Source organism: Coprococcus sp. TM115-187 (genome assembly GCF_027679115.1).
Lineage (GTDB): Bacteria > Bacillota > Clostridia > Lachnospirales > Lachnospiraceae > Allocoprococcus > Allocoprococcus comes.
The window spans coordinates 57,672-101,172 of record NZ_JAQEKS010000004.1 but is presented as its reverse complement, the minus strand read 5'-3'; the positions used below and the strand labels follow the sequence as shown (position 1 = coordinate 101,172).

Here is a 43,501-nt window from a genome sequence, read left to right as displayed (position 1 = left end):
AAATTTACAACTTATGTTGTAATGGGACCAATAGGGCTCGAACCTATGACCCTCTGCTTGTAAGGCAGATGCTCTCCCAGCTGAGCTATGATCCCTCATCACATTTATGCGACTTGTTTAGTTTACTATTATTTTCTACAAATGTCAATACTTTTTTTAGTTTTTTTTACAGATTTTTTTACAGATTTTCTCTTTTTCCGTCAGCATATCTCCCCCTTACTTCCTGCTTTCCAGACCATTACCTGTAGATTTCTTCCCAATGCTCTTTTGTCATAACATTCGTATGCTCGACTCGCACCTCATGTAAAAGCGGCACAGGAACTTCATTACAGGTATGATGATAAACAAATCCCAGCTTTTCCTGCACTCTTTTTGATTTCAGATTGCCATCATAATAAGCGCACCAGATTGTTGTCATGCCAAGATCTTCAAATCCATGTCTCAATAACTCTCTGGAAGCTTCCGGCATATAGCCTCTTCCCCAGAATGGCTGTCCAAGCCAATATCCAAGCTCGCACTCATCGTCACGCTTTGTTTTATTCGTGTATCCATTCAGTTTCAGTTCCACAGCACCTATCGCAATATTCTTTTCCTTTTCACAGATTGCGTAGCACTCTGCTCCATCAAATACATTTTTGATGACAGCTCTGCTTTCCTCCACACTCTTATGCGGCGGCCATCCTGCAGCAGGTCCGATCTCCGGATCTTTTGCGTATTCAAACAGACTTTCCGCATCTTCCTCTGTCCATTTTCTCAGTATTAATCTTTCGGTCTCCAGCATACTCTTCCACCTCAGTCTTTATTATAAATTTTCAGTAAATTTGTTTTCTTCAAATTCTATTCTATACGTTAATCTGTTTTCTCAGTATATCATAAGGATTTTATAGTTTCAACATTCCACATTTGCATGGTTATACGTAAAACGTATTTCAATAATTCATTTTTTCTATATATCGTCCTATTTATAGTTATTTTACACATTTCACCATATGCATTGACTAACTCATTCGTCATTTTGTACAATATTTTATATAGATAGCGACAAAATATATGGATACTAACAAATCGTCATTGTATAAAAGGAGGAAATGAAAATGGCTGATTATGAAAAAATGTGGGAAGACCTTGGGATGGATGTCAAAAATCATGACAATCTCTGTCAGGTTCTTCCGACAGCAGTTGGGGATGTATTTATGACACAGGAAAACCGCCCGAAGGCAATGGACTTCTGGGATATGGTCATCGCTGAGGTGCACGGTATCCGCCCGGCCGAACTCATTGAAGAGCAGAAAAAAGGACGCAAGGTATTCGGAACCTTCTGCGTATATGTACCGGATGAAGTAATTATCGCTGCAAATGGTATCGTAACAGGACTTTGCGGTGGATCACAGTTCTGGGTTCCGGACGGCGAAAAAGTCCTTCCGAAAAATGTCTGTCCGCTTGTAAAAGCTTCTGTAGGAGCAAGACTTGGACGTACCTGTCCGTTCTTCCGTATCGCAGATATGTATGTCGGGGAAACTACCTGCGATGGCAAGAAGAAAGCTTACGAGATTCTCGGGAAAGACGTTCCAATGCATATTATGGACGTTCCACAGATGAAGCGTGAGAAAGATATTATCAAATGGAAAGAAGAAATTACAGATTTTGCAAAGATTGTAGAAGAATTCACCGGAAACGAAATTACACCGGAAAAGCTTGCAGAAGCGATCAGTATCTGCAATGAGAAGCGTAAAGCTCTTCAGAGAGTTTATGACTGCAGAAAATCAAAATGTCTGCCAATTTCCGGACGAGATGCTCTGCTCATGACCCAGATTTCCTTCTTCGATGATCCGGTACGTTGCGCCCAGATGTGTAACCGTCTGGCTGACGAACTGGAACAGCGAATCAAAGATGGCGTATCCGTTGTACCGGAGGGTACAAAACGTATCCTGATCACAGGAACACCTCTTGCAGTTCCGAACTGGAAATTACATAACATCATCGAGACAAGCGGCGCTGCTGTTGTCTGCGAAGAGATGTGTACAGGAACAAGATATTTTGAAAATCTTGTAGACGAATCCGGTGAAACGCTGGATGAACAGTTCATGAATCTGTCCAAACGTTACATGAAGACAAACTGTGCATGCTTCACACCAAATACCGGACGTATCGACGATATTCTCCGTATGGTAGACGAATATCAGGTAGATGGCGTCATCGACTGCAGTCTGATGTTCTGCTGCCTGTATGACACAGAAAAGCTTGCAGTTTCAGAAGCACTGAAGGCGAAAAATATTCCGGTACTCTCTCTGGAAACAGATTACACCGATAAAGATGCTGAACAGCTTCGTACAAGAATCGGAGCATTTGTGGAGATGCTGAATCAGTAAAATGGAAGAAAAAAATAAACATATCCGCTATTATATTCTCTTTGACAATCACACACAGGGCATGATGCTCCATGAGCTTCTGGATAAGCAAGGTCTTCCTAACCGGATTGCACCTGCCCCACGTGACACTGACGGCAAAGCAGCCTGCGGGATGGCGCTTCTGATCCATCCGGATGACATTGATGCAGTCAGGACATGCATCGAAGAGAATCATGCGGAATATGTAAACATCGTTCCATTGGAAAATCAGTTGCAGAAAAAGAGAGACCGATATTGTTAAATGCAGAGTGTATGATAAATGAGGAGAGAGCGAAAAGCTCTCTCCTCATTTTGACTCATCATATTCAAAAACCGCTGAATCATCTCATTTTCAGCGGTCTTACAGGTATGGACCTGAGGGGAATCGAACCCCTGTCCGAAAGCTCTTCCATAAAGGCATCTCCCATCACAGTCATTCTTTTGACATTCCCTCCATAAGCCGCCGAACAACAGGCTGCTTACTTTAGTAGCTTCATAAATTCTTCCATTCCCTCAAAGCTTTGGAAACGAAGTGCCTCATCTGGTCGAAGCCGGTTACTTAAGCGATGAGAGACTCAAGGCCGACTGCTGCAACTAGGCAGCGTACGCTAAATTTTCGTCTGCGTTTATATTTAGTTGGAACTTTTAACGTAGTGTCCCGCTACGGATGGCTTCCTTGACTTCCGTGCCCCCGTCGAAACCAGTACAAGCCCTGGTTCTTGGAAGCCGTATCATCAAAAATACGCTTCTGCAAACAAGATCCGTTCAGAAGTCAACCTTCTGCCCTCCCATTTGCTCTATATATTATATGCGGACATCCAGGCTCATGTCAAGGCATCTCCGCATATAATTTACTCAATCTGTCATTTTACGCTTCTTTTGTCTTCCCCACTTCCAGCATTCCGCTCTTTGCAAGTGCCGGTCGCAGTGCATTGTAGATGATCACTACAACGATTGTAGAAAGGACTGCATTTACAAAGGTAGCAGCTGCGCTCCATTTTGCAAAAACCTCTGCCATCTGCTGCGGCTGTCCCAGAATGTACTGTTTGTAAAAGTATCCGACGATCGGATCTGCAATGACATTAAATGCAAGTCCGGCTACAGATGCCAGCAGGCTCCATTTGAAAATGTATTTCTTATCGGTACTTTCATTGATCTTTGCGATCTTATGCGCTACAAGTCCTGTGATCAGTCCGATGCAGAGCTTCAGGATAAATGTCTTCGGTGCTCCGGTAATATAGATCGGATCCATCACATCCGCGATTCCCATTCCGATCGCTCCTGCAAGTCCGCCGTACCAGCCGCCCAAAAGAAGTGCGGCAAGCACACAGAACGCATTTCCAAGGTGGATTGATGTTGCATCTCCTCCCGGCATCGGTATTTTAATCTGCAGATACGTAAAGATTACGTAGCAAAGTGCAGCAAACAGCGCTGTCTGTGCAATTTTCATAACGGTTGAATTTGTTTTCATAGTCTGTCCCATCCTTTCTTATTCCTTGTGAAACACTATAGTACATTGATTCATCAGGTTATTGAACATTGTACCGCGTCACTGTCTCTGTAAAAATATACAATTTTCACTTTTTTCAAGGGGACAGTTTTGTTTTATCCGAAATTGCGGATCTTGAATTCTCTTTCTGCCTCACGCTTCTGGTCTTTTTTCGCGATATCATCACGCTTATCATATAGTTTTTTACCTTTTGCCAGTCCGATCTCTACCTTGACAAGACTCTTGCTGAAATACACCTTCAGTGGCACGATCGCCATTCCTTTTTCCTTGGTCTTGCCGATCAGTTTGTTGATCTCCGATTTGTGAAGAAGGAGCTTTCTCACACGCAGAGGATCTTTATTGAAAATATTTCCCTTTTCGTATGGGCTGATATGCATTCCATAGATGAACACTTCCCCATCCTCAATACGGATAAAGGATTCTTTGATGCTGCATTTTCCCATGCGGAGGGATTTTACTTCCGTACCTGCAAGTGCAATTCCCGCCTCATAAGTATCCAGGATAAAATAGTCATGATACGCCTTTTTATTGTTCGCAATCATCTTGCCCTGCGCTTTTGCCTTAGCCATCTTCTCTCTCCTCTTTTCTTTCCTTTACAAGTCTAAAATCAATGGTTCTTGATATCTCATCACAATCGATCATCTTCACACGCACCTTCTGCCCCAGCTTATAGGTCTTTCTGAGATGGGAACCGATCATCTGATAATGTTCTTCGTCGTAATCATAATGATCGTCCGTCATATTGGTAACATGTACCAGCCCTTCTACGGTATTCGGAAGCTCTACATAGATTCCCCACTTTGTGATACCCGAAATAACTCCTTCAAATTCCTGTCCGAAGAAATTCCGCATATACTGTACCTTCTTCAGCTTCAGCGTCTCTCTCTCTGCCTCATCCGCACGGCGCTCTAAGGAGCTTGTCTCCATCGCCACCTCCGGCAGGATTTTTTCATAATGATTCCTCTTTGCATCGTTCATCCTGCCTCGAAGATTATCTTTGATGATCCGGTGGATCTGCAGATCCGGATAGCGCCGGATCGGTGAAGTAAAATGCGTATAATACTGGGTCGCAAGTCCGAAATGTCCGTCATTATCCGGCGAATATCTTGCCTGCTTCATCGAGCGGAGTGCAAGCCTTGAGATCATGGCTTCTTCCGGAGTCCCCTCGATCTTATCCAGAAGCTTCTGGACTTCCTTTGGACGGATCTCCTGTCCTCCCTGCATATGCATGGTATATCCGAAATTCTGCAAAAATGTTACAAGTTTCTTCATCTTATCATCATCCGGTGTTTCATGCACACGGTATAAGAATGGAATCTCCTGCCAGAAATAATCCTCTGCAACCGTCTCATTTGCCACAAGCATAAAATCCTCGATGATCTTCGTTGCCACGTTGCGGTCGTAAGCCTTAATATCCACCGGCTCACCGCTTTCATTTAAAATAATCTTTGCCTCCGGAAAATCAAAGTCGATTGCCCCTCTTCTGTGGCGTCTTTCCCTCAAAATGTGTGACAGTTCTTTCATCAGTTCAAACATCGGGATCAGATCATGATACCGTTCGCATTCTGCCTCATCCCGATCCTCAAGAATCTTTTTCACACTGGTATAGCTCATGCGTTCATCCACATTTACCACAGTTTCTGCAATCTGGTGATCGATTACATTTCCCTTCGCATCAATGGTCATGATACAGCTCAGTGCCAGCCGGTCCTCGCCTGCGTTTAATGAACACATTCCATTAGACAGAACTCTTGGCAGCATCGGGATCACACGGTCTGCCAGATAAACACTGGTACCTCTTTTCAGTGCTTCCCGGTCAAGGGCGCTGTTCTCCTGTACATAATTTGTCACATCAGCGATATGCACGCCCAGAATATAACGGTCTCCCTCTTTTGTCAGAGTGATCGCATCATCCAGATCCTTCGCATCCTCGCCGTCGATCGTCACGGTCTGCCAGCTCCGCACGTCTTTCCGTCCTGCCATATCAGCGGTCGTCACTGCTTTTGCCACACGCTCTGCCTGATTCAATACCTTCTCCGGAAATTCGGTTGGCAGATCATATCCTTTGACAATCGACAAAATATCAACTCCCGGATCGGTCACATGTCCCAGGATCTCTACGATCTTTCCTTCTGGCTTCTTTCCATTCTCCCCATAAGAGGTCAGCTCGACCACAACCTTATGCCCGGTCACAGCTCCTTTAGAACGCTCTGCCGGTACGAAGATATCCTGCAGGAAACGCTCATTATCCGGCACAACGAATCCGAAATTCTTCCGGCTCTGATAATAGCCGACGATCCGCTGGATTCCCCTCTGTACGATCTTCGTGATCTTTCCTTCTCTGCGCTTTCCTTCCGGTGCTTTGGTGATGACAACCTCTACCTCATCTCCCTGCATGGCACCGTTCATATCATCTTCAGAGATAAAGATATCTTCACTCTCACCTTCCACAGTAACAAAGCCGAAGCCTCTCGCATTTGCCTGGAACATTCCCCGCAGCTGCTTTGCCTCACCTTTGATGTATTTTCCTTTCTGTGTGACATGTACCCTGCCTTCCTTTTCCAGGCTGTCCATGACAGCTTTGAGTTCCTCTTTCTGATCTTTCGGAACCTGAAGCAGCATCGACAGCTCTTTCAGCTTCATCGGCACATAAAATTCATCACAGATAAATTCATAAATAATTTTCTTTCTTTTTTCAAATAATTCGTCCATCTCTTCTCCTGTCAAAAAAGGAACACCCTATAGATACTATAGAGTGTTCCTCATCTTCTTTCAATCATTCGTTATGCAAAAACTTTCAGGTTCAGGACTGCTGCAAGTACGATAAACAGAATTGCTAAAAACTTGGTAGACTTAACAAGTGCGCCTTCCATAGAACGTCCTTTGTTCTGTCCCCAATAAGAATCTGCCATACCTGCGATTGTTCCAAGACCTGCTGACTTACCTTCCTGCATCAATACGATTACTGTCAATGCGATACAATCTATTGCAAATAAAATTAAAAGTACTGTTTTTAAAATTTCCATTACTAATCACACCTCCTGATGGTTAAACCACTCATGTATTTTACCATAAATCTACTTCCGATTCAAGCAGATTTCATGGATTTCAGTCTTTATTTTACCAGTTTGCTTCCTTTCAGCTTCACAACACGGTCAATTCGGTTAATGGATGACATCCGGTAGGCATAAGCCCCCGACTCGAAAAGTGCATAAATGCTGCCACCGTCCTGATAGATCTGTTCCAGCCTCTCCGGAAACTTGATCGTCTTATAAGCTTCGGAAGTTGACAAGATTCCATATCTGGAATAGTTGAAGATCTGTACCTCCGATGGCAGGATCCCCCAGGATCTGGTAAGCAAGATCTTATTGTTGTAAAATGCCATTCCCTGCACCTTACCGGAAATTACCTGCATACTGACCGCATAGGCAACCGGATCCGTCACGCCGACCGTCCGTTTCAGGTTCATATCTTCTTTTTCATACAAGGTACCGTCTGCATTGATCAGATATTTTTCAATGACACTGGCATTATCCTGTGTAAAGAATCCGACAAACAATGCACCGTCATGATACGTCATAAATGATGCCCGCTTGATCTTGTAAAGATTGTAAGACATATCGAATTCAATCGGATGATACCCATCCTCAAAGGAATAGTTCTCCAGATGGGACAGTGTGATCGCATTTGCCTGCGCCCAGGTGGAACCCTGTCCTGTCACCCACAGGATCTGGTTCATCGTATCGTATGCCATTCCGCCCACATGTGCTTTGGTGTTCAGCACAATCTCTTTCACAAACCGTCTGCTTTCTTTGTCGATCACATAGATCACCGAATCATGTGCCTTTGTCTTACAATAAGCACTGACCAGAATATAATCCTCTGTAATTGCAAGTCCCTGTGGTGTCATGGATGTGCAAACTTCTGCTTCTCCGTCCCCTTTTACTTGCAGCGTTCTTGTTGACTTCAGACCAGGCACAACATAAGTCCCGTAGTCATTGTCTACTTCAGCTTCATCGCAGGCGTACTTATAAACAGTCTGGTTACGCTTCAGCGTTTTCAGATACTGCTCCATCGTGTAAACGGAATCCGTATTCGTCACCTTCTGGTTAGTTTCCGGCTCCACCTCGGTTCTGTACTGGAATGCGTAATACCAGTAGCTTCCTCCGATGATTCCCACAACCAGTAGAATACTGATGATACTGCGGATATGTCCAAGCATGGTCTTCTTTTTCCGGACCTTTTTCTTCTTTGCTTTTTTCTCTTCCTGTCTTACTTCCTCATTCTCAAGCTCTTGTTTATTCATTCATGCCCACTTCGTTTTTATATACTTTCTGTGTTGAAAATCCCCGTCCCCTGACCTCATTTACATTGCCAATGATCATAAATGCGTGCGGATCTATCTCCTGCACGATCTGGTTCAGCCGCATCAGTTCACGGTTAGATACAACGGTAAGGATCATCGGCTGATCCTTTCTCAAATAACCGGTCTGCGTGTAGACCAGTGTAGTTCCTCGGTCAAGCTTCTCCTGGATCAGATGGTTCAGCTTCTCATACTCTCCGGAAATGATCTTGACCTGTGTTCTGGTCGATCCCATCAGAAGCACTTTATCCAGCATCACCGTGTAAATCAGTACCAGAAGGATACCATAGATGACCTCTTCTTTATTGGTAAATACCATCTGGAAGATCAGAATCGCAAAATCAAATACATAAAGCATAACAGATACCGGAAGCCCGAATTTCTTATTCAATACCAGCGGTGGGATATCCATACCTCCTGTTGATGCTCCGCATCTTATAACAACTCCGATTCCAAGCCCGATCATCAGACCTCCACAGATCGTCGAAAGCATCTTATCGTCTGTGACGTTCTGTAATACCGGAACATTCTCCAGTATTCCCAGAATGATCGGATAATAAAACGTACTGACCAGTGTAGTAAGTGCAAATTTCATACCAAGCACTGCCGCCCCCAGAAGAAACATCAGTGTGTTGAAGATCAGTACAAATGTATGAATCTGTAATCCGAAATAATGGTTTACGGCAATTCCAAGCCCCGTGGTCCCTCCAGTAATGATATCATTCGGCAGGATAAACATTACAATTGCAAGTGCATATACTGTATTCCCAAATAAAATCAGGCACAGATTCTTCATGTTTGACATTTTCATATTACGCTCTCCTTGACATATGTATTTTGTCTGCAGATTTCCCCAATTTTCCGCAACCCAATACTTTATAGTATACTCGGTGCATGTTTTGTGGACAAGGAATTTTTTTATTTTATTCTCTTTTTTCGTTTCATTTGGTATACTGTGATTAAAAAGACAGGTTTTGATTTTCCAGGAAAAGAGGTTAGCAAGTTATGGACAAGATCAGACAGTTACAGGACATGATTAACGAGAGCAACCGAATCGTCTTTTTCGGCGGTGCCGGCGTCTCTACCGAGAGTAATATTCCGGACTTCAGGAGTGCAGACGGACTCTACAAACAAAAGTACCGCTACTCACCGGAGCAGATTGTAAGCCACAGCTTTTTCATGCAGCATACGGAAGAATTTTATGATTTTTATAAAGAGAAAATGATGTTCCTTGATGCGAAACCAAATAAAGCACATCTGAAGCTTGCCGAGCTGGAAGCCGCCGGAAAGCTGACCGCCGTTATCACACAGAATATCGACGGACTCCACCAGGCTGCCGGAAGCAAAAATGTACTGGAGCTTCATGGAAGTATCCACCGCAATTACTGCATGCGTTGCAAAAAGCAGTACAGTGCACGTTTTGTAAAAGAATCGAAAGGAATCCCAACCTGCGACTGCGGCGGAACTATCCGCCCGGATGTAGTTCTCTACGAAGAAGGACTGGATAATCAGATTATCCAGAAAAGTATCCGCGCCATCTCAGAAGCAGATATGCTGATCATCGGCGGTACTTCTCTTGTAGTCTACCCTGCTGCCGGATTTATCGATTATTTCCACGGCAAATATCTGGTACTCATCAACAAGGATGCAACTGCCCGTGATGTAGGCGCAACTCTGACGATCCATGAGCCGATCGGAGAAGTATTAGACCGGATCCATGTATAGCCGGAGAATCCAAAAATCCTCTGCCTGCCCTTTCTAATGAAAGAGTGACAGAGAATTTTTCATTTTAACCGTTATACGTCTTAAAAAACTGATACAGATTGTCCAGTGCCTTTGTCAGAACCGGGATCTCTTCTTCATCCAGCGTCTCAACAACAGCTTCTACCATCTTCTTATGAAAATTCGCATGATGATGATATGCCTTCTCCCCTTTTTCCGTCAGCTTGATATTGACGATCCGGCGGTCTTCCTCACTCCGGTGGCGGACCGCATACTTTTTATTGACCAGACTGTTCATCGAAGTCGTCAGAGATCCTACGGTAATCCCAAGCTTCTTTGCGATCGTAGACATATTATTCCCGTCACCCAGACCGACCGCCTCAATGATATGCATATCATTGTTCGTCAGATCCTTAAACTCTTCTGTGATCACTGCTTTTTCTTCCAGTCCCCATATATCATTAAAAAGATGTACCAATATCTTATTGATGCTTTCGTATGCGTCCAATTCCCCTTCTTCTCCTTGCTGTGTCTTTTTCTAGTTCAATTATACACAGTCACCTAACAAAGAATCAATCACTTCTTTCACAGTTTCTATTTTTTCTGCTTTCCACACATCCGCTCCGCAGAACAGAAGTGCCTCCCCAATCTCACCTTTTGCCGCTTTGATTAGTGCTTCCGTGATACAGTATGGCACTTCCGCCGGGTTACAGTTTTTCAGACACCCAAGACATCTCTTAGGCTTCACCCTCTCTCCTGCCATTACATGACTGATAAATGGATTCTTAATTGCCCTTCCCGGCATTCCAACCGGACTTTTCACCAGAATGACATCCTCTTTCTTCGCATTCAGATAACTCTGCTTATAACTGAGATCTGCATCGCACTCCCAGGTCGTGACAAATCTTGTTGCCACCTGGACCGCATCTGCTCCTAATGAAAAGGCATGCTCTGCCGCATCTTTATCCGAAATTCCTCCGGCTACTGCCACCGGGATATGCACCTGATATTTTTGGGCGTACTTTCTGACCACTGCCATGATCCTCTCGATTTCATTATCATAACTTTCCTGTGTGTAAGTTTCCAGCTGCTCCCGGTCGAACCCCAGATGTCCTCCGGCTTTGGGTCCCTCGATCACAACCAGGTCTGCGGTCCTGGAAAATTTTTTATCCCAGTATTTTAAAATAACTTTAGCCGATTTTTCGGTCGATACGATCGGAGCGATCTTGGTACTGCTACTCTCCACAAGTCCCGGCAGCTCGATCGGAAGCCCTGCCCCGGATACGATCAGATCTGCTCCGGCATCCACTGCTGCTTTCACATGTTCATCATAATCCTTCAGCGCAACCATGATATTAAATCCGATCACACCATCCGGAGCCGTCTCTCTTGCTCTTTGGAATTCAGATCCAATTGCGCGGATATTTGCCGCCCTTGTATTCGTTTCAAAATCCGGTTCACGAAATCCGATCTGTGCGGTTGAGATGATCCCGACTCCACCTTCTTTTGCAACCGCTCCGGCAAGCTGCCCAAGGCTCACACCGACTCCCATTCCCCCTTGAATGACCGGTCTTTTTACTTTCAAATCACCAATCACAAGTTCCGGTAATCCTTTCATTTTTCTTCTCCTCTACTACATCCTGCGGAATCTGTCATACCGCTTTTCGGTAAGTTCTTCCTTTGTCATTGCTCCATATTTTTTTAAAAAAATACTGATATAATCATCCATCGGATCTGTCACTTCTGTAAATGTTTCCAGATTGAAGTCTTCCGGCTCCGGAATCACCCGTTCCACGATACCTGCTTTCAGGAGATGATCTGCTGTCAGCTTCATCACACCTGCCGCCTCTTTTGCGCGGCTGCTGTCCTTCCACAGGATACTTGCAAATCCTTCCGGCGAAAGAATGGAGTAAATCGAATTTTCAAGAAGCCACACTTCATCTGAAGTTGCCATCGCAAGAGCCCCCCCGCTTCCACCTTCTCCGATCACAACAGACAGGATCGGAACCTGAAGATTTGACATTTCAAATAAATTTCTTGCGATTGCCTCACCCTGTCCTCTCTCTTCTGCTTCCAGCCCGCAGAACGCTCCCGGCGTATCTACAAAACAGATGACCGGACGGTTAAATTTCTCTGCCTGTTTCATCAGACGAAGGGCTTTGCGGTATCCGTCCGGTGACGGCATCCCAAAGTTACGCTCGATATTTTCTTTTGTCGTGCGACCCTTTGCCTGCGCGATCACCGTCACCGGCATTCCGTGAAATCTTGCAATCCCGCCAATGATCGCCTTATCATCCTGGTAATAACGGTCTCCATGAAATTCCATAAAATCTGTAAACAATTCTTCAATGTACTCCGCACCGACCGGACGAGCCTTGTCTCTGGATAACTGCACCCGTTCCCATGGTGTCAGATTCTTCTGTACCGCCTGTGTTTCCTTTTCTTCTACTTCCGGCAAATCGTATGTCCTCTGCTTATGCATTGCTACAATTTCCGCCAGTGTCTCCCTGAGACGCGGACGCTCCACAATCCGATCCACAAATCCGTGCTCCTGAAGGAATTCTGCCCTCTGAAATCCTTTCGGAAGCTTCTGCCCTATGGTCTGTTCAATCACACGCGGACCCGCAAAACCGATCAGCGCCCCCGGCTCGGCAAGAATGATATCTCCAAGCATGGCAAAACTTGCCGTTACCCCGCCGGTTGTCGGATCGGTCAGCACACTTACATATAAACAGCCTGCATCATGGTGTCTTTTCAGTGCCGCTGAAGTCTTTGCCATCTGCATCAGAGAGTGGATCCCCTCTTGCATTCTGGCGCCTCCTGAACAGGCAAATATAATAATCGGAATCCTCTCACTGGTTGCCTTTTCTACTGCACGGGTAATCTTTTCGCCGACCACCTTTCCCATGCTCGCCATCATAAACCGCCCGTCACAGACTGCAAGAACTACTTCATTTCCCGCGATCCTTGCTTTTCCGGTTACAACCGCCTCATCAAGCCCGGTCTTTTCCTGCAGTGCTTCTACCTTTTCTTCATAGCCTTTATAATGCAGCGGATTTCCTGAAGTCAGTCCCTTGTCCCACTCTTCAAAGGTGCCCGCATCTGCTACCATTTCAATCCGGTGCATCGCATGCACACGGAAATAATTCTGACATTTTGGACAAATATAATATCCATTCTTCACATCTTCTGTCAGAATGGCAGATTTGCAAACGTTACATTTTTTCAGAAGTCCTTCCGGAACCTCCGGTGCCATATGGGCAGGCTTTCCTTCGCCAAGATATATATACCCTCTTCTGCTTGTTTTCTTGAACATATTTGACAGTTTCAAATTGCTTTACCTCCGCTTTTGTAGAGCTAATCTTGCCGATTTTTTGCTTCTCTTTCGGCAATAAATTCAATATCAAAATCTCCTGCCTGATACTTTGGATCATGCAAAATATCATATTGATAATCCACATTAGTATCAATACCTTCTATAATTACCTCACCAAGTGCACTCTGCATCTTCCGGATCGCCTCGGTACGGTTTTTTGCAAATACGATCAGCTTTGCCAGCATATTGTCATAATATGGCGGTACAGTGTATCCACTGTAAATTGCTGAATCAATCCGCACCCCCTTTCCTCCCGGAAGGTACATATCGGTGATCGTTCCCGGACACGGGCGGAAATTCTTTTCCGGATTTTCCGCATTGATCCTGCACTCGATGGCATGACCGGTCAGCTTTACATCCTCCTGCGTAAAAGAAAGCTGCTGACCGTCTGCGATCCGGATCTGTTCCTTGATCAGGTCGATCCCCGTCACCCATTCTGTGACCGGATGCTCCACCTGGATTCTGGTATTCATTTCCATAAAATAAAAATTCCCGCTCTTTTCCAACAGAAATTCAATGGTTCCTGCATTTTCGTAATGTGCTGCCTTTGCCGCTTTTACCGCTGCTTCGCCCATTCTCCGGCGAAGCTCATCCGAAATCACGGCACATGGAGATTCTTCGATCATCTTCTGATGATTTCTCTGCACCGAACAGTCCCGTTCTCCTAAATGCACCACATTTCCATACTTATCCGCCATGATCTGAAATTCGATATGCTTCGGATGCTGCACAAAATGCTCGATGTACATAGTGTCATCCCCAAAAGCTGCCTTGGTCTCTTTCTGTGCAGTACGGAATGCCATGTCAAATCCGGCTTCATTTTCCGCCACACGCATTCCTTTTCCGCCTCCGCCGAGAGCCGCCTTTACGATCACCGGATAGCCGATCTCTCTTGCAACTTCTTTTCCTTTTGCTGCATCATAAATCGCTTCCCGGCTTCCCGGAATGATCGGAACCCCGGCATTTTCCATGGTATTTCTCGCCTCGGATTTATTTCCAAGCCTGCTGATCACTTTCGAATCCGGTCCAATAAAAATGATGTTGCACTTCTCACAAAGCTCTGCAAATTTCGTATTTTCAGAAAGGAAACCAAATCCCGGATGGATCGCATCTGCTCCCGACACGATGGTCGCGCTGATGATCTGCTCCATATTCAGATAGCTTTCCGAAGATGGTGCAGGTCCAATACAGATTGCTTCATCTGCAAGCTGTGTATGCAATGCTTCTTTATCTGCTTCTGAATAAACTGCAACCGTCTCGATCCCCATTTCCCGGCAGGCACGGATGATCCGAACTGCGATCTCTCCACGGTTTGCGATCAATACTTTCTTAATCATCTGTTTCCGCCTTCCCGATCATCAGAGACAACTCTGCCTTTACTGCAACTTCTCCATCCACTGATGCAACAGCTTCTCCGATTACCAGTGGTCCCTTCTGACGAATAATTCTTGCTTCCAGTTTTAACTTGTCACCCGGAACAACTTTTCTGCGGAACTTGCAGTTCTTAATCCCACCAAAATAACCGAGCTTTCCTTTATTTCCTTCCTGCATCAGAACCGCTACTGCACCGACCTGCGCCAGTGCTTCTACGATCAGCACTCCCGGCATCACCGGCTCCTGTGGAAAATGTCCGGCAAAAAAGTCCTCTCTGTAAGTCACACATTTATAGCCAACTGCATATTCCCCCGGCTCGTAATCTTCAATATAATCTACCAGCAAAAACGGATGTCTGTGCGGAATGATTTTCTGAATTTCCTTGATTCCCAAATGTTTCATGCTTTTCGCCCTCCATCCAGCTATGCGATTCGGAATAATGGCTGTCCGTATTCCACAGTTTCTCCATTTTTCACGAGTACTTCCGATACCACACCGTCAAAATCACACTCAATATCATTCATCAGCTTCATCGCCTCTACGATGGCAACCGTCTGTCCTTTTGACACATGATCGCCAACTGCCACAAATGGTGCTGCCTCTTCCGACGGTGCTGCATAAAAGGTTCCAACCAGAGGGGATTTGATCAGCTGCCCTTCTGCTTCTTTTCCTTTTTCCGGTCCATCCTCCGACTTCAGTGCCGATACTGCATTACTCTGCGCTCCTGGCAGGTTTTGTACTGTCGTCAGCTGTGCTGCCCCTGTACTGACAACCATCTGTTCTTTTTCTTTCTGTATTTTCAATTTCACACCGTTTTCTTCATACTGAAATCCTGTCAGGTCCGAATCTGAAACGGTCTGAATCAGTTTTACCAGATTTTCTAATTCCATCCTTCTACCTCTATCCTTCATACTTCTTCAAAAGAAGGGTTGCATTGTGCCCGCCAAATCCAAGGGAATTGGTGAGCGCACATTTGATCTCTTTTTCGACCGGTGCGCCAACTGCATAGTTCAGATCACATTCTTCATCACATTCCCTGGTTCCAACGGTCTGATGGATAAATCCATCCTGAATAGATTTTACAGTAACGATACACTCTACCGCACCTGCCGCACCAAGAAGATGACCGATCATGGATTTCGTTGAATTCACAACCACATCCTTTGCCGCATCACCGAATGCTTTCTTGATCGCATAGGTTTCAAACAGATCATTATGGTGCGTACTGGTTCCGTGTGCGTTAATGTACTGCACTTCTTCCGGCGTCACACCGCCCTCTTCCATCGCAAGCTCCATCGCCTTTGCCGCACCGCTTCCGTCTTCTGCAGGGGAAGTGATATGGTAAGCATCTCCGGTTGCCCCGTAACCTGCAAGCTCTGCGTAAATCTTTGCGCCTCTTGCTCTCGCATGCTCCAGCTCTTCCAGAACCACCACACCGGCTCCTTCTCCAAGAACAAACCCACTTCTGTCTTTATCAAATGGAATTGATGCACGCAATGGATCTTCTCTGGTAGTAAGTGCGGTAAGTGCGGTAAATCCGGCAATCCCCGTCGGACAGATACAGCTTTCCGTACCACCTGCAAACATTACGTCCGCATCTCCGTACTGAATGGCACGAAGCGCATCCCCGATACAATTGGTTCCCGTTGCACACGCTGTAACAACATTTGTGCACTTTCCTTTAAGCCCAAGCTGGATCGATACATTTCCGGCTGCCATATTGGAAATCATCATCGGAACCATCAGTGGTGCCACCCTTCCCGGTCCCTTTTCCTGAATCGTCGTGTACTGCTTCTCAATCTGCTGCAAACTTCCGATTCCCGAACCGATGATCACGCCACAACGGTACGGATCCTCTTTTTCAATTTCAAATCCCGCATCCGCACACGCTTCCTTCGCCGCTGCAACCGCATACTGGGAAAATGTTTCCATTCTCTTCGATGCCTTGAAATCCATCCGTTCCTTTGCAACAAAGTCCTTGACTTCCGCTGCGATCTTCACTTTATATTCGGTTGTATCAAATTTTGTGATCGGACCGATTCCTACGGTTCCATTTTTGATACCGTTCCAGAATTCTTCTACTGTATTACCAATCGGGGTAATCGCTCCAAGCCCCGTAATAACAACTCTGCGCTTCATATTGCCTCCTTTGGTGTGTTGTTGACTGTTTCACTTTTTGATAAAATTTATCATCTTATAAGTATTTTTAGGTTAAGTTGAATGACAAACTGTACAAAAGATGTCATTCAAATTCATTTTTCGAGCAATGGAGATGAGACTCAAAGGATTGTGGAAGCCTTTGCTGACACAATCCTTGTTTTAGGAGGCTCATCGGAATGGTTTGCGAGTCTGAATTTGAAGGACATCTTTTGTACAATTTGTCCCTCAACCTTCTCTGCAACCATTTCTACATCACCATTCCCCCATCGACCTGCAGAACCTGCCCCGTAATGTAACTCGCATGCTCAGACGCCAGAAACGCCACTGCCTTCGCGACATCTTCTGGGTGTCCCATTCTGGCAAGAGGGATCTGACCTCTCATTTCTTCTTTGAGCTTATCGGAAAGAACTTCTGTCATCTCCGTTTCAATGAAGCCCGGTGCAACCGCATTAACCGTGATTCCGCGGGATGCCAGTTCTTTTGCCGCAGATTTGGTCATTCCAATAATTCCTGCTTTAGATGCAGCATAGTTTACCTGACCGGCATTTCCGCTGATTCCAACTACAGATGCAAGATTGATGATCTTTCCGCTTCTCTGCTTCATCATCTGTCTGGATGCAAAACGGATGCAATGGAAAGTTCCTTTCAGATTGACATCAATGACATCGGAGAAATCTTCTTCACTCATACGCATCAGCAGACCATCCTTTGTGATCCCTGCATTATTTACCAGAATATCGATTCTTCCAAACTGCTCGATCACTGCTTTTATAAATGCTTCACATCCCTCGTAATCTGCCACATTGCACTGCATACACTGGGCACATCCACCCTTTTCTACAATTTCATGTTTTACTTCATCTGCTTTTGCTTCAGAACCATTGTAATTGATCACAACTGTTGCTCCCTGTGCAGCCAGCTCCTTCGCAATTGCCTTTCCAATTCCACGGGACGCGCCGGTAACCACCGCGATCTGTCCTTCCAAATTTGCTCTGTCTGTCATATGCTTTTCCTTTCCATTGCCTGTTTTTTACACCAGTTCAGCAATTACTTTTTCCATATCTTCCCAAGTTTCGATATTATATACTTTGACACCTTTGTCGATACGCCGCATAAATCCGGCGAGTGTTTTTCCCGGTCCGATTTCCACAAAAGTGTCTACACCATCTTCAATCATAGTTCTCACACTTTCTTCCCATCGTACCGGTGAAGAAATCTGTTTTGCAAGAAGTGCCTTTGTCTCTTTGATATCCGTCACATATTTTGCCGTAACATTCGTCACATAAGGAATGGCAAGTGGTTCAAAATTTCTCTTCTCCATTTCCTTCGCAAGCTCTTCGCCTGCACTTTCCAGCATCTTTGAGTGGAACGGACCACTTACATTTAACAGAACCGCCCTTTTTGCTCCGGCTGCTTTTAAAGACTCTGCTGCCTTTTCTACCGCTGCGGTCTTTCCTGTAATTACAATCTGTCCCGGACAGTTATAATTTGCCACAGACGCACCCGGAATTTCTTCCGTCACTTTTTCAATCGTCTCTCCATCCAGTCCCAGGATTGCCGCCATGGCTCCTTCACCTGCCGGAACGGTATTCTGCATCAGAATCCCTCTTTTTCTCACAAGAGAAATGGCGTCTTTCGGCTGCATACCTCCCGCTGCGCTGATCGCACAGTACTCTCCAAGGCTGAGCCCGGCTGTCACATCCGGTGTAAGACCTCTCTTTTCAATCTCGGCTGTCATTGCAAGACAGGCTGTTACCATGGCTGCCTGAGTGTATTCTGTCTGATCCAGCTGCTCATTTTCTTCAAAGCAAAGCTTTGTCATATCAAGTCCCAGCTCTGCTGTTGCTGTATCAAAAATCTCTTTTGCAAGTTCACTGTTTTCATAAAAATCTTTTCCCATACCGCACTTCTGCGCGCCCTGTCCCGGGAAAATGAATGCTGTTTTATTCATAAAATCCTTTGCCTCCGATCAGTGCATCCGTCTCACTTACCAGCTTTTGGATCAGGTCTTTACAGCTCATGATCTCTTTTATCATGGCTGCACTCTGTCCCGCCATTACGCTTCCGTTTGTCACATCTCCGTCTACAACGGCCTTTCTTAAGCCTCCAAGTGTAAGGTGCTCAAGTTCTTCAAAGGATGCACCGTTTTTCTCAAGGTCCAGATATTTTTTCGTCATTTGGTTGCGAAGTGCTCTTACCGGATGTCCTGTGCTTCTTCCGGTTACTCTGGAATCAATGTCCTTCGCTTTGATGATCGCATTTTTATAATTTTCATGTACGATAGATTCTTCGGTCGCAACAAAATGGGTTCCCATCTGTACGGCTTTTGCTCCCAGCATAAATGCTGCCGCAATTCCTCTTCCATCTGCGATTCCTCCGGCTGCGATTACCGGAATCTTCACTGCGTCTACAATCTGTGGAACCAGTACCATAGTCGTATTTTCTCCGATGTGTCCTCCGGATTCACATCCTTCCGCAACAACTGCATCTGCCCCGCACCGTTCCATTCTTCTTGCAAGTGCAACGGATGCAACCACCGGAATGACTTTAATTCCTGCTTCTTTCCACATTTTCATATATTTTTCCGGGCTTCCGGCGCCTGTCGTTACAACCTTTACGCCTTCTTCCGCTACTACTTTTGCCACGTCCTCTGCATAAGGACTCATCAGCATGATATTTACTCCAAATGGTTTATCAGTCAGCTTTTTTGCTTCTCTGATCTGTTCACGTACCCACTCAGCCGGGGCGCTTGCAGCCCCGATGAGCCCAAGCCCGCCGGCATTTGATACGCCGGCCGCAAGATGATACTCAGCAACCCAGGCCATTCCGCCCTGGATGATCGGATACTCGATTCCAAGTAATTCGGTTACTTCTGTTTTCATATTACAACCTCTTTCTGTCTGTGTTTTTGCGATTCTTATTTTTTCAGTCCTTCGATGTATGTTACAACACTTCCGATTGTCTTGAGATCACCGATTGCTTCCGTATCGATTTCCACACCAAATTCATCTTCAAATGTCATAACCATATCCATCAGATCAAGGGAATCTGCTCCAAGAGATTCAAAAGTTGTCTCCTCTGTGAGGTCTGCTACGTTTACGTCAAGTCCTTCTGCTACGATTTCTTTTACTTTTTCTAACATGTTCTTAGTCTCCTTATTGTTTGATTATTTTTATATTTACCACTCTATGAGTGTGGCTCCCCAGGTGAGTCCGGCACCGAAGCCGCAGAGAACAATCTTCTGTCCTTTGTGGAAGCGACCGGTTTTGTTCAGTTCATCCAGGAGGATTGGGATGCTGGCGGATGATGTATTACCGTATTCTTCAATGTTGACCGGGAATTTTGCAAGGTCTGTTTTCATCCGTTTTGCCACAGATTCGATGATCCGTAAGTTTGCCTGATGCAGAACGAAAAGATCAATATCTTTCTCGGTCAGATCTGCTTTTTGCAGAAGTTCTCCAATGACTTCCGGCACTTTTTTTACGGCAAATTTGAAAACTGCCTGTCCATCCATGGATACATAAGTCTGTTTTTCATTTTCTTTGTCCTGCCAGTTTTTCTGCTGACGGCTTTCGCAGGCAAGTACCTGTCCTTTTGCTCCGTCAGAATGGGTAACTGCCGGAAAGATTTCACCTTCTTCTGCACAGATCACGGCTGCTCCTGCCCCGTCACCAAAAAGAATGCAGCTTCCTCTGTCTTTCCAGTTGACAATTCCGGATAGGGTTTCACTTCCGATCACCAGAATGTTCTGATACATTCCGGCTGCTATGTAAGCCTGCGCAGTATTGTAGGCATACACAAAACCGCTGCATGCGGCACTGATGTCGAAACAGGTTGCATTTACTGCTCCCAGCTCTTTCTGAACTTCGCAGGCAGTGCTTGGGATCACGGTGTTTGGCGTGATTGTAGATACCAGGATCAGATCCAGATCGTCTGCATTTAATTTTGCATCTGTAAGTGCATTTTTTGCCGCTTTTATCGCCATGCTGACTGTTGTATCTTCTTCTGCAATATGTCTGCGCACAATTCCGGTCCGTTCACGGATCCATTCATCATTCGTCTCCACAAACTTCGCGAGATCATTGTTGTCGTAATAATGCTCCGGTATATAAGAACCGGTACCGCATATCCTTCCTCTCATGGTTGTTCTCTCCATTTATTTTTGTTTTAAAATCTTTTTCGTCTAAAATATTTTTATATTCAAACTATTTGATAATATAACATAATCGGAATGATTTGACAAGAGGGAAATTTTTTTGTTTGACGCGAGGGGCAAATGAATGGAAAAGAAGAGTTCCTGTTCTCTTCTTTCCCATTCATCTGCCATTCAAATCGGTACAAAAATGACGTGCTTTAGTCTCTGTATTTTCTGTTCTGAGTACAAAAAATCCTGCGGTTTTGCCAATTCAAAATCGCAGGATTTTTCTTATTCTATAACTTCCTGATATGCCTCTTTCGTCTGTTCTCCGCTCCGGCGGATCCCTGCAAACAAAGATCCGGATATATTATGCCATACACTGAAGATCGCCCCCGGAAGGGTTGCCAGTGGATTTGCCGCGAAATTGGCAGTCGCAAGGGAAATTGCAAGTCCACTGTTCTGCATTCCGACTTCGATGGCAATAGCGGTTGCCTTATCGTACTCAATATGTAAAATTTTCGCTGCACCAAGTCCGATTCCCATTCCGCAGAGATTGTGAAGCATCACAACTCCAAGAACCAGAAGTCCGCAGCTTAAGATTTTTTCTGCATTGACGGCTACGATTCCGCTGATGATCATTACGATCGATACAACTGAGATCAGTGGCAGAACCTCTGATATTTTCTGGATCTGTTTTCCCCAGACCCAGTTGATCAGAATTCCCAGAAGTACCGGAACCAGAACAACCTTTACTACAGAAATTACCATTGCCCAGAAGGATACCTCTACCCATGCTCCGGCGAGTACATACACCAGAAGTGGTGTTACAATCGGTGCCGCAAGAGTTGATGTGATCGTCATTCCGACAGAAAGCGCCACATCACCTCCGGCAATATAGGTGATCACATTGCTTGCCGTTCCGCCCGGGCAGCAACCAACCAGGATCACGCCAAGTGCCAGATCTGTCGGCAGCTGCATCAGCTGACACAGGATCCACGCAATCACCGGCATGATCGTGTACTGTGCGATGAATCCGATCAGGATTTCTTTTGGTCTGGAAAAGACTCTTTTGAAATCGTCCATCTTGATCGTAAGCCCCATGCCGAACATGGCAACTCCAAGAAATACAGAAGTGTAGCTCGTTGTCCACGCAAAGCCGTCACGCCAGAAAAATGCAATGATGGAAAAACAGATAATGATGATCCCGATATATTTTGTAAGAAAAGAGCTGACCTTTCCCACTTTTTTCATTCTGTTTTCCATAGGCTATACCTCATAGCTGAAATTGTCGATCAGCCTTGTTTTTCCAATATAGACTGCCATGGCAACCAGAACATCTTTTTCCACACTCTCGACCGGCTGCATATCCAGTGCATCTACCATGGATACATAGTCGATCTTTGCAAGCGGCTCTGCTTCGATCACTGCGCGCATCTTTGACAGGACTTCTTCTGCCTTAATTCCCTTGCAGATCGCCTCCTGACCGGTTTTAACGGCTCTTGAAAGGCACAGTGCAGCCCTTCTCTCTTCTGCGCTTAAATAGGTATTTCTGGACGATTTGGCAAGTCCGTCTTCCTCACGGATGATCGGGCAGCCTACGATCTGGATATCAAAATTCAAATCCTGCACCATCTTGCGGATGATTGCAAGCTGCTGTGCATCCTTCTGTCCAAAATAAGCTCTGTCCGGTGCTACAATATTGAATAATTTGGAAACAACCGTACATACCCCTTTAAAATGGATCGGTCTTGTCTTTCCGCAAAGGGTATCAGATAACGTATCAATACTTACGTAAGCATATGGATCATGATACATATCCTTCGGTTCCGGATGAAAGATCAGATCTGCTCCAAGGCTCTCACAAAGCTCACTGTCACGTTTAAAATCTCTCGGGTATGCTTCCAGGTCTTCTGTCGGTCCGAACTGTGTCGGATTGACAAAATCGGATACCACAACAATATCGTTTTCCTCACGGCATCTCCTTATCAGGCTTGCATGCCCTTCATGTAAGAATCCCATGGTCGGTACAAGACCTACGGTTTTTTCTTCTTTTTTCCAGTTCTTAACTAATTTTCTTGTCTCTTCGACTGTTGTTGTTACCTGCATGATAATTCTCCTCTTTATAATAAATTCGGAGATAGCCTCTTGTTCTGAATTCAACAAATTTCATTTTGTTTTTAGATTCCTTATTTTTCCTGGTCTTTCAACAACCCATGTTTTTCATAATTTGTCACACGGCTGATCTTATTTTCATCATCCACGAAAACAACTTTTGGTTTATGTTCTTTGGCTTCTTCTGCCTCATAATTTGCATAACACATGATAATAACCTTATCACCTGTACTTACACATCTTGCCGCAGCGCCATTTAAGCAGATCATTCCGCTTCCACGCTTACCACAGATCGTATAAGTTTCAAATCGGCTTCCGTTATTCACGTCCACGATCTGAACCTTCTCATATTCCATAATTCCTGCTGCCTCCAGCAGTTCCTCATCAACGGTAATACTTCCCACGTAATCTAATTCTGCCTGTACTACCGTAGCACGATGAATCTTTCCTTTTAGCATCTCAACTGTCATGTCTTACTCCTTTTCTGTCCGGAAACACGTAAAACAAAAAAGCATTGTCAAGGCATACTTCTCCCTGCAAATGCTTCTGCTATTCTTCGTATTCCCTGAGTCTTATTTTACCTCTTAATAAATATAAGCTCCTTCTCCGCCAATTTCTGACGGAAACGATTTCGATATGAAATTGTTGTGATTCAGTCAGAGTATAGTTTTGTAGTTTTCAAATACTACCTCCGCGGATATTATTGCACCTTGACAAGAGATTGTCAATCCGATGTTCTCATGTATTTAATTCAAGACATCTGTGCGGAAGATGGGGCGCAACTCGTCCGGTGGACGAGTGCTCTGCGCCGACCGTAGCGGAGCGAAGACCTGGACCCTGGGTTCAGGGATCGCTTCGGTACAATAAAAGAAAACCTCAGGCGAATCACCTGAGGTTTCTTTTATTATGCGGAAGATGGGACTTGAACCCACACGCCCTTGCGAGCACTAGAACCTGAATCTAGCTCGTCTGCCATTCCGACACTTCCGCGTCAACAAAAAGAATCTTATCACATACCAACCGGTTTGGCAAGTGTTTTTTATGTTTTTTTTGACTTTTTTTACATTTCATTAAATTACATCAATTATTTTGAATGCAGTTTGCCGCATCAATTGTAATTACCAGAAGAAGTCCCATCAATTCATCTGCCGGATTTGCAAAATCCAGTACATAAGTATCTCCCCAGTGGAATAATTCTTTTGTAATATGTACCACAGGACTGCATGCTTCATAGATATCATAATTCCATCCCATGAAATCTCCTTCTACATGCCATCCATTAAACTCAACATCATACTTCGGTCGAAACAATGTAAAACGCTTTTCAATCCGTCCAAGTGTCTGCCCATTCACTTCAATTTCAAACACTGGAAGTAATGACATCACTTTTTCTTTAATCAACCCGAGTTCGTTCCCTGCCATATCATATACATGCAGCCGGTGTCCAAGCGACAAAAACTCTGCTTTTACAAAATACTTCGCATTTTCATTCTCATCATAAACATCATATGAATCTGTCCATGAAAAAACTCTCTGCTTAACAAGTAATTTCATACGCTACTCCTACTCCGGAAATTCATACTTCCTCAATTCGCAGTTCTTAATTCCAAATGCCGCAAACTCTTCATTCGTCATATCATAAAAATAAGACTGGATTACTCTGGAAATTCCATTATGTGCAACCAGTAGATAAACCTTATCATCCGCTTCTTTCCGAATATCATCCAGAAGATTGTAAATCCTCTGGCACAGATGAAGCATTGTCTCCCCGCCTTCGAAATGATTGATAAAGTTCTGTTTTGCCTTTTTGAACTCCTCCCCATTTCTCGGAGTGGACTCATATTTTCCAAAATTCTGCTCCTTCAGGCGCATCTCCTCACGCATCGGAATCCCTGTTACCTCCGAAATATGGCGCGCGGTCTCCTTCGCCCGGACAAGTGGCGAATATAGGATCTCGTCAATCTTTACGCCCTCTTCCTTAATCTTTCTTCCAAGCTCCATTGCCTGCTCATGTCCAAGCTCTGTCAGCTCGATATCTGTCGCACCACAGATTTTATTTTCCACATTCCATACAGTCTGTCCATGTCTTGTAAAATAAAAATGTCCCATTATTCTTTCTCCCAGTACGCTTTATTTGCCGAGCATTTCCGGACAAAATGTTCCGGTAAATGCGCATAATGTTTTCCAAAATGATAGGCAAGATACCGAACCGCACTTCGCGCCGCCACTTCACCTAAATATTCCTCCATATGATTCCGCTTCAGAAGCGCTGAAGTCACACGGACCAGCCGCATTCCTTCTTTTCCAGGTTTTGTATTTTCAATCATCTCCGGATGCTCCGCATGCGCAACCCCGATATCAAAGTTACGCTTCCAGAGTTCGCGCAGATTGTCATTGCGATAATACAGAATCTCAGCCTCTGGCGCATAAACCGTCTGCCAGCCCTTTTCCAGAAGTCTTCTCGCCGCGAGCATGTCCTCTCCGGCGATCATCCTCTTTCCAAAGCCTTCTGTCTCCAGATACGCACTTCTTCTGTACGCTGCGCATACATTAGAATTGAAAAATGTCCGGATTCCAAGCTTTCCGGTATCTTCCAAAGACTTTGTCATACCTTTCGGCGGATAGTTAAACTGTCTCACACAACACTCGATCGGACTGCATTCATCATCTGTCATATGCCTTCCATACACGACCGCCGTCCGCTCCTCTTTAAACGGTTCTGTCAGCTTCTCTACCAGATATCGGTTCTGTGGTATCGCCGTCTGTACCATAAAAATCACAATATCCGAATCCAGTTCCCGTAAGATCGCATCTCTGCTTCCTGCCCGGTCATATTCCTCCTTTGGAGTATATCGGACCTCAATTCTTTTATCCATATAGATTTCCGGGATTTCCCTATCAATCGGATTCTCATAAAGAACTTCAAGCAAAATTCTGTCCGGCATTACACTCTGTCTCAATAATCTCTCTATACTCATTTTCAGTCGTCCATCTGGTCGGAATACTGGAATAACAATCTCAATATTCAAGTCATCATCTCATTTCGTTTTTCTTACTAATCAGTATATACAAATTTTTTTCCAGCTTATATCCTGATTTACTTACAACCATTATGCTGCATATTCTTCTTTTTTCTTCCTATCCATCGAGGAAAGTTCCTTAAGCTCCCTCACCATGAAATATCCGCAGACGATTGCTGCTGCCGCATCTGCAATTGGTCCGGCATACATAACCCCGTCAATTCCCATAAACAATGGAAAGATCACGATCAGCGGCAATAAAAAGAAAATCTGTCTTGTCAGGGACATAAATACACCCAGCTGCGATTTTCCGATGGAGTTGAAAAAGTTCGATGTAACCGGCTGGATTCCATTGATAAGCGTAAGGAACATATAGATCCGGAAATACCGCTCTGAAAACTGAAAATACAGCTCACTTCCCGAACCAAATACGCTGATGATCTGTCTCGGGAATACCTGGAAACAGAAAAATGCAATTCCGGAAAGAACGGTTGCAGTTCCAAGTGCGAGCAGGTAGCTTTTCCGTACCCGTTCATACTTCTCTGCGCCATAGTTGAAGCCGATAATCGGCTGGATTCCCTGGGAAATTCCGATAACAAATGACATAAAGATCATATTTACTTTTGTAATGATCCCGGCACAGGCAAGCGGAATGTCACCGCCATATACAGACTGTGCTCCATAATGCGACAATGTATTATTCAGTACGATCTGTACGATCGTCATTGCAATCTGGTTAAAGCAGGCACTGGCACCGAATTTGAAAATATTCTCGATATGTCTTCCCGTCATATGGAAACTTTCCTTTGTAAGCCGGATCGTTTTAAAATGGAACATATACCGCAGACTGATGCAGAACGAAACGATCTGTCCTATGATCGTAGCAAGTGCTGCGCCCCTCATTCCCATATGCAGCCCAAAAATAAAAATCGGATCCAGAATTGTATTTACAATAGCACCCACCAGCATAGATGTCATCGAATACCGCGGACTTCCATCCGCAAGGATCAGCTTACTCATCCCCGTATTTGCGATCAGAAATGGAAAGCCAATTGCCGTGATCCGTGTATATTCCTGTGCATACGGAAGTACCTCCGATGTGGCACCAAAGAATTTCAGCATCGGAGTCAGAAAAATCGTCGTTACTGCAAAAAGTGCAATCCCGAAAATTGCCATCAGGCAAATTCCATTTCCCGCATACTCTGCAGATTCTTTTTCTTCTCCTGCACCAAGCTTCAATGAAAAATTGGTCGCACTGCCGATTCCAAGCAGCAGTGAGATTGCCGTACAGGAAGTAGAAAGCGGAAACGCAATATTCGTTGCTGCATTTCCCAGCATTCCCACACCCTGACCAATGAAAATCTGATCTACAATATTGTAAAGAGCTGTTACCAGCATGGAAATAATGCATGGAATCGCAAATCCAACCAGTAGTTTTGATTCCTTTTCATACCCAAGCGGATTGTCCTGCTCATTCACTGTATTTGCCTTTTTATCTCTCACCTTTATAGCCTCTCCTTTTCATTCAGCTCAACTGCCCGAAGTGCTGCTTTCTGCAAAATTCCCGGAAATATCTCTTTCTCTTCCTCTGAAAATATTTCCATAATCTCCTGATCACATCTGGACAGGATTTCCTCGATCTGCTCATAAGTCTCCTGCGCCTTTTTAGTCGGATATAAATGACAGGTTCTCCGGTCTTCCCGACTTGGTTCCTTCGTCATATACCCTTTTTCTTCCAGTTGGGTAAGTGCTCTGCTTATATTGCTCGGATTCCGATAAATCTCATGGAAAATGCATTCTCTCGTTATTCCCGGGCTCCTGCATACTTTCAATATATAAACAAACTGACTGCTGTTGATTCCAAATGTCTCCAGCCTTCTGTCCAACAGACTGTTCAGATTCAAACTCAATATAGCTGTCCACTTTACCAGATCTTTCATCGGTCTTTGAACCTTATGTAATTCAGAAGTCATATCTTTTCTCCTTCATTTTATGGCAAATGCTCCTTCATCTATGCAACTATTTGCGCACGCAAATATCTTACAATCAACTCTTACAAATGTCAATAAATCAAACCTGTTGATTTCATATATCATTGTTTATTTTTTTATACATTATCTATTGACTTTCTCTTTTAGAATCCATATAATTACATCAGCTAAGATTAACTGGATTTAGGAGGTAATTTGTAATGATGAAAATTTATAAAAAACCAGTAATTTCTATAGATAATGAAATTTCAGAAGGAGTATATGCCGCAAGTGGTGCATCCAAGGGAACACTCGATGTTACTTACCATGGCGTGTGGGACCGCTGGGGAACCAATGGTGGAAAAGGACTTGCTATGGCAAACTGGTCCAATATTGATGGTACGATCACTTTGGTTATCAATTTCAATGATAAAATTGACCAGGTTGAAACAACTGATGCATCTGTGAATGCAACATGTTCAGGACAGACCGCAACTCTTACCTTTGCAAGTACTGCTGAGAATCCACTTACAATCGGTGTTCATCTGAATCATGGAACATCCATTGATAACTTAAAAATGAAAGATTTTTCTTATTCTGTACTCTAATATAAAGGATTTCATATAACAGCTTCGTTTGAGGCTGTTGTATTTTATTGCACAAAACTGCATTTTTTCTCAAAAAATATTGACTCTTTTTTTAGATTGTATTCTATATAAAGAAAACATATTCAAAACCAGTCGTAACAATAGATATAGACTTAGCCGAAGACGTATACGCTGCAAGCGGATGTTATACAGTATCTGCTTATATCCATCAGAAACCTGAAACCGGACGTGGTGATTACCGCATTCAGTTAAATGGACAACATTGGATTTGGTGATCTTGTAGTCACATCTGATACAGGTCTTGCTATCACAGGCGTAAGTATCACTGACTAATTTTAAACACTGCTAAAAATTCTAAATCTACCTATAGAAAAAGAGAGTTTCCAGAATCTGTTGTTTTGGGAAACTCTCTTTTTTGCTCTTTAATTCCAGTTTTCTTCCTCTAAAAATCCTTCACCATCTTCGCAATCTCTTCTTCCCCCAACACCTCACACTTCTTATCCCGGATTGCATATACCCGTGTACAGATATTCAGCACAGTCGGCCGGTGAGTAGTCACGATACAGGTTCTCGGATAGGTATCTGCCATGATATTCTTTAACACACGCCGCTCGGTTGCCACATCAAGTGCGGAAGTCGCCTCATCCAGAAGCAGGATCGGAGACTTTCGAAGAAGTGCCCTCGCAATAGAAAGCCGCTGTGCCTGTCCTTCCGAAAAGCCACCGCCACGTTCCTTTACCACACTGTCGATTCCATCCGGAAGCTTTTCTACAAACTCCCATGCTTCCGCAAGCTTCAGTGCTTCGATCACTTCTGCATCTGTCGCATCAGGCTTTACATTGCGCAGGTTTTCCGCGATCGTACCTGAGAACATCGTATTTCCCTGCGGTACATAAGAAAATAGTTTTCTGGTTGACGGAGACATTGCAAGCTTTTTGCTTCTGTCTTCTCCGGCGCACACCCATGCATCCCCACCCTGTGGTTTTAAAAGGGACAAGATCAGCCGTAGCATCGTTGTCTTTCCCTCTCCGGATGGACCGACAAGTGCCACGATCTCATGTGGATACGCCTCTACCGTTGCATGCGAAAATACTTCCGTTCCTGTATTATACCGATAGCTCAGTTCCTGCATATCCAGTCCGATTCCTCCGGCACGGTATGCATTTTCAAATGCCCGGACTTCGCTGTCCCGGCTGTAATCCTCCTGCGGCATTTCCACGATATCCATCAGACGCCCTGCCGAAATTGTCAGGGAAATTGCCGACGGAATCAGACCAGTCAGCGAATTTACAGAACTGGTAAGATTCCCTGAAAGGGACAGGAACATGGTCATCGTACCATAACTGATCACACCACTCCAGACACGATAAATTCCCCATCCATAACAGCTGTAAGACACAACAAATCCGATCAGCGACATCAGAACCGAAGTCAGCATTGACATTTTCTGAAATTCCAGACGCATCCCGATATACTCCTTCTGCAGATTTTTCAGCCGGTCAATATAAAAAGAAATCAGGTCAAATGCCTTAATCGTCTGGATATTAGAAAAGGTCTCCTGATTGAATCCGTAAAGCTTTGCATTCATCGCCGCACTGCGCTCATTATTATTACGCATTCTCCGAAGCAGCGGTCTTGAAAGCAATGCACTGAACGGAATTCCGATCAAAGCAAAGACTGCAAAACTTGGGTCATAATAAACCACAATCGCCAGTGAACTGAAAAAACGTACCGTGTAGATGATCAAATTCGGAATCCAGTTCAAAATCCCACTTGAGATATTGGATGCATCCGAGCTCCACCTTGTCACCAGATCACCGGTGTGATACGCCGTCAGTGACTCCCAGTCTGTCACCATCATTTTTGCAAAAATATCATTCTTGATCTCCGCATCCACTTTCAGATTGATAAAGGTCGACGCATAACCAGATGCCTGCGAAACCAGAATATTTGCAATGGAAAACCCGATCATCGCAGCAAATGTACTGAGAAGCTTTCCAGTCTGATGCCCGGTAATAATATCAACCAGGTCTTTTGAGATCAGGCTTGAGATCAGCGAAACGCCCGTTCCTGCAAGGCCAAGTGCTGTGTACACAATCATCGCCTTCCAATAGCGGCGTGCATACTGAGAAATCCATTTTGTCTGCATCCACATTTTCTGGAATGTCCCTGCCTTCAGATGCTTCCAGAACAGCTGTATCTTTTTTTTCATTTATCCTTCTGCCTCCATCTGGTCTATCTGTGCCTTGATCGTTTCTACCGCTGACGGATTTTTCGTACATTTCAGATAATATACCGGACTGTTTTCTACGATCTGCCCTGCAAAATCAAGATTTTTTTCCATCTGTTCTTCTGTCCAGGCCGGTGAGATCATGCGCTGCATCACACGGACGATTTTTTCTGCTTCCCCTAGCCTTTCCAGATGATCATAATCATCCCTTCCAAGCAGGACGATTCCGCCAAGCTCCTGTGTACTTGTTGTGAAAATCCCGGAAGTTCCGCACCATGGCATTCCATAGACCTTCAGCTTCCCATTTTCTATTCCAACCAGATTCAGATCTCCGTTCAGATAAGGCGTATGAACCCGTTCATGCCAAAGTTCCGTGTGTGTAGATTTTCCCATACCGGAATGCCCCGAAAAAAGCCATGCCTTGTTCTGGTATAAAATAGAGGCCGAATGGATTGCATAAAATCCCTTTTTCTGCGCCAGATACAGATAAAACAGCCGGATCGCGTGGAAAAGATTGTCCTTTTCTTCTTCATTTTGCGGCATCAGTGCGTGGATCCGTACATAACTTCCATCCTTCGTCATATAGCCTTCCAGTACATTTTTCATTTGATGAAAAAGCACCAGATATCCTTCATCACACTCACAGATACTCATTTCTTTATTGCGGATCAGTACGTTTCCATTTGGCTTATTTGCCGGAACCAAGACTTTCACCTCAATGATCTGATCTGCTTCTTCCTCTTCACAGAAAAAAGAGGCAAACTGTTTTGGAAATATGTCTGCCGGTCCGCATAGTTTTATACAGATTCCGCCAATCTTCATACAATGATAAAATGGTTCTTTTCCTTCTTTTAGTTCTTCCTTTAAAATTCCCATTCCCAGAAGCTGACTGACAAATTCCTCTACATCTTTGCCAAGTTCTTCCCTGTCCGAAACAGGGATTTCATAATAAGCAGCCACCGCTTCGATGATTTCCTCCAATGTTTTCTCTTTATCCAGGAAATTCCAGATTACCTCTCCTGTCTCATTGAAAATGAGTCCTCTTTTCTGATCTGCAATGTTCTGTCCATACGGGAGCAGATACGCAGTGCCCTTTATTTTTTTTAATACATAACCATTCTGACGTTTTATCATAACTACTCCTTTTATCCACAACCCGTTCTCTTTCTTCCCAGACTTTCATTGTACCACGAATCGCCTCAATTTTGGATAAACCTGAACCCTTATCTGGTTTTTCTGGATTCCAGATGTTATACTGGTCTACAGAACGATCAGAAAGGACAGAAACACTCTATGAATCATACAGCAGATACCAGTCAATACAAATACGATATCGAACAGCTTCTTGCCACCGGACATCCAATCCGTATCAAACCACAGGGGTACAGTATGTATCCTCTTTTTATTCCGGGGCGTGATGAAGCGGTCATTGAACCTGTCACCCCGGACAAACTACACCGGAATGATGTGGCACTCTACCGCCGTGACCGGGGAATCCTTGTCCTTCACCGGATCTGCCGTATAACAAAAGAAGGCTTTTATCTGGTCGGTGACAATCAATCAGAAATTGAGGGACCCCTTCGCCCGGATCAGTTCCGCGGCAGGCTTACCGAAGTTATCCGGAACGGGCGACAGTTTTCTGTCCAGAATCCACTGTACCGCTTCCTGACTTCCATCTGGCTTTTTCTCTGCCCGGTCCGTCCGTTTTTTCACAGATTCTGTGCTCTGCTGCGCAGATTGCACACTTAGCTGCCGTCTATTCTCTCATTCCGGTATCCGACAGTCTCTCATCGATCCGGCAGTCGACCAGAAGCATGATTCCGACTGCAAGCGGCAGATACAGATGCAGATGCATGGCTGTCGCAAATCCTCTTATCATCATATTCCACAATTTTGCCTTTGGTCTTTCCAGACCTTTCCCATATGCAAATATCCGAAAACTTCTTCTGGCAAGAGGATCTTCTCCATACATTTTCAATATTTTCCAGACTGCCTTTAAAGATCTTCCTTGCCGGATGTACTCCATTTTTGCATCAAAAAATGCGGCAAAGAAAATTGTATATCGCACCAGATCTTCATATTCCGTTCTCCGCTGCTTTTCCAGAAAAGCTTCCAGATCATGCGCAATCTGCGGCCAGCATTTCCTGAAATCCTCCCGGTAGCGATAAGAAACCGATGCTTCATTTTTACGGTAAATATAGCCCGTTTCTCTGACAAATGCATAGACCGGCTCTCTCACATAGCACTGCATACTGAACATCTTATCTTCTGCATATACATAGTCCCGGAACCGGAGTTCGTGCTGTTCCAGAAATTCTCTGCGATATAATTTTCCCCAGACATAGGAAAGCATTCCGGCTGAAAAGAATCCCTGAAACCGGAATTCTGCACTTCCAGGCTTCCATTCCTGTAAGATCCTGCAGTCCATCGCCGGAAGAATCTTTCCACCCCATAGCCTTGCATAATTACAGACTACGATATCCGCATCTTCCTTGTCCATCGCACAGACAAGCCTTTCTATCGTCTTCGGATCTGCAAGATAATCATCCGAATCCAGAAACATCAGTCTCGTTCCTCTGGCTTCCTGCATCCCACAGTTCCGGGCAGCTGCAATTCCTCTGACTGATTCGCAGATTGTCCGAATCCGTGGATCTCTCTTTTCATATACAAGACACAGTTCAAGGCTCTGGTCTGCCGAACCATTTTCCACAAGGATCAGTTCCCAGTCTGTGTATGTCTGTTTCCGGACACTTTCCACCGCCTCTTCAAGATATTTTTCTGCATTATGCACCGGCACGATCACCGAAACTAATTTCTCTTTTCTGTCAACCATAGCTTTCCGACAATCCTTTTCATCAATTCCACTACCTTCTGCCACTCTTCGGTTCTTCTGTATACCAGCCACAAAAGCAGGTCCGGTACCACCACACAGATTCCCAGACGCACAAGAAAACTCTTCAATGGCCCATCTAAAAACATCTGACAACACCAATCGGTAACAAACCATACCCCTGCCATCACCAGCAGATTCCTCGCATAACGCAGATAAAACCGGGCAGGCGCCTTTTCAAACCGGTACCTGAACAGAATATATGGCTCTACCCAGACCGAAGTCATTACTGTACTGCAAAAGGTTCCTGCAAACACTCCAAAAACTCCGCATTTCAAGACTAACAGGATGGAAATTCCCAGATTCAGCAGTGCTTCTGCAACCGCCTTATACCTGTCATACCAGAATGCACCCATCGATTCCTTGAAGATGATCACTGCTTTTCTCGTTCCGTTAATGAAAAAATTCACACACAGGATCCATACAATTTCTCTCGTAAATAAATATTTCTTCCCAAATGCCAGTTCCACAAACGGATTCAAAAGTTCAAACAGACAGATTGCAGCAAGTCCGTACACCCACTGTCCAATAAAAAAGAGCAGTTCAAATATCTTCTGCACTTTCTCCTTTGACTCCATCGCACCCAGATTCCCGACACTCGCCGCAACGCCCTGAAATACCTGATCCAGCACCTGTCTTACCGAGCCGATGATCAGAAAATAGTTCGAATAAATTCCTGCACTGACGACTCCGACAAAGCTGGAAATCAGAAGATTGTCTGTATTATTTACCACCACACCCCCAAGCTTATGCATCATCATCGCTCTGACATTTTTTCCGATCTGGTCTTTCTCATACGCCGAAAGCTGTCCGGCACACGGTTCCTTCAGATACGGGAAAAGTGCATCTGCCTTATGTGACATGCAAACATTACCCGCAAAGGTACACAAAATAGAAACTATTAAAAACAGAATGAAATTCCCGGTCAGCAAAAGTACAAGAATCTGGCAGACATCCTGAAGCACCAAAAAACCATTATGGTAAAGCACCGTCAGATAATTCATCTGATGTGCCGCCACCAGTGCTTTTTTATAGATCAACAGATAAGAGATCACCGAATTGAAAAGGTATAAGAGATAGATCAGAAGCAGATGATCCACATCCGGTCTGTCTTTCATAAGAATATCCAGAAACGGAAGCAGAAGCAGTCCTGCGGCAAGTACAAACACGGCTGTCATACGGTAACAACTGCGGAACATCCGCATCAGAATCTGCTGCTTTTTCACGTCCTTTCTGGCGATCGGTTCATACAGGGCAAAAGTGATCGCAGTCCCAACACCAAGTTCTGACAGGGATAAAATGTTCAGAATATCTGTAAAAAGTCCGTTGATTCCCACATAGCCCTCACTAAGGGTTCTGGTAAAGACAACTCTTGTAAAGAATCCCATCAGAATTGCGACAATCTGCGCCACAAATGCAACACTCGTATTCATAACGGAATATTCTGTTCTTGTTTTTTCCTTCACCCTTCTACTGTCCTTTCATTCTGTTACGATTTCCACGTTATCATAGCATTTCTCCTTCTAAAATGCTATGATAAATTTATCTTTTTCACAGGAGTGATATTGTTCTATGCGAATAAAACATAAATTTATAAAAGCCGGCGTTCCCATAATCCTGGTTCTCGTGATTTGCACAGGTCTGTCTGCCGCACATTTAAAAAAAGTGTCTGTGTACACACCCTCACCTCTATTAGAGACCACCACCATTCTCTCCAATCCTTATATGGGCTGGTACTCTCTGATCGGTTATACGCTTTCTGATTCAGACCCCCTTTCTGTCCCCACATCCTATCTGGGAACAGATTCTCCAACCGAGCTTGTCCTGTTGGAGATCAATCTCGGCAATTATGCGGACTGTGACATCTCCGAAGACGGTCTTTCCCGGCTGGATCAGCTGTTTTCCAGCTGGTCAGATACTCAAAAACAGTTGATCCTCCGCTTTGTCTACGACTGGGATGGCAACAATCTCCAGACAGAGCCTGCCCTGCGCAGCCAGATTGAGCGACATATGGAGCAGCTTGCCCCGGTTATCAACCGGTATGCCAACTCCATTTACCTACTCCAGGGAATTTTTGTCGGCAACTGGGGTGAGATGAACCACTCAGATTATCTCTCCGGTAATGACCTGACCGCCCTGACTGAAAAGCTTGCCTCTCTTACGGATCCATCCATCTTTTTGTCAGTCCGTACCCCGGCGCAGCTTCGCACAATTTTAAAAACCGCTTCTCCTCTTCCTGAATCAGATGCCTACAGCGGATCTCTCGCTTCACGCCTTGGGCTTTACAATGACGGAATGCTTGGCTCTCCGACCGACACCGGTACCTATGGGGATTCTGCATCAGATACCTCAGATTATTCCAAAGCCTGGCCGCGCGCGGATGAGCTGACCTTCCAGGACAAGCTGTGCCAGTATGTCCCAAATGGCGGGGAAGTAATCACGCCAAACAGCTGTAATGATCTGGATGCGGCAATCCAGACACTTCAGACCATGCATGTATCTTATCTCAACAAGGATTATGATCCGGACGTAATCAATAAAAAATGGAAAACATCCCTGTACTCCGGTTCCGATTTGCTCTATCATGGTATGATCGGCTACGACTATATCAGCTGCCATCTGGGTTATCGTTATGTCCTTACGGCGTCCGCTTTTTCACCTGGACAAGTATCTATAACCGTTGAAAATAAGGGCTTTTCCAGCTGCTACCGACCGCTTTTGGTCTCACTTACCGTAACCTCTGCAGATGGGACCTGGCAATACACGATTCCAATCGATACCGATACCCGTACCTGGATTTCCGGCAAAAGCGTTACCCTGAAAGCCTCACTTGCAGACCTGCATCTTGAGCCTTCCAGTTATACTCTTACACTGAAGCTGACTGATCCATCCACGAACCGGGAGATCCTGCTTGCATCCGATCTTCCACATAATACCACCGGCTATCAGATCGGAACTTTGACCATAGACACACTCTTATCAAAAATTACCAAGTAAAACCCCGTCTTCTGCACCTTGATTGGCAAACCGGATGCTTCTTCCATCCTTTTTGCGGAAAAGCTGCAGAAGATAACGGGTTCCTTTTCTCTGCTCCTCTTTTGCGAGCCGGATCTCCAGAGTGTTTTCCTTACGGCATTCCCATTTTTTCGGGTCTGTCTCGATCATTCGTTCAGTCTTTCCATGCTCTGCATAGATCTGCAGTCTGCATATTGCATCCTCACACAAATTGGCAAAACCTGTATTTTCAATCCGGATCTTCAGGACACCTCTGCAAAAACGCACATCGCGGACCACAAACCGGTATCCCAGATGTGCCCCCAGATATTCATACGCAGAAACCTGTTTTTCCTGCCACATCATCGTTTCTTTTTTCCAACCGTCCAGAATCTTTTTTTGATGGACACTGTTCAGATAACTGATATGCATTTTCCGAAAATCTGCCTCCGCCCTTTTTCCATCTATCCATACTGGTTCGTCCATCCCCTGCACAGCCAGAACTTCTCCGCCAATATAACCATTCCACAGATTTTCTTCCATCCAGGAAAGTTCCCGCATCCGGGCTTCCGGACTGCTCTCATAAGTTCCCAGATCAGTCTCAGAGCCAAAGATTCCATCATCAAAAAGCGTCAAATTCCTCTTTGCTTTTTCTCCCAACGCTTCTTCTATGCACCGCAGCTGCGCAGGTTTTCGGACCGCCAGATGGCACTGGCTATCCGTTGCTTTCAGCATCTCTTCTGCAAGCCTTATCAGCCACTTCTTTGTCAAATACTTCGAATCATGCATTTCTCCCCAACTGCCGACCAGGAGTCCCTGCACGACCAGAATCCAGCTCTGATACTCCCTGATGACTGTGCCAAGCTGCCGGATATGCTCCAGTACGATTCTGCCGCTTTCCGGTTCCTTTTCCATCCCTTTTCCTTCGGTATCATAGGCAAACCGGACGATCATATCCTTTTTCTTTTCTTTAAAAAAATAAAAAATCTGCCTGATGGACAATAGGGCTTCTGTGGAAAGTTCTTTTCCGCGGAAACCACCGATATCAATCAGCAGAAGAACTATTTCCTCTTCCTCGCAGGCAACATAAAGCACCGGATCTGCGCATGTGGCATCAAACGTGTACAGATGATACCATCCGGTTCCCGGATTTTCCACCTTTTTGAGTGCCTCCACAAGAGGTGCTTTATGAAATTTTTTTACGATATTCAGATTTGTTATCACCTTTTTGTCCAGCTCCTTCATCGATTTTCAATATTTTGCAACGGAACACCACAGCAAGTACACTGAAAAACATACGGAACATATACCAGACTGGCTTCAATCCTGAATGCATACTTTCTCCGGATTCCCGTGCATGCATCACTGCCGGTATTTCCACCACATTAAATTTTAAAAGGATCATCTGCATGATCATGTTCGTGTCCGGATATTTATCATCAAAATGATTGTATTTTGAATAATACAGCACGGCTTTCCAGCTCAGCCCCTGCAGTCCTGTTGTCGGATCTGCGATCTTCCTTCCTGTCACAAGCCGGATCATAACACGGAACAGCTTAAATGCAAGCTTCTTCGCCGATGATACCGGAAATTCAGCACTTCCCTCCATGAATCTCGAACCGAGAACGATATCCGGATAGTTCCCGTCTGCATCCTTTTCCCGCAGTCTCTTATAGATAACCGGGATATTGCACGCATCATGTTGACCGTCTGCATCCATCTGGATCGCATATCGATATCCTCTCCTGATCGCATATTTATATCCGAGCTGCAGAGCACTTCCGTAGCCCAGTTTAAATACATGCGTGACCAGTGCGTGTCCTCTTGCCTTGACGATCCAGTTCGTCGCATCGGAAGATGCGTCATTCATCACAAGCACATCTGCAATCTCTGCGATCTCCGGTTGCTCCAGATCATCCAGTACTCTGACAATATTTGTTTCTTCATTGTATGCCGGAATAATTACCAACAATTCTTTTTTCTTCATCTCTTGTTATCCTGCCTCTGATCCATTCACCATTTTCAGTAATTTCTGAATATCTTCCCTGTACTCTGTTTTTTTCTCTTTCGACCGGCTTCCAAGCCTGTGTCTTAACTCCTTATCTCCGATCAGCCGGATGATCGCCTCTGCAACTTTCTCAGGCGTCAGCTCACAGAGCAATCCGTCTTCGCCATCTATGATCTGTTCCCTGTTCCCATTGCAATCAGATGCAATAATCGCACATCCAAGAGTCTGCGCTTCCTGGATTGCAATACTTTTTCCTTCAAACCGGCTCGCATGGACATAGATGTCTGACTGCTCAAAATACGGAAACGGATTGGCGACTGCTCCAGGCATCAAAAAATCCCCGGTAAGGCCAAGCTCCTCTCTCTGCTTCTCCAGCATCTCTCTGTCGTTTCCTTCTCCAAGCACATACCATCTGGCCCGGTATCCGGCATCCTTCACCAGCTTCATTGCCTCGATCGCAATATCAAACGCTTTCTGATAAGTTAGCCTCCCCACCGTCAGGATCCTGATTCCGTCATAATGATCCCGAAACCCTTCTCCCTTTCCGGCAAATCTCCGTATCCTTTCCTGATTAATGATATTGTGAAATACCTCCGTCTTTTTCGCATACTGCGGATAAATCTTCAGGAAATGTTCCCTCACCTCATCCGACACCGTGAAGATCCGATCCATCTTCTGATAGCATTCCCTGTCCATCTGCCTTGTATATCCACTGCTTTCATAATCAATATGCACAAATGCCGCCTTTTTCTTTGCCTTTACATGATCTGCCACATAATAGGTCGATCCACCTTCCAGATAGGCAACCGCCAGATCATAGGTCTCATCAAAGCGTTCACTTCCATCAGAAAGAACCCTCCACAGGATCTTGTCCGGCTGGATTTGTTTTATCTTTCGCATATCCCGGAGGATTCTTTCGGCATATCTGATCTTGCCTGCCAGATGTCCGTTTCTTATAAACGCCCTGCAGACAGCCCACACCATTTTATGTTTCCCCTTTTTGGACAACACTGAGTCCTCACTAAAAGACGAATTCAGAAGTCTCACCCGATCCGGAAGCCTCTTTCTCAGCTCCCCCTGCCCCATCAGGACATAAAGGGAAATCTCATATTCCCCTTGTCCTTCCAGTGTATACAGGAGCTCGAGCAGCGCTGTTTCTGCGCCTCCACGCCCCAGTGTATTGATCACAAATAGTATCTTCTTCATCTTTTTTACTTCTCTTCTGTTATTTTTTCCAGTTCTTTTAGTATTTTTTCATTTTCCTGATTGAGCAATGACACCTGCATCGCAAGCTCCTGATTCTTCATAGATAATGCGGAGATCAGAATACAAAGCTGATATCCTCCCCACACGACCAGAATTCCGATTACAAACATCGCAATGGCCGTTCCTCGCGCCAGCAAATGGCACCAGCCAGAAAATGCCGGAACCACACCGGTCAGAATTGCTGCCACCCCAAGGAATTCCCACACAACTGCCAGATTGACCGTCATCTTACGGATGGCATGCAGAAAAAATGTAAGTGCCATGATTACGATTCCGGTAATGACAAGCCCCGTTTTAATCATGATTGCTGTATTCATCTAGTCCTTCCTTTCCTGTTGTGCACACCAGCATCTTTTTTCTGTCAAATACTTTTCCGGATGGCATCCTTCCCTTACCTCTCGGGATCAGATCACCCTTGCAGAAAATATGCACATCCATGTTTTTTTCTACCCAGCGAAGTCTGGTATATGCACTGCACCAGCCTGCAAATGTACCTGCCAGCAGCCCTGTTCCATACCAGATTTCTGTCAGATGTGTGGAAAACATACTTCCCACAAATGTCACCCCGCAGAAAAGCACTGCCGTCCGGACAGCTCCTGCAAGGTCATTAAAATAATACAGAAAAATGATCGCCGCATACATCAGGAACAATACAAAATAACCGGCCGCAAGCAGAGGATAGATCTTCATCGTCATTCCTGAAATTCCCATTCCCGGAAGAAATATAATACACAGCAGATAGATCACAACCGATATGATAAACTGGATCCTGGCAAGATTCATCAGTTCACTTGCCAGCTGCCGGAACATACGGCGCTTTGTATTTTCGATATCTGCTCCCCGACCTCCGATCACAGCTTCTGAATAGCGTTTGTACTTTTCGTGAAAATGCATTTCTACCCTTGTAATAAAAATAACTGTTGCCGACAGATTCGTAAACATTGCAAGACAGCTCGCCATATCATAAGACTGATTACATACAAAACTTTTTGCAACCGTCATCCGAAGATCGGTTGTCCAGAACACAAAATTATGGATGTATAATCCCAGAATATACAGGGAATTTGTCACCACCAGCTGCCAGTACCTCCGAAAATACTGAAGTACCGGTCTGTAACGGTTACTGTTTTTTACGAAATACCGCTTCACAAGTGCATGTTCAAGAATCGCTGTAAAAAAGAATCCTGTCACCATTCCGGTAAGCATGCTCTGTGTCACGCCCCACTTAAGCAAATACCGCAGGATCACGGCACATACAAAGGCTTCTGCCATCCCTAGAAAATAAAACCAGGAAATCTTCTGATAATCCTTGCAGATGGACAGATAGAGCATGGAGTAAAACACCAGGACCAGACTGACATATCCGCAAAATCCTGCAAAGGTATAGGCTACAGAAACTTTTCCAATAAGATGTTCTCTGATACAAAACGGGATTCCCAGAAGACAGCTGAAAATAAGATTGATCATCATTCCCAGATAATAGCAGGGACGGATGTCTTCATACCGCTCTTCGTAGATCACATCGGACATATACCGGGAAAGTACTGCATTGAACGGAGCTGCCGTCAAAAGCGCAAAAATGAAGATGTACAGCATCGTACAGGAAAAAAGTTCTCGCTGCGCGTAGCCGATCTTATCAAACCCCAGCACGGCTCCCATGCAGGTCAGGTTGATGATGATGACCAGCATCGGTGCTACCGTCGCTACCGTACTGTATGCAAACCCTAAAAAGTCTGTAGTCAGTGTATTCTTTTCAAATATCCGGTTCAGCCGTATGCCAATTCCAGCCATCTTATCTTCCCCTTTCTGCCGGTTCCTGCTCTATATCCGGAACAGTTACCGCCTCTTCGTTCCATTCCAGGTTCATACTTTTTGCAAAATCCCGGTAAATTTTCCAATAAGTTTCCTGCATATATTCAATCCGGTATTTCGCCATCACTCTCCGGTATCCGTTCTCGCCCATCTGAAGGCGCATCTCTTTTTTCTGCGCCAGATCGACCATTGCCTGGGCGATTTCCTCCACGTTCATGATATGAGTGACAATTCCGGCTGCTCCATAGTCATCACTTTCACCATAAAGCAGTCCACGGCAGTTTCCAACATCTGTTGCGATTGCCGGCTTATGCGCCGCAAATCCCTCCAGGATTGTCAGCGGCTGTCCCTCACTGATACTCGTAAGGATCGTCATATCCATTCTGCCCAAGTAATCCCGGACATTGATCCTGCCGGTAAACACGATATCCTTGAGCTGCATGGACTCTGCCAGTTCAAAGCACTCTTCGGCATACTGCTCGTCCTCATCACAAGGTCCCATGATCCAGAGTTTCAAATGTGGCTCTCGCTTCTTTGCAAATCCAAACGCCTGTATCATCGTCTTCACATCCTTGATCGGCGTCACACGAAGAACGGCTCCGATATTGATAAAACCTTCATCTTCCTTCGTTTTTTCGGAAAGATTCTGCAGATTCTGTACCCGGATCCCATTTGGTGTGACCATCGTCTTTTCTTCCGGGCAGTTCAGTTCGATCTGCAGCTTTCTTGCATGCTCGAAAAGACTTGTGACCAGACTGCCCTCCGTGTATGCCAGCTTTGACATCTTCCGGAACTGCTCGATCCAGATATTCTTATAGATTCCCTGCACCCACTTCGCCTTGATCAGCTCCTCTTCTCTCTCGCGGGTATAGATCCCATGCTCGGAAATGAGGATCCGGCTGCCATAACGATGCTTCGCCATGCTGCCAAGTACCCCTGCATAACCGGTCGCCACACAGTGATACAGATCCGCTTTCGGAATATCTGCCTTCATGATAATAAAAAGTGGCAGATAGATCGACCGCATGGTCCACAGAAAATCTGAGAATACGACCTGACTGTATTTCAACCGGTAGCACTCCATAACTGCCCTTAAGAAATCCTCCCCCATCAAAAGATCATTCAGCGAAATATCTTCCTCCTGAAATATATCAAATAAAAGATTCCACTCGATCTTCTGATTCAGGATCAGTCCGCGAAGTGCCTGGTACTGTTCCTTTTTCATTCTCTTTCTGCGCTTTTTCGATGCACTCCAGTCCACATCATCCAGATAGACCTCATGAACCTCCGTCACATTTTTTGGCAGCTCATATACATATTTGCCACGCAGAGAGCGATTTGCCACGATTGCAAGGACCACAAACTCCGTATTTGGAAATAAATTGATCAAACTGTGTACCCAGCTGGATACACCTCCGACAACAAAAGGATAACATCCTTCTGCAACAATACATACTCTCACAGTCTCTCCTCTTCTTAGTAGTACTTCTGTGTCTCTGAGCTCTTTAGATTCAGGATCACGTTGTTGCTGTCTGCCTGAATCAGCCAGACACCCTCTTCC

44 protein-coding genes, 2 tRNA genes and 1 other RNA gene (1 of these 47 running past the window's edge) are annotated in these 43,501 nt (G+C 44.9%); 6 read left to right on the top strand and 41 right to left on the bottom strand.

All coding sequences use genetic code 11. The annotated features are described in order from the left end of the window. Nucleotides 1–22: 22 nt before the first annotated feature. Nucleotides 23–95 (bottom strand) — tRNA-Val (locus tag PGW42_RS04580). 143 nt (nucleotides 96–238) lie between these two features. Further along, nucleotides 239–781, bottom strand: a complete 543-nt coding sequence (locus PGW42_RS04575) for a GNAT family N-acetyltransferase (RefSeq protein WP_173825388.1) — start codon at nucleotides 779–781, stop codon at nucleotides 239–241. 313 nt (nucleotides 782–1,094) lie between these two features. Between PGW42_RS04575 and PGW42_RS04570 the strand changes: the two genes are divergently transcribed. After that, a complete protein-coding gene (locus PGW42_RS04570) occupies nucleotides 1,095–2,369 on the top strand; it encodes a double-cubane-cluster-containing anaerobic reductase (protein ID WP_117557690.1) in 1,275 nt (424 codons plus the stop codon). A gap of 1 nt (nucleotide 2,370) precedes the next feature. Continuing rightward, the gene (locus tag PGW42_RS04565; RefSeq protein WP_055156326.1) at nucleotides 2,371–2,649 is read left to right on the top strand and encodes a DUF3343 domain-containing protein; all 279 of its coding nucleotides are present in this window, start codon (nucleotides 2,371–2,373) and stop codon (nucleotides 2,647–2,649) included. Between the two features lie 105 nt (nucleotides 2,650–2,754). Here the strand turns inward: PGW42_RS04565 and ssrA are convergent. The 7 genes from ssrA to PGW42_RS04530 form a co-directional block, all read right to left on the bottom strand. Then, nucleotides 2,755–3,100, bottom strand: a transfer-messenger RNA (tmRNA) gene (gene ssrA / locus PGW42_RS04560). 155 nt (nucleotides 3,101–3,255) lie between these two features. Further along, nucleotides 3,256–3,858, bottom strand: coding sequence for an ECF transporter S component (locus tag PGW42_RS04555; protein WP_270202894.1), 603 nt, complete (start codon nucleotides 3,856–3,858; stop codon nucleotides 3,256–3,258). 134 nt (nucleotides 3,859–3,992) lie between these two features. Beyond that, on the bottom strand, nucleotides 3,993–4,466 hold the full coding sequence (gene smpB, locus PGW42_RS04550) for an SsrA-binding protein SmpB (RefSeq protein WP_055156322.1): 474 nt from the start codon (nucleotides 4,464–4,466) through the stop codon (nucleotides 3,993–3,995). Next, complete coding sequence (rnr, locus tag PGW42_RS04545) at nucleotides 4,459–6,609, bottom strand: ribonuclease R (RefSeq protein WP_270202895.1); 2,151 nt, start codon at nucleotides 6,607–6,609, stop codon at nucleotides 4,459–4,461. Before rnr ends, smpB begins: the two co-directional genes overlap by 8 nt. Before the next feature lie 71 nt (nucleotides 6,610–6,680). After that, a complete protein-coding gene (gene secG, locus PGW42_RS04540; RefSeq protein ID WP_008372776.1) occupies nucleotides 6,681–6,923 on the bottom strand; it encodes a preprotein translocase subunit SecG in 243 nt (80 codons plus the stop codon). An 89-nt stretch (nucleotides 6,924–7,012) separates the two neighbouring features. After that, the gene (locus PGW42_RS04535; protein WP_117834929.1) at nucleotides 7,013–8,203 is read right to left on the bottom strand and encodes a hypothetical protein; all 1,191 of its coding nucleotides are present in this window, start codon (nucleotides 8,201–8,203) and stop codon (nucleotides 7,013–7,015) included. Further along, complete coding sequence (locus PGW42_RS04530) at nucleotides 8,196–9,071, bottom strand: YitT family protein (RefSeq protein ID WP_117557687.1); 876 nt, start codon at nucleotides 9,069–9,071, stop codon at nucleotides 8,196–8,198. Before PGW42_RS04530 ends, PGW42_RS04535 begins: the two co-directional genes overlap by 8 nt. A 194-nt stretch (nucleotides 9,072–9,265) precedes the next feature. On the opposite strand from PGW42_RS04530, the gene PGW42_RS04525 reads away from it, so the two are divergent. Then, entirely contained in the window at nucleotides 9,266–9,985 is a 720-nt protein-coding gene (locus tag PGW42_RS04525) for an NAD-dependent protein deacylase (protein WP_022220145.1), read from the top strand. Between the two features lie 64 nt (nucleotides 9,986–10,049). Here the strand turns inward: PGW42_RS04525 and PGW42_RS04520 are convergent, their stop codons facing one another. From PGW42_RS04520 to PGW42_RS04420, 21 genes are all read right to left on the bottom strand, one after another. After that, nucleotides 10,050–10,490 (bottom strand): MarR family winged helix-turn-helix transcriptional regulator, encoded by a 441-nt coding sequence (locus tag PGW42_RS04520; RefSeq protein ID WP_117557686.1) that lies wholly within the window; start codon nucleotides 10,488–10,490, stop codon nucleotides 10,050–10,052. A gap of 39 nt (nucleotides 10,491–10,529) precedes the next feature. Further along, the gene (locus PGW42_RS04515; RefSeq protein WP_117557685.1) at nucleotides 10,530–11,600 is read right to left on the bottom strand and encodes an NAD(P)H-dependent flavin oxidoreductase; all 1,071 of its coding nucleotides are present in this window, start codon (nucleotides 11,598–11,600) and stop codon (nucleotides 10,530–10,532) included. Nucleotides 11,601–11,615: 15 nt separating this feature from the next. Beyond that, a complete protein-coding gene (locus PGW42_RS04510) occupies nucleotides 11,616–13,313 on the bottom strand; it encodes an acetyl-CoA carboxylase carboxyltransferase subunit alpha (protein WP_270202896.1) in 1,698 nt (565 codons plus the stop codon). Between the two features lie 26 nt (nucleotides 13,314–13,339). Next, on the bottom strand, nucleotides 13,340–14,695 hold the full coding sequence (locus PGW42_RS04505) for an acetyl-CoA carboxylase biotin carboxylase subunit (RefSeq protein ID WP_270202897.1): 1,356 nt from the start codon (nucleotides 14,693–14,695) through the stop codon (nucleotides 13,340–13,342). Beyond that, nucleotides 14,688–15,134, bottom strand: a complete 447-nt coding sequence (gene fabZ, locus PGW42_RS04500; RefSeq protein ID WP_270202898.1) for a 3-hydroxyacyl-ACP dehydratase FabZ — start codon at nucleotides 15,132–15,134, stop codon at nucleotides 14,688–14,690. Before fabZ ends, PGW42_RS04505 begins: the two co-directional genes overlap by 8 nt. 20 nt (nucleotides 15,135–15,154) lie before the next feature. Beyond that, nucleotides 15,155–15,622: an acetyl-CoA carboxylase biotin carboxyl carrier protein gene (accB, locus tag PGW42_RS04495; protein WP_270202899.1), complete on the bottom strand. Its 468-nt coding sequence runs from the start codon at nucleotides 15,620–15,622 to the stop codon at nucleotides 15,155–15,157. Between the two features lie 10 nt (nucleotides 15,623–15,632). Further along, nucleotides 15,633–16,871: a beta-ketoacyl-ACP synthase II gene (fabF, locus tag PGW42_RS04490; RefSeq protein ID WP_270202900.1), complete on the bottom strand. Its 1,239-nt coding sequence runs from the start codon at nucleotides 16,869–16,871 to the stop codon at nucleotides 15,633–15,635. 268 nt (nucleotides 16,872–17,139) lie between these two features. After that, the gene (gene fabG / locus PGW42_RS04485) at nucleotides 17,140–17,895 is read right to left on the bottom strand and encodes a 3-oxoacyl-[acyl-carrier-protein] reductase (protein ID WP_117823463.1); all 756 of its coding nucleotides are present in this window, start codon (nucleotides 17,893–17,895) and stop codon (nucleotides 17,140–17,142) included. Between the two features lie 27 nt (nucleotides 17,896–17,922). Next, the gene (gene fabD / locus PGW42_RS04480; RefSeq protein ID WP_270202901.1) at nucleotides 17,923–18,843 is read right to left on the bottom strand and encodes an ACP S-malonyltransferase; all 921 of its coding nucleotides are present in this window, start codon (nucleotides 18,841–18,843) and stop codon (nucleotides 17,923–17,925) included. Beyond that, the gene (gene fabK / locus PGW42_RS04475) at nucleotides 18,836–19,774 is read right to left on the bottom strand and encodes an enoyl-[acyl-carrier-protein] reductase FabK (protein ID WP_117834920.1); all 939 of its coding nucleotides are present in this window, start codon (nucleotides 19,772–19,774) and stop codon (nucleotides 18,836–18,838) included. The genes fabD and fabK overlap by 8 nt, the downstream gene beginning before the upstream one ends. Before the next feature lie 35 nt (nucleotides 19,775–19,809). Then, on the bottom strand, nucleotides 19,810–20,034 hold the full coding sequence (locus PGW42_RS04470; protein ID WP_117557679.1) for an acyl carrier protein: 225 nt from the start codon (nucleotides 20,032–20,034) through the stop codon (nucleotides 19,810–19,812). A gap of 36 nt (nucleotides 20,035–20,070) precedes the next feature. Next, the gene (locus tag PGW42_RS04465; RefSeq protein ID WP_022220152.1) at nucleotides 20,071–21,033 is read right to left on the bottom strand and encodes a beta-ketoacyl-ACP synthase III; all 963 of its coding nucleotides are present in this window, start codon (nucleotides 21,031–21,033) and stop codon (nucleotides 20,071–20,073) included. Between the two features lie 285 nt (nucleotides 21,034–21,318). Next, the gene (locus PGW42_RS04460; RefSeq protein WP_270202902.1) at nucleotides 21,319–22,293 is read right to left on the bottom strand and encodes a bile acid:sodium symporter family protein; all 975 of its coding nucleotides are present in this window, start codon (nucleotides 22,291–22,293) and stop codon (nucleotides 21,319–21,321) included. A 3-nt stretch (nucleotides 22,294–22,296) separates the two neighbouring features. Continuing rightward, nucleotides 22,297–23,136, bottom strand: a complete 840-nt coding sequence (panC, locus tag PGW42_RS04455; RefSeq protein ID WP_270202903.1) for a pantoate--beta-alanine ligase — start codon at nucleotides 23,134–23,136, stop codon at nucleotides 22,297–22,299. An 80-nt stretch (nucleotides 23,137–23,216) separates the two neighbouring features. Beyond that, complete coding sequence (gene panD, locus PGW42_RS04450) at nucleotides 23,217–23,612, bottom strand: aspartate 1-decarboxylase (protein WP_055156306.1); 396 nt, start codon at nucleotides 23,610–23,612, stop codon at nucleotides 23,217–23,219. A gap of 437 nt (nucleotides 23,613–24,049) precedes the next feature. Then, nucleotides 24,050–24,132: transfer RNA gene (locus PGW42_RS04445), tRNA-Leu, on the bottom strand. Nucleotides 24,133–24,222: 90 nt separating this feature from the next. Then, complete coding sequence (locus tag PGW42_RS04440) at nucleotides 24,223–24,696, bottom strand: LURP-one-related/scramblase family protein (RefSeq protein ID WP_117823453.1); 474 nt, start codon at nucleotides 24,694–24,696, stop codon at nucleotides 24,223–24,225. Nucleotides 24,697–24,705: 9 nt separating this feature from the next. Next, entirely contained in the window at nucleotides 24,706–25,251 is a 546-nt protein-coding gene (locus tag PGW42_RS04435) for a histidine phosphatase family protein (protein ID WP_055156301.1), read from the bottom strand. Next, nucleotides 25,251–26,171, bottom strand: a complete 921-nt coding sequence (locus PGW42_RS04430) for a glycosyltransferase (protein WP_270202904.1) — start codon at nucleotides 26,169–26,171, stop codon at nucleotides 25,251–25,253. The genes PGW42_RS04435 and PGW42_RS04430 overlap by 1 nt, the downstream gene beginning before the upstream one ends. An 81-nt stretch (nucleotides 26,172–26,252) precedes the next feature. Then, nucleotides 26,253–27,665, bottom strand: coding sequence for an MATE family efflux transporter (locus tag PGW42_RS04425; RefSeq protein WP_270202905.1), 1,413 nt, complete (start codon nucleotides 27,663–27,665; stop codon nucleotides 26,253–26,255). A gap of 2 nt (nucleotides 27,666–27,667) precedes the next feature. Further along, nucleotides 27,668–28,135: a MarR family transcriptional regulator gene (locus PGW42_RS04420; protein WP_270202906.1), complete on the bottom strand. Its 468-nt coding sequence runs from the start codon at nucleotides 28,133–28,135 to the stop codon at nucleotides 27,668–27,670. Nucleotides 28,136–28,353: 218 nt separating this feature from the next. Between PGW42_RS04420 and PGW42_RS04415 the strand changes: the two genes are divergently transcribed. Beyond that, the gene (locus PGW42_RS04415; protein ID WP_270202907.1) at nucleotides 28,354–28,740 is read left to right on the top strand and encodes a hypothetical protein; all 387 of its coding nucleotides are present in this window, start codon (nucleotides 28,354–28,356) and stop codon (nucleotides 28,738–28,740) included. 442 nt (nucleotides 28,741–29,182) lie between these two features. On the opposite strand, the gene PGW42_RS04410 is transcribed toward PGW42_RS04415, so the two are convergent. Together PGW42_RS04410 and PGW42_RS04405 are read right to left on the bottom strand one after the other, a co-directional pair. Further along, a complete protein-coding gene (locus PGW42_RS04410) occupies nucleotides 29,183–30,952 on the bottom strand; it encodes a peptidase domain-containing ABC transporter (protein ID WP_270202908.1) in 1,770 nt (589 codons plus the stop codon). Continuing rightward, entirely contained in the window at nucleotides 30,953–32,104 is a 1,152-nt protein-coding gene (locus PGW42_RS04405) for a PqqD family protein (RefSeq protein WP_270202909.1), read from the bottom strand. Between the two features lie 159 nt (nucleotides 32,105–32,263). Here PGW42_RS04405 and PGW42_RS04400 point away from each other — a divergent pair, with 159 nt between their 5' ends. Beyond that, a complete protein-coding gene (locus PGW42_RS04400) occupies nucleotides 32,264–32,719 on the top strand; it encodes a hypothetical protein (protein WP_270202910.1) in 456 nt (151 codons plus the stop codon). 7 nt (nucleotides 32,720–32,726) lie between these two features. Here the strand turns inward: PGW42_RS04400 and PGW42_RS04395 are convergent, their stop codons facing one another. Together PGW42_RS04395 and PGW42_RS04390 are read right to left on the bottom strand one after the other, a co-directional pair. Further along, entirely contained in the window at nucleotides 32,727–33,848 is a 1,122-nt protein-coding gene (locus PGW42_RS04395; protein ID WP_270202911.1) for a glycosyltransferase family 2 protein, read from the bottom strand. Then, nucleotides 33,779–35,326, bottom strand: a complete 1,548-nt coding sequence (locus PGW42_RS04390) for a lipopolysaccharide biosynthesis protein (RefSeq protein WP_182450907.1) — start codon at nucleotides 35,324–35,326, stop codon at nucleotides 33,779–33,781. Before PGW42_RS04390 ends, PGW42_RS04395 begins: the two co-directional genes overlap by 70 nt. A gap of 106 nt (nucleotides 35,327–35,432) precedes the next feature. Here PGW42_RS04390 and PGW42_RS04385 point away from each other — a divergent pair, with 106 nt between their 5' ends. After that, nucleotides 35,433–36,857 carry a DUF4832 domain-containing protein gene (locus tag PGW42_RS04385; RefSeq protein ID WP_270202912.1) on the top strand — a complete coding sequence of 475 codons (1,425 nt, stop codon included), beginning with the start codon at nucleotides 35,433–35,435 and terminating at the stop codon, nucleotides 36,855–36,857. Here PGW42_RS04385 and PGW42_RS04380 read toward each other — a convergent pair. The 7 genes in view from PGW42_RS04380 to PGW42_RS04350 are tightly spaced (at most 14 nt apart) and all read right to left on the bottom strand, a layout consistent with a single transcriptional unit that may run on beyond the window. Beyond that, a complete protein-coding gene (locus PGW42_RS04380) occupies nucleotides 36,840–38,078 on the bottom strand; it encodes a DUF4874 domain-containing protein (protein WP_270202913.1) in 1,239 nt (412 codons plus the stop codon). The genes PGW42_RS04385 and PGW42_RS04380 overlap by 18 nt on opposite strands. After that, a complete protein-coding gene (locus PGW42_RS04375) occupies nucleotides 38,041–38,841 on the bottom strand; it encodes a glycosyltransferase family 2 protein (RefSeq protein WP_173825354.1) in 801 nt (266 codons plus the stop codon). The genes PGW42_RS04380 and PGW42_RS04375 overlap by 38 nt, the downstream gene beginning before the upstream one ends. 6 nt (nucleotides 38,842–38,847) lie before the next feature. Next, complete coding sequence (locus tag PGW42_RS04370) at nucleotides 38,848–40,068, bottom strand: glycosyltransferase (protein WP_173825352.1); 1,221 nt, start codon at nucleotides 40,066–40,068, stop codon at nucleotides 38,848–38,850. 5 nt (nucleotides 40,069–40,073) lie between these two features. Further along, nucleotides 40,074–40,445, bottom strand: a complete 372-nt coding sequence (locus PGW42_RS04365; protein ID WP_227120151.1) for a MetS family NSS transporter small subunit — start codon at nucleotides 40,443–40,445, stop codon at nucleotides 40,074–40,076. Further along, the gene (gene pelG / locus PGW42_RS04360) at nucleotides 40,423–41,919 is read right to left on the bottom strand and encodes an exopolysaccharide Pel transporter PelG (RefSeq protein ID WP_117823428.1); all 1,497 of its coding nucleotides are present in this window, start codon (nucleotides 41,917–41,919) and stop codon (nucleotides 40,423–40,425) included. Before pelG ends, PGW42_RS04365 begins: the two co-directional genes overlap by 23 nt. 1 nt (nucleotide 41,920) lies before the next feature. Then, complete coding sequence (gene pelF, locus PGW42_RS04355) at nucleotides 41,921–43,402, bottom strand: GT4 family glycosyltransferase PelF (RefSeq protein WP_173825348.1); 1,482 nt, start codon at nucleotides 43,400–43,402, stop codon at nucleotides 41,921–41,923. Between the two features lie 14 nt (nucleotides 43,403–43,416). After that, nucleotides 43,417–43,501, bottom strand: partial view of a DUF2194 domain-containing protein gene (locus PGW42_RS04350; protein ID WP_270202914.1) — the final stretch only. Its footprint extends 1,727 nt past the window's final position; the window shows 85 of its 1,812 coding nt (coding positions 1,728–1,812); the start codon falls outside the window, past its right edge; it ends in the stop codon at nucleotides 43,417–43,419.

What these genes read in the sequence shown, in the direction of transcription:
- PGW42_RS04410 (WP_270202908.1), bottom strand. Translation starts at nt 30,952, where the DNA reads ATGAAAAAAAAGATACAGCTGTTCTGGAAGCATCTGAAGGCAGGGACA.
- PGW42_RS04435 (WP_055156301.1), bottom strand. Translation starts at nt 25,251, where the DNA reads ATGGGACATTTTTATTTTACAAGACATGGACAGACTGTATGGAATGTG.
- PGW42_RS04565 (WP_055156326.1), top strand. Translation starts at nt 2,371, where the DNA reads ATGGAAGAAAAAAATAAACATATCCGCTATTATATTCTCTTTGACAAT.
- PGW42_RS04525 (WP_022220145.1), top strand. Translation starts at nt 9,266, where the DNA reads ATGGACAAGATCAGACAGTTACAGGACATGATTAACGAGAGCAACCGA.
- PGW42_RS04370 (WP_173825352.1), bottom strand. Translation starts at nt 40,068, where the DNA reads ATGAAGAAGATACTATTTGTGATCAATACACTGGGGCGTGGAGGCGCA.
- PGW42_RS04530 (WP_117557687.1), bottom strand. Translation starts at nt 9,071, where the DNA reads ATGAAAATGTCAAACATGAAGAATCTGTGCCTGATTTTATTTGGGAAT.
- PGW42_RS04440 (WP_117823453.1), bottom strand. Translation starts at nt 24,696, where the DNA reads ATGAAATTACTTGTTAAGCAGAGAGTTTTTTCATGGACAGATTCATAT.
- PGW42_RS04400 (WP_270202910.1), top strand. Translation starts at nt 32,264, where the DNA reads ATGAATCATACAGCAGATACCAGTCAATACAAATACGATATCGAACAG.
- panD (WP_055156306.1), bottom strand. Translation starts at nt 23,612, where the DNA reads ATGACAGTTGAGATGCTAAAAGGAAAGATTCATCGTGCTACGGTAGTA.
- PGW42_RS04570 (WP_117557690.1), top strand. Translation starts at nt 1,095, where the DNA reads ATGGCTGATTATGAAAAAATGTGGGAAGACCTTGGGATGGATGTCAAA.
- PGW42_RS04575 (WP_173825388.1), bottom strand. Translation starts at nt 781, where the DNA reads ATGCTGGAGACCGAAAGATTAATACTGAGAAAATGGACAGAGGAAGAT.
- fabK (WP_117834920.1), bottom strand. Translation starts at nt 19,774, where the DNA reads ATGAAAACAGAAGTAACCGAATTACTTGGAATCGAGTATCCGATCATC.
- PGW42_RS04415 (WP_270202907.1), top strand. Translation starts at nt 28,354, where the DNA reads ATGATGAAAATTTATAAAAAACCAGTAATTTCTATAGATAATGAAATT.
- PGW42_RS04515 (WP_117557685.1), bottom strand. Translation starts at nt 11,600, where the DNA reads ATGAAAGGATTACCGGAACTTGTGATTGGTGATTTGAAAGTAAAAAGA.
- fabD (WP_270202901.1), bottom strand. Translation starts at nt 18,843, where the DNA reads ATGAATAAAACAGCATTCATTTTCCCGGGACAGGGCGCGCAGAAGTGC.
- secG (WP_008372776.1), bottom strand. Translation starts at nt 6,923, where the DNA reads ATGGAAATTTTAAAAACAGTACTTTTAATTTTATTTGCAATAGATTGT.
- PGW42_RS04460 (WP_270202902.1), bottom strand. Translation starts at nt 22,293, where the DNA reads ATGGAAAACAGAATGAAAAAAGTGGGAAAGGTCAGCTCTTTTCTTACA.
- panC (WP_270202903.1), bottom strand. Translation starts at nt 23,136, where the DNA reads ATGCAGGTAACAACAACAGTCGAAGAGACAAGAAAATTAGTTAAGAAC.
- PGW42_RS04465 (WP_022220152.1), bottom strand. Translation starts at nt 21,033, where the DNA reads ATGAGAGGAAGGATATGCGGTACCGGTTCTTATATACCGGAGCATTAT.
- PGW42_RS04470 (WP_117557679.1), bottom strand. Translation starts at nt 20,034, where the DNA reads ATGTTAGAAAAAGTAAAAGAAATCGTAGCAGAAGGACTTGACGTAAAC.
- PGW42_RS04420 (WP_270202906.1), bottom strand. Translation starts at nt 28,135, where the DNA reads ATGACTTCTGAATTACATAAGGTTCAAAGACCGATGAAAGATCTGGTA.
- rnr (WP_270202895.1), bottom strand. Translation starts at nt 6,609, where the DNA reads ATGGACGAATTATTTGAAAAAAGAAAGAAAATTATTTATGAATTTATC.
- fabF (WP_270202900.1), bottom strand. Translation starts at nt 16,871, where the DNA reads ATGAAGCGCAGAGTTGTTATTACGGGGCTTGGAGCGATTACCCCGATT.
- PGW42_RS04405 (WP_270202909.1), bottom strand. Translation starts at nt 32,104, where the DNA reads ATGATAAAACGTCAGAATGGTTATGTATTAAAAAAAATAAAGGGCACT.
- PGW42_RS04375 (WP_173825354.1), bottom strand. Translation starts at nt 38,841, where the DNA reads ATGAAGAAAAAAGAATTGTTGGTAATTATTCCGGCATACAATGAAGAA.
- fabG (WP_117823463.1), bottom strand. Translation starts at nt 17,895, where the DNA reads ATGACAGACAGAGCAAATTTGGAAGGACAGATCGCGGTGGTTACCGGC.
- PGW42_RS04535 (WP_117834929.1), bottom strand. Translation starts at nt 8,203, where the DNA reads ATGAATAAACAAGAGCTTGAGAATGAGGAAGTAAGACAGGAAGAGAAA.
- smpB (WP_055156322.1), bottom strand. Translation starts at nt 4,466, where the DNA reads ATGGCTAAGGCAAAAGCGCAGGGCAAGATGATTGCGAACAATAAAAAG.
- accB (WP_270202899.1), bottom strand. Translation starts at nt 15,622, where the DNA reads ATGGAATTAGAAAATCTGGTAAAACTGATTCAGACCGTTTCAGATTCG.
- PGW42_RS04365 (WP_227120151.1), bottom strand. Translation starts at nt 40,445, where the DNA reads ATGAATACAGCAATCATGATTAAAACGGGGCTTGTCATTACCGGAATC.
- fabZ (WP_270202898.1), bottom strand. Translation starts at nt 15,134, where the DNA reads ATGAAACATTTGGGAATCAAGGAAATTCAGAAAATCATTCCGCACAGA.
- pelG (WP_117823428.1), bottom strand. Translation starts at nt 41,919, where the DNA reads ATGGCTGGAATTGGCATACGGCTGAACCGGATATTTGAAAAGAATACA.
- PGW42_RS04505 (WP_270202897.1), bottom strand. Translation starts at nt 14,695, where the DNA reads ATGATTAAGAAAGTATTGATCGCAAACCGTGGAGAGATCGCAGTTCGG.
- PGW42_RS04555 (WP_270202894.1), bottom strand. Translation starts at nt 3,858, where the DNA reads ATGAAAACAAATTCAACCGTTATGAAAATTGCACAGACAGCGCTGTTT.
- PGW42_RS04385 (WP_270202912.1), top strand. Translation starts at nt 35,433, where the DNA reads ATGCGAATAAAACATAAATTTATAAAAGCCGGCGTTCCCATAATCCTG.